Below are 57671 nucleotides of genomic sequence, written 5' to 3'. Positions count from 1 at the left end.
GATATTCTTTAACTAACTTGCTTTGATCTTTTGACATTGCAGGAAGCTGCTCAGCTTTATCTAAACGCTTAAATGCAGTCGTGCTGAGATACATATCATTGCGGATCGCAGAAACTTCAGCCTCTGGAATATTGTGAATATCACCATATTTGGCAACACGTTGACCCAAATGATCTGTCAAGCCCGCTAAAGCAGGAACCACTTCAGGGTTCACTTCTTTGGTTTGAATATATTTAGTAATAACAGCACGTGCCTGAGCATCCGTAATATTTTCATGCTGCGGATAAATAGCAGTAGCCGTTTGCTGAGACAATTGCTCAAAAGACTGAATATGTGCATTGTCTAAATTCTTATTTAAAGAATAAGCCAATGGTACACAACCAATCAAAATCAGCATAATCAAGCCCATGCCTTTTTGACCGTCATTTGAACCATGCGCGAAACTCACACCAGTGCAAGTGAAAATCAAAATCGCACGAATTAAAGGTGGTGGCGGCTTGTTACCTTCAGGCGGATGAAAGAGCTCCAACTGTTTACGGAAGATTTTTTTCACCAGTAAAAACAGGACAGCAGCAAAAGCAAAACCGATCAGTGGAGAAAACAGCAGTGCTTTACCCACTTTCATCACCTGTTCCATATCTACGCCGCTTGCGCCAGCGCCTGAATGAAGCAGGTAGTTCATAATACCCACACCTAAAATCGAACCGATTAGGGTATGTGAGCTCGATGCCGGAATACCCAAAAACCAGGTACCCAAATTCCAGAGAATCGCAGCAATCAGCATGGCAAAAACCATGGCAAAGCCTGCTCCAGAACCGACATTCATAATCAGTTCTACAGGTAATAAAGCAATGATGCCGTAGGCTACTGCCCCACTTGCCACCATCACCCCAAGGAAATTACAGAAGCCTGCCCACATTACGGCAACAGGGGCAGATAAAGCATTGGTATAAATGACCGTAGCTACCGCATTGGCCGTGTCATGAAAACCATTAACAAATTCAAAGCCTAAAGCAATTAACAACGCAGTCGCTAAAAGAATAACGGAATATAAACTTAATGTCGGAACATGCGCCAAATCGGTGGAAAGCTGAAAACCGATATACGCTAAAGTAGAAATAATAACCGTGAAAAACACCGGCATAAAAAATTTCGGCGTAGCAACATGCACATTCGTCGATTTCGTTGGTGCTGACTGCACCTGATCTTGGACGGGAGGAATATTAGAATTCATGCAGACGGTTCAAAGGGGATAATTAAATCCCCTATATTCTTCAATTTAATTGTGACAATTATATGACAAAGCGCTGTCATATAAAGCAATATTTCATACTTTATTTGCCACATTTCTCGCTAGAATCCCGAGATAAACAGTCGACTTACACAATAAAAATCATATACTTATAGTCAAATCTCATCAATTTCCCCTTGTACTTCAGCCATTTCCAATAATGTTACAAGGCATAAAATATCAGACAGCCAGACGCTGTCATACGGATACATAACACAGCATGATGCATATTCATTACAGCTTGATGAAGGATTTATTACAGAACTTTCAACGGGCTGCCTTGAATTCAAGCCGACTATTTATTCAGCAAGCCAATCATTGCGCTCAGTAAATAAACTGAATATCAGTAAAAATGAACTGATTTCTGCTAACATATATGCCGATTTTATATTCCATCGGATTGGGGTTATTTATGTCCACGCTTGCCACCCTAAAAGAGCTGCTCGCTCAACGGATTCTGATTATCGACGGTGCTATGGGCACCATGATTCAGCGTCACAAACTCGAAGAAGCTGACTACCGTGGTGAGCGTTTTGCTGACTGGGCATCTGACCTCAAAGGCAATAACGACCTTTTAGTGTTGACGCAACCGCACATTATCCAGGGTATTCACGAAGCCTATCTTGAGGCGGGTGCCGACATTATTGAAACCAACAGCTTTAACGGCACACGTGTTTCAATGTCTGACTATCACATGAAAGATCTGGTTCCCGAGATTAACCGTGAAGCGGCACGTATTGCCAAAGAAGCTTGTGAAAAATATTCAACCCCAGAAAAACCACGTTTTGTTGCCGGTGTACTTGGGCCAACATCACGTACCTGTTCGATTTCGCCAAACGTCAACGACCCTGCTTTCCGTAACATCACTTTTGATGCTTTAAAAGAAAACTATATTGAAGCTGCACATGCCCTGATTGAAGGTGGTGCAGACATTCTATTGATCGAAACTGTATTCGATACCTTAAACTGTAAAGCTGCAATCTTTGCAGTGAAAGAAGTGTTCAATCAAATTGGTTATGAATTGCCATTGATGATCTCAGGCACCATTACCGATGCATCTGGCCGTACCTTGACTGGTCAAACAGCAGAAGCCTTCTGGAACTCTGTCCGTCATGGCGATTTGCTGTCGATCGGCTTTAACTGTGCCTTGGGTGCAGATGCCATGCGTCCGCACGTGAAAACCATTTCCGATGTAGCCGATACTTTTGTATCTGCCCATCCAAATGCGGGCTTGCCAAATGCCTTCGGTGGTTATGATGAAACTCCGGAAGAAACCGCTGCATTTATTAAAGAATTCGCTGAAAGCGGTCTGATCAACATCACCGGCGGCTGCTGTGGTACAACGCCTGATCATATCCGTGCCATTTACAATGCGGTAAAAGACATCAAGCCGCGTCAGGTTCCTGAAACCAAACCTGCTTGCCGTTTAAGTGGTCTAGAGCCATTTAACATTACTGCTGAATCACTGTTTGTAAACGTTGGTGAACGTACCAACGTCACCGGTTCGAAAAAATTCCTGCGTTTAATCCGTGAAGAAAACTTTGCCGAAGCTTTAGATGTTGCGCTACAACAAGTGGTTGCAGGCGCACAGGTGATTGACATCAACATGGATGAAGGCATGCTCGATTCGCAAGGTGCGATGGTGCATTTTCTGAATCTTGTTGCTTCTGAACCTGAAATTTCACGTGTGCCAATCATGATTGACTCATCTAAATGGGAAATCATTGAAGCAGGCCTGAAATGCGTACAAGGTAAACCGGTCGTCAACTCAATTTCCTTAAAAGAAGGTTATGACGAGTTTATCCATAAAGCACGCCTATGCCGCCAGTACGGTGCAGCCGTGATTGTGATGGCCTTCGATGAAGATGGTCAGGCCGACACAGCAGCACGTAAGCGTGAAATCTGTAAACGTTCATACGATGTATTGGTGAATGAAGTAGGCTTCCCTGCTGAAGACATCATCTTTGATCCGAACGTGTTTGCCGTGGCAACCGGGATTGAAGAACACAACAACTATGCTGTCGACTTTATTGAAGCGACAGGCTGGATCAAGCAGAACTTGCCGCATGCCATGATTTCAGGCGGTGTATCCAACGTATCGTTCTCTTTCCGTGGTAATGAACCGGTTCGTGAAGCGATTCACTCAGTGTTCTTGTACCATGCCATCAAGCAAGGCATGACCATGGGTATCGTGAATGCTGGTCAAATGGCGATTTACGATGATATCGATGCAGAGCTAAAAGCTGCGGTTGAAGATGTGATTCTGAACCAAAACCAGGGTGAAAGCGGTCAGGAAGCCACTGAAAAACTGCTAGAAGTTGCTGAGCAATACCGTGGTCAAGGCGCTGCACAAAAACAGGTTGCAGATCTTGAATGGCGTAATCAACCGGTAGAAAAACGTCTAGAACATGCGTTGGTGAAAGGTATCACTGCCTTTATTGACGAAGATACCGAAGAAGCTCGCTTAAAAGCCAAACGTCCACTGGATGTGATTGAAGGCCCGCTCATGGACGGCATGAACGTGGTTGGCGACTTGTTTGGTTCGGGCAAAATGTTCCTGCCGCAAGTGGTGAAATCTGCACGTGTGATGAAACAGGCTGTAGCCTGGTTGAACCCGTACATCGAAGCGGAAAAAACAGGCGCGCAGTCTAAAGGTAAAGTGTTGATGGCGACCGTAAAAGGCGACGTACATGATATCGGCAAGAACATTGTTGGCGTGGTATTGGGCTGTAACGGTTATGACATTATCGACCTGGGTGTGATGGTACCGTGCGAGAAGATTCTGCAAACAGCCATTGATGAAAAAGTTGACATCATCGGCCTGTCTGGTTTGATTACCCCATCTTTGGATGAAATGGTCTTTGTTGCTAAAGAAATGCAGCGTAAAGGTTTTAATGTACCGTTGATGATTGGTGGTGCAACCACTTCTAAAGCACATACAGCAGTGAAAATTGATCCGCAATATTCAAATGATGCCGTCATTTACGTGGCCGATGCATCTCGTGCAGTCGGTGTAGCAACTACCCTGCTGTCTAAAGAGATGAAACCTGCCTTTGTGGCAGAAACCCGTGCTGAATATGAAAAAGTGCGTGAACGTATTGCCAACAAACAGCCAAAAGCTGCAAAACTGTCTTATGCAGAATCGGTTGAAAATGGCTTGAAAATTGACTTTGCAGCCAATGCACCTGTGAAACCAAACTTCATTGGTACGCAAACATTCACCAATTATCCTCTAGAAACTTTGGTTGAATATTTTGACTGGACACCGTTCTTTATTTCCTGGAGTTTGGCAGGTAAATTCCCAGCCATCCTGAAAGATGAAGTGGTGGGTGAAGCAGCGACTGACTTGTATAACCAGGCGCAAACCATGTTGAAAGACATCATCGAAAATAAACGCTTTGATGCGCGTGCAGTGTTTTGCATTTACCCTGCCAACCGTTCAGGTGCAGATTCGGTTGAAGTCTATGACGAAACTGGCACGACTATTACGCATACTTTTGAACATATCCGTCAGCAGTCGGATAAAGTGACAGGCAAGCCAAACTTGTCATTAGCTGACTTTATTGCACCTGAGCTTGGATATGCGAAACAACGTTTTGCCCAAGCGCAAGAGCGAAACGAAAGTGTAGCTGAGCCAGTAGAGATTCAGGACTATTTAGGCGGTTTCACTGTATCGATCTTCGGTGCAGAAGAAATGGCGAATGAGTACAAAGCCAAAGGCGATGACTACTCTGCCATTCTTGCGCAATCTTTGGGTGACCGTTTTGCTGAAGCCTTTGCGGAGCACTTGCATGAGCGCATCCGTAAAGAATTCTGGGGCAACCAGGCAGCTGAAACTTTAAGCAATGAAGAGTTGATTAAAGAGAAGTATGTCGGTATCCGCCCAGCACCAGGTTACCCTGCTTGTCCTGAGCACTCTGAAAAAGCGCCGTTGTTTGACTGGTTAGGTTCTACCGACAAGATTGGTACGCAATTAACTTCAAGCTTTGCAATGTGGCCGCCTTCATCTGTCAGCGGTTTCTACTATGCCAACCCTGAGTCACAGTATTTTAACGTGGGTAAAATTGCAGGCGATCAGCTTGAGGATTATGCGAAGCGTAAAGGCTGGACGTTGGATGAGGCGAAGCGTTGGTTAGCGCCTAATTTGGATGATTCGGTTCAGTAATTTGAATTAATAAAAAGCCCTCAATTTGAGGGCTTTTATTTTTTAATCTCCCTAAATTCCTCTTTAAAAAAGAGGAAGTAAAAAATCACCTCAAGTTAGGGGATTTTTTACTTAGAAATTAGCCTATTAAGTTCTTTATAAGCAGCTTCTAAACTTTCATAAACTTCAGTTCTAGGAATTTGTATAAAATTTTGGCTGTTTCTTCTATGTTTAAGAAGATACCCATCTTTTTCTAAAATAATTAAATAATCTTTACCTTTAAAATTTTCAAGAACAAAATTCCCATTTTCATCTTCTATCCAATTTTTCTTGTAACGTTCATAAACAGTCAAAGCTGCAAGTACATCTGCAATACTGTTAAACCTTTTATCATATGAACAAACCATTTTTCGAACAATAGATATCAATTTACTATCTACATAAAATGGAAACCTAGAATAATCAATAAGTTTCTGTGTAGTAATTCTATCCTCAATAACTTTATCAACAAATATTGCTTTATCAGCATATCTTGTCAAAGCGTTAAATCTCTTTCGATCTCGCGGCGATAAATAGCTTTCTCCATCAGTGCTTAAAGAACATCCCAATAATTCTGCTAGTATTATTCCTGCTTGATAAATATCTGATTTTTTATCAAAGAATCCCTGTGCCCCAAAGGATTCTGGAGGTCTATATAAAATACTATGCTTAGAAACAAAGGATTTATTTGATGAGTTTAGTTGTTTTACCGAGCCAAAATCACCAATTTTCAAACTCTCAGATTCTACTAAAAGATTATCAGGTTTAAGATCTCTATGAATTAAATTATATTCCTTCGAGTGAAGACAGCTTAAACCCTTGAGTAAATCCTTAAAAAGTTTCAATGCCATTTGAGTAGAAATACATTCATGACTCAAATAACTTGTTAAACTTTCTTGAGCTCTTTCCATCACATAATATGACGTTGAATAGCCTTGTGAAGACAACAACCCCGCATCATGCACCTTTACTATATTTTCATGATTTATACGAGCAACCAAAGTTGGTTCGTGAATAATAGAGTCTTTTTCATGATCATAAATCTTAATCGCCACTTCACGATTAAGATGTCTATTCTTGGCTAATATGATTTCCCCATTAGCCCCATCCTGATTACAACTTAAAAATTCAAGCTCTTGCTTTTCAATGAAAAGTTTTGCAATTTCTTTTCCATATTGTGAAGTCTCGATAAATTGATCCAAACTCATTTTTATAAGCATCCCACATTAGCTAATTGAAATGCCTTTTCCGTATATTTAGGATAACCATCGCAATGAGTTTGGATTACGCCTGATTTCAACTTAGCTCTTAAAGTTGCTCCAGCTACTGAAGTCACGTTAGTCTGATTCAAGGTTAGTAAAATTCCTTCCATAACAAAAGTTACTGCTCCAGCAGCATATTCACCTTTTTGTTGTCTTGAATTTATAACAATTTTAGAGGGAGAATATTGCTCGATTAACGCCACAAATAAATCGCGAAAACTTTGAGCATCTTCTTGGTTAGTACTATTAAGTGAGATTTTTTTATATTCTTTGCCGATACATTGACCATCGTTAGCTTTGTCAACGATAACTACAATTGCATCTGAGGCCTTCAACTCTATACCGAATACAACCATTTCCACTCCTTATTATTTTCAAGCTTTTAAGTAAGAATGAATTTGGGCTAGTTTTATAATTTCAAGGATAACATTAGAAATCTAATCTGAAATTTACAAAACAAATTAACCATTTATTCTCAACCCTCTCCCAAGGGGAGAGAGAGCGTTCATTGTGAATTAAATAACTTTATGAATTTAATAATGGAAGTTCCCTCTCCTTCTAGGAGAGGGCTAGGGAGAGGTGAAATACAAAACAGCCCCTTTTCTAACCGCTCAAGCCCAAATCGTCCGTTTTTACATTTTTAAGTCTGCAAAATTCAGCCATTTCCATAATAATAAGCCTATTCGAATTCTCCCAAATAAACGTGAAGGCTTTCCTCCAATGAAGAAACTCATGAACGGTGCTGAAAACATCGTTGTTGAAATGTGCATCAGACTATTATCAATACACCATTAAAGAATAAAAACCTTAAACAGCAGGCTTTAAGTTGAGCTCCAGATAATGCCGCACCTGATTACGTCCCTTTTGTTTAGCCAGATATAAAGCCCGGTCTGCCATACGAATGGTGTGTTCTTTTTTGGCATTGGCCTGAGAAAGGGCTACCCCAAAACTTGCACTGGTTTTTAGAATTCCCCCTGTTTCCAGCTCAAATTCTTCTTGTTCAATAATTTTACGACAACGCTCTGCAATCTCAATTGCCTGCTGCAAGTTTTGATCCTTTAAAATCAAAATAAACTCTTCACCACCAAAACGTCCGACCACGTCCTGTATCCGTGTTGTGGTACATAAAATTGTCGCCACACGCTGCAAAACAGCATCTCCGGTTTCATGACCATAATCATCATTAATTTTTTTGAAATAATCCAAATCCAGCAACACCACAGCATAGGTTGCTTTTTTCTTGCTTTCCAGGCTACTGAGTTCTTCACCAATATAACGACGATTAAATACATTGGTCAGCGCATCGGTCTGACTCATTTTTTTAATCTCCATTTCACGCCGGCGCCACTGTGACAGCAAAATTTCAAAAAACAAAAACGAAACCAGCAAGATCGGCAGATAGACCTCTGCCATACTCTTAATCCAGAAAGGATTATGATAAAACTCGCTATGCGTCAGGGCATCACTGAACACAGGTGCATAACGAATTACCCCATTAAAAGTTAAGTAACTAATAATCATGGTAAAAATAGAAGCAAAAACGGCGATGCTATAAATGATTTTGCGTGGATAATAGACCAGGCCAATCAGCACAATATTGATAAAACCAGAGATGGTTGCAGGACTAAACATACCCACGGTATAACCTGCATAAATCATCACGCCACCAAAAAACATCGGTGAAAAATAGGTAATAAATTGACGGAATTTTTCATTCCTTTTATATCGGTGGCTTAGCGCAATTAAGCCAATAAAAATGCCTAAAGTGATAAATAGAGTAGTAATACGGGTTATAAAAAAGTCATGATTAATCCAGACCCGATTTTCTTCTGAATAACAACTAAACAGATACCATTTAAGTGCACTGAGTTGGCAGAAGGCGCCAAAAAAGCACAGCAATACACCCTTGTCAAAATTGGACCAGTTAATAATTAAGTTATCTGATTCAAGTAAATGAAACTTGAACCTGCCCCAATAATGAAAAATCAGCAGCGGTATCTTTCTAAAAAAGCTCATTTTTTATGAATATCTTTATAATTTATAAATTTTTTTATTGCATCAATATCATACCAATAGGACAAAAATTAAACAATACGTACTTATATCCTCTCGATAAACAGCACCCCATCCAAATGATCCACCTCATGTTGCACAATTCGGGCAGGAAAACCGCTAAAGCTGGTTTCTACTACTTCTGCGTCCAAAGTTAAATAACGCAGCTTAATCATTTGAGCACGTGCAACTTGTCCACGCTCATCCGGTACACTTAAACAGCCCTCTTCACCCAAAACAGTCAGTTCAGACTTTTCTAGAATTTCAGGATTTACCATGACCAGCGCGTCCATTTCAGGTGCATCGGGATAACGCGGGTTCGGACGTGAGGCGACGATAATCACCCGTTTAGACACATAAACCTGAGGTGCAGCAATTCCCACACCGTTTCGTTCCAGCATGGTGGCATACATAGCTGCTGCAAGTTCCTTTAGCCATAGACTATTTAACTCAGTTCTTGCTACTTCTGCTGCTGTTGCAGTCAAAATGCGTTCACCATGCTGTGCCACAGGTAAAATGGTGCTCATCAATTCTTTCCTTACCTAGCGATAACACCAGGCTCAATATCTTTTTTAATTGAAAATCTTGTATAAATATTAACCTTAAAAAATACTCAGTCATATTCAGTTTTAACCTTTATATTGCATATTTATGAATGATTCAGGCAGTTTAAAAGGCTCAATATTTTAAGCCGCTTTTAATTTTGCTTGCTTATTATTTGCCAAATTTCTTTATCAATAAAAAATATGAATACGGCTCAGCTTCTTCTCGGTGTTGTTTTTAGTTCTATAGGCTTTGGCTATTTCTTGTATGGAAAAAAGCAAAAAATCATTGTGCCTTGGATCTGTGGCTTAGTCCTGATGATTTTTCCCTATTTTATAGAAAATACTGGCATATTAACCACAATCGGTATCCTTCTCTCTATTGCACCTTACTTTATTCGGCTTTAATTAGTGACAAATCATATTGATTTATTCATCAAATTAAGTTGGTACACCCAAAAGAAAGATTGATTTTTCATCTAAAAAACAAAATATTACAATTAAAAGATACCTAATCCATTTTGCTGACTTACAGAAACCTGAAGCATAGACGCAATACCTCGTTTAATGGGTGAAGATAAACGCACGCTGGGACTTTCATCTTTAGGCGGAGCACTCGAATTTTAGGACTGCGTGATTTATGTCTTTTACGCCAAAATCATTTCAGAACTGTTTTTTCCTAGCGGTTTAAGTCCGTTCTGAGCCATGCTGAATACCTATGGCATTTTTGCAGCGGGTTATTTCTTCCGTCCCCTCGGCGGTGTGGTGATGGCGCATTTTGGTGACCTGATTGGACGTAAGCGTTTATTCAGCCTGTCCATTTTACTGATGGCCTTACCTACCTTAATGATCGGGATGATGCCGACCTTTGAAAGCATTGGCTATGCTGCACCGTTATTGTTATTGCTGATGCGTGTGGTTCAAGGCATTGCGATTGGCGGTGAAATTCCTGCAGCTTGAACCTTTGTTTCCGAGAACACTTACCTTCAACTAAAATTGGCTTGGCCAATGGTTTACTCACTGCCGGGCTTTCGTTGGGCATCTTGCTCGGCGCCTTAATGTCGCTGTTTATTTCGCTAAAATATAGCGAGGCAGAAATTCACGACTGGGCATGGCGTGTGCCTTTTATTGTAGGCGGTATCTTCGGTTTAATTGCGTTATATCTGCGCAGTTATTTAAAAGAAACCCCTGTATTCAAAGCCATGCAGCAACGTAAACAACTGGCGACCGAAATGCCGGTGAAACAGGTGTTGGCAGAACATAAAACTGCAGTCGTGATTGGCATGTTGTTTATCTGGTTCATTACTGCTTGTGTAGTGGTACTCATTTTGGCTATGCCGAATCTGCTCACAGGAGCCTTTGGTTTCGAGCGTGTCGATGCCTTTAAAATGCAGAGTGCAGCCATCATTATGCAAATGCTCGGTTGTATTGTTGCAGGCTTACTGGCAGACCGCTTGGGTGCAGGCAAAGGATTATATGGGGTTCACTGGCTGTTGCCGTGATTGCCGCCATTTTCTATAACAGCTTGGGACATGTTTCCGCTGCGACCGTATTTATGCTGTATATGTTGCTTGGACTGTTCTCAGATACAGTCGGTATGGTGTCTTACAGTATGGTGAAAATGTTCCCGGCCCAGATTCGCTTCTCGGGTATTTCATTTTCCTATAACGTGGCCTATGCCATTGCAGGTGGCATTACGCTACCATTGGTGCAATGGTTAAGCTTATATAGCAAGATTGGCGCTATGTACTATATAGGCGTGGTCTGTGCGGTCGCATTCTTTACCGCACTGCTTTATAGAGCCAAGTTTGAAAAACATGGCGGCATATCTGCCATGACCCCAGCACCAAATGCACTGAAAGATTAGCGATAAAAAAGCCCTTCAACTGAAGGGCTTTTTTATGGATTAAGCAGTTAAATTTTTCTTTAATTCATCTTCAACAATCTGAATTTCCAGCTGGCTAAATTTACGAATTTCAGTTTCGGCATGTTTTTCCAGCATACCCGAAAACAAAGGAACTTTAACTTTGACATGCCAATTCAGGCTAATGTGAATTTGCTGCTTATCTCCTGTCACTAGACGCTCGCAGTTCGCTTCTAAAGGCATATTTGCGCCCAAGGTGATGTTTGAAGTTAAAGCAGCTAAATCTGTAACATCGGTACGCTTGACTCGAAATGCATCTTTAAGGAATTTTTTTGCCATATCCGGTAGATTGACATCCAAATTATAGGCACGGCGTAAAGTGTAAATATCACCGCTCATTTTAGACTCAATAATTTCTAATTTTTCACCAGGGATGCGCCTACATACCGCTTCGTGTAAGGCCGTATTTGCTACAAGTTGTTTGAACTGATCAATTGAAACACCCTGAATTGTAGAATTCACAGTAAAACGATGTGCCATATTTTCTAATCCTTTGTTTTTCTAGTGGTCGTTTTAAATATTTCCAAACCATTCGATCATCACTGATCTAGCCTATTTTTATAGCTCTTTATTTAATTGAATTTTAAAGCTGTTGGCATTGAGGCTCTATACTAAACTATTCAGCACATATACTGCAATAAATTGCAATTTTCCCAGTACAGCTAATCCTGAGAAAATGCCCACGATATTCAATGATCGCATCAAATTGTTCGGCGCCATCATCCAGACCTGTGGCAGTCCAGGTTGTGCCTTGGGGAAAATCCTGCAACCAGACCGCTTTATAAAAGTCAGAGACTGAATCGAAGTTGAGATATTTTTCCGGCTCGGCTTGAATTCGGCCTGCCAGTTCGTCAAACCTGTACAACTGGTATTGAGTAAAGTCGATCAGCATCCCTCTCTCCTCAAGCTTAAACGCCTTTGAACTGTGTCAAAGCCTGTTTCTTTTTCACCTGTTCCCACTGCCACCAGCCAAAAGCAGCCAGCCCCACAAAAGCGGCATATAAACCGGCAGTCAGGAATAAGTCCTTATAAATAAACATGCCGACATAAATGATATCGACAAACACCCACAGCACCCAAGTCGCAATATGTTTACGACTGGTCCAATAAGTGGCCAACAGACTAAACGCGGCCAGTTGTGAATCCAGCATTGGCACGGCTGCATCGGTAAAATGTTTCAGTGTTAAACCAAAAATCAACCCACCCACAGCGGCTAACAGCATCTGGAAAAAGACAGTTTTTTTGGCTATCGGCTCAATGCGAATTTCATGATCTTGCTGTTTGCCCTTCAGCCAGTGATAGAAGCCGTAAAAATTGACTACCATGAAAAAGAACTGCAATATGGTTTCACCATAGAGCTTAAATTGATAAAAAAGATAGGCATACAAGACAAAGGCTGCAAAGTTAAACCACCAGCACCACATGTTGCGTTTAATGGTGAGTGCTACCCCAATAATACTAATAATAACTGCAACAACTTCTAAAGGTGACATGGCAATAATCAAACCGCTAAATAGTGTTGCTATTATGAAAAAAATGGCCCTGAACGCAAGAAAAATTGTACCAATCACCTAACTTAATCAGACAATCAACCACTCTGTTTAATCTATAGTTTTATATCGGTATACAAAAAATTGATTGGTTAAATTTAACGGTTGTCGGATCATCGTTTTAAAATCTAAGAAACAATCCATCTGGAAAAATAACAATGTCGCAACAACAAGGAAAAGTCAGCCGGGAAATTCGCGGGTCTCTGTTTTTAATTGGACTCGACCGGGCTGCAAAAAGAAATGCCTTTGATAGCCATATGATTCATGACTTGTCACTGGCTTTAACTGAATATGAAGATGATCCAGGATTACGTTGTGCAGTCATTTTTGCCCATGGTGATCATTTTACTGCAGGACTGGATTTGGTCGAGTTACAAGCCAAACTGGAAACAGGCGTGTTTGATTTTGAACCCGGGCAAATTAACCCTTGGGGCACCAGCTCAAGACCACGCAAGAAACCGGTGATTGTGGCCGTACAAGGGATTTGCTATACCGCAGGTATAGAGTTAATGCTAAATGCCGATATGGTCATTGCGCAGGACAATTGCCAGTTCGCACAAATGGAAGTGCAGCGCGGCATTTTACCCTTTGGCGGTGCAACCGTGCGTTTTGTACAGGCTGCGGGCTGGTCCAAAGCCATGCGCTATTTACTGACCGGCGATCACTTTGATGCAGCAACGGCAATGGATTTAAACCTGATTAGTGAAATTACCGCTGAACCGCCACTGCAACGTGCCATTGAACTGGCGGAACATATTGCCCAGGCTGCCCCGCTGGCCGTGCAGGCAACCTTAGCTTCGGCGAAAGAAGCAGCTGAACATGGGGCTGCAACTGCATTTTCCCATTTACAGCAACATCTGGCACCCTTGCTCAAAACTCAGGATGTACAAGAAGGTGTCATGGCCATGCTGCAACGCCGTGCACCTGAATTTAAGGGTCGATAGTTCAATAATTCACAGTTTAAATCCAATAAGAACATGAGTTTGAACAGATACATGAACGTGCCATCCAGTTTTTTAGTGATGAATTAAAAGGCTGTTTAATCGGATAATTTCAATTGGAGTACACTATCAGTCTGCTTAGATTCTAGAAAAAATTTGCGTTACTTTTCAGGATTGGGAAATGGCTTTTTATCCATGATTTAAAACCCAGCTTGCAGAATATGCGGCTAAAATTTTGGAAAATAAAGTCTGGCCGATTATAAACGGGCAATTTTGATGTATCGCCTGAATGATGAGCTGTTTTATCTGGATCAGCTGAAGCAATGCATCTTAAAGCAGTGGGTTAAAAATAGTGAGCTCTTGAATAAAACCCAGGATGCTTTAGTTGAATGTTAACGATGATATAAGCAATTCGGGCAACTGCTTAAATCAAACGCGATTCGGCTGCTCCTTGAATTCACATTTATGCTCACAGCCAAAACGGTCAATATGGGTATAAAACACGCCATAACATCCGACATAATATTCTAAAGACTGGTCATAGAAGGTCCAGTAAATCGACCACTCGCCTAAATCCAGCTTACGAATCCGGGTTTGTGCCTTGGCGGGCAGTTTTTTTAGAATTCCTTCTTGAACTACAATAGCCTGACTTAAATTACGTTCAGTCAGATGGCGTTCAAAAAATATCTGGCAAACATCATCAAACAGCTGTTGTTCATATTCTTCTACCTCATCTACCCGTGCTTTCGGTGTAGACAAAGACTGTGCCGAGGTCGCATCAGGTTTGATTAAATCGGTAAGTTGCTTGATTCTGAATTGCTGAGTATGTTGATTAATCTGAATTTTAAAAAATATTTTCCAAAGGACTATCAGCCCAAGAAAAAGACATAGCCCCAAGAGTATTTTCAGCATAGCGTCACTCTCATGAATAAATAATTATTATTTTTATATTATATAAACAATTTGAATAAAAATTATACGATTTTTAAAATTTTATGTTATAAAAAAGAATGCCAAGGAATTTTACTCATGTTCCCTATTTCTTCATCTGCTCAACATACGCTTATCACTTGCTTCGCTTTGGATCTTCAGGTCAATAAGGCCAGTTCACGACGTGTGGAGTTTTTACATGAGGTGCCTTGGAAACTGTACCCTGATGATGATTTAGAATAAATCATTAACCAAAAAATACCCCAAGGTCGCCTCAACAGCGGCCTTTTTTATTGCCTAAAAACAAGGAAAAAGCTGATGAATCATCCGATCAATAAAAATGGATTCCCCACACCACTGTCCAAACCGGTTGTAGCCCCTTTTAACCAAAACTCACGCTTTGCTACAGCCGGTCAATTTATTACTGTTGTGCTGATTTGGTCACTGACACCACTTGCAGCCGTCTGGACAGTGCATGAAATTCATTGGGCGTGGGGCTTATTTATCCGGTTTAGCTTGGCCATCCCTATTGCCCTGGCCTGTCAGGCCTACTTCAAGGTCAAACTACCCTTGCACCCGCAAGCTTTGCTCAGTTATGCCGCGGGTGCTCTCGGCCTGTTTGCCTCCATGGCCTTTTGCTATATGGGTGCTTCCAAGGTGCCTTCCACGGTGATTTCAATCATTTATGGTAGTGCTCCCTTTGTCTCGGGTTTAGTGGCCATTTATATTTTTCGCAGTGAAAAGTTTAGTGCCTATCAATGGCTGGGCTTGCTATTGGGTATGTTGGGTTTATATTTCGCCCTGGGCTTAAACACGCAAAACCTGTTATTGGATAGATTTGGTATTGGTTTGGAAATCGTGGCCATGCTTTTGTATGTAGTTTCTGCATTTGCTGTGCGTGCGGTTGCTGCAAATATCCATCCGATCAGTCAGATGACCGGTGCCACCATCATGTCATGGCTGGGTTATTGCTGTTTGCTGCCATTTTTCTGGTCAGAGATGCCCGATAAGCTGCCTTCATTCCATGCCCATATTGCACTGGTTTATAGTGCAGTTTTTTCATCGGTACTGGCGATGATTTTTTATTATCAGCTGCTCAATAAAGTCAATCCAACCACGCTGATGCTGATTACCATCATTACACCTGTCCTTGCCACACTGTGGGGCACATGGCTTAATCATGAAGCTCTAAGTTCGCATTTCATCTTGGGGCTGTTGTTACTCTGTTCAGGTTTAGCCTGCTATGCTTTACGCGTACCGGGCAAATAACCGATAAAATAAAACAGAAAAATCCCGGGCTTGATGCCGACCCGGGATTTTCTTGGTTCTGGATACAGATAAGAATCTTTTATTCAATATGAATGATTTTGCCGTGTTCATCATGATGAACCACGGTGACCTTTTTCTGGCGTCCTTGTTCTATTTCTTCAACAGCCAAACCAAAATGTTGCCCATAATCGGAGATATTTTTGGCAGCCGTAGTCTTTACTGTTTTTGCAGGAACAAAATTCGACCATAGCAGCAAGCCCACGGCACAGGCCAATAATGCACTCACACCATGCTCAATACCTAAGCCGAAAGCAGAAAAAAGGTGATGAAACACATGATTTTTTTGCAGGCTCAAGACACCCATCACAATCAGTAACGGACGCCATAACAACAGCCACACTGCCCACATCATGGCGGTAGATGTATGCGATGCATAACGTTTATGCCACGGCAAGCAATGACGTAAATCAATAATTAAAGGATTATTTTTCATGGGTGACTTCCTCATTATTGAGCGTGGAATTACGTATACCCCGGTCTGGACTAACCCAGCGTGCGCGCTGGCCATGACCACGTAACAAAACTTTAGGAAATGCCACAATACTGGCCGTCAGGGTGATCAGCCAGAATACAAATGGATACCAGATCATCCAGAAGTAATTCTTGCCCAGTGAATGTTCATAACGGCTATCCATCCATTTGCTCATGGCAAACTGTAACAGGCAGGTTATGCCTAACAGCAAACCGGTGCCATAAGGTAAAAATGGCGAACTGATGCCCGATATATCCAGTGGAACGACAAAATGCACTAACCAGATGATAGCCATAAACAGCATTAAATAAGACCAGATCAGTGTCAGGATCAATTCACAGAGCAAGGGCCATAAAAAATTCAGTTTTGGTTGAAACAGCACATCTATATTTTTAATCAGTACCTGTGCCCCGCCCATGGCCCAGCGCAAGCGCTGTTTCCATAAGCCACTAAAGGTTTCTGGCATTAAAATCCAGACCAGGGCATTCGGTTCAAAGTGAATATTCCATCCCGCACGTTGCAGCTTCCAGGTAATGTCGATATCTTCCGTGAGCATGTTAGGGGACCAGTAGCCCACTTCATGCACGGCACTTTTACGAAAGGCGGTAATCACGCCAGAGACGGTAAACAGTCGGCCAAAGCTGCGTTGTGCCCGTTTAATCATGCCGACAATGGAAGAAAACTCTCCCACCTGAATACGACCAATCAGGGTAGAACGGGTACGAATTCGTGGATTTCCTGTAACCGCAGCCACGGTTTCATCTTGCAGAAAATGCCGTAGCATCCAGATCGCGGCATGCGGATCAAGCAAGGCATCGCCATCGATGCCCAGCAAATATTCTGCATCGGTAAGCAGGCTTCCAGCCTGTAATGCCATAGCCTTGCCCTGATTATGGGCCAAATGCACCACACGCAATTTTTCGTGCTGATCTGCCAGACGGTTTAACACGGCCGCGGTGTTATCCGAACTGCCATCATTAATCGCAATGACTTCAAAGTTTGGATAATCCAGTGCCAGCGCATGGCTGAGTGTTTCTTCAGCATTATCGCCCTCGTTAAAACAAGGCACCAGCACTGCCACCTTAGGATATTCAGGCAAAGCTGCAGGCTGCTGATACGGCGGATCCTGTCGCTCTTTCCAATAGAAAATCAGTGCACCAATCATCCATAAATACGACATAAATAATGGATAATAAAAAACAAAGTGCAATGCAGAATGCCAAAATTGCTGCAGCGTTGACATATAGAATTCCTTTAAGGAATAAGTTTGCTTGATTTCAAATCAAAGGCTTTGCGTAATACGTGAGTATCTGGATAATCCTGAATTGGATCATCCGGATAATACGCTTCATGTATCACACCTTGGGTATATAAAGACTCAATGGTTTTGGCCATTTCATCTGAAGGGACTCTTTGATTGGTTCGCCAGTTCACCGACTGTAATTCAAAGACGGTTTTTTTCATGCCATTCGGATATTGCTTCACGCGATTGACGATATCGCGATAAAAGGCATCGTTATCTGTCGCTTGCTCCATATAGGGCATCGCCATGATCGCAGTGAAGTCATAACGGTTAATCGACTGTTCCAAAGACTGTGAATACCAGTTTTCCGCATAAGGTTTCAGGGCAACTTGTGCATATAAGTTGCGTGCAGTCAGCAAGAATGGATGATACTGACGGACTTCTTGTGCCAGTTGCATGGCGAAGTCATCAATATATTTGGTCTTGAAGGCAGTCCACTTTTCCAGCTCGGCATCATTATTACGAATTTTGGCCAGATCTGTAGGCAAGCCGATAGAAGCATAAGCATGCAAGGCTTCAGGACTGGCATCTTCATAGTCAGACAAGGTAGTGTCATCGTGGAATAAAATACCGTTAAATGGCACTGTCTTGGCCAGGTCCTGATAAATACCGGCAATGGTTTTACGCGCATCGGCAGAAAAAGGACTTAAACGGTGATAACCCATATTCAGATGTTCTGAATCATTGGCTTGTTGGGTAACCACCACATCTTTAGCCACCGGATTATTTTTAGGCAGTTCCCAGGCCAATAACGGCATCCAGGCATAGACCCGGCTGACTTGGGTACGGGTTTGAATTTGCCAGGCAGCACGGTTAAACAGGTCGGCACGCATGGGTAAATAACGGTTCGGGAAATACACCATATCCGCAGAACCATTAGCATCCGGATCGGAAAAGGCTTGCAGATACACAGTATTGACTTTCATCGCCACAATCCGGTCAAGCAAGTGATCCAGATTGCGTTCTTGTTGAATTGGATCTTTGTCGTAAATGTAATCCAGATCAATATGCATGATTTTTTGCGGACGGTTATTGTCGCCTAAATGTTCCTGACGGTTTTGAATTTCCTGAGCCAAATCTGCCGTGGTCATATTGCCTTCAATCAGAATACGGTTGAGCTGCCCCAATGAATCTTTAGCCGAATCTGCACCATCGTCCAGACTAATCGCTACCGGCATACCTAACTGTTTGGCAATTTTCACAGTTTGCATGGTGTAATGCCCATAAGGCCATACCATCACGCGAGGTGATTTTAAGCCGTGAGCACTCAATAACTGATTATTCTTGTTTAAATCATTGTGAATACGTTGTTGATAATGGCGATCGGTTTCATAGCTTGCAGATTTAGGATCATATAAGCGGGTGACTGCCGCTGGTTCCATATTGCCTTGCGGATTGCCCAAGATGCCGCGATGCAAGTTATAGCTGTGACTGGCAATTTCCACCAGACCACTGTCTTGCATCTGTTTTAATTCGGCCCAAGACAACATTTGATTGCGCTGAATTTTCTCGCCTGAGAAGTCAATGCTTTTCCCTGCCTTAGGCTCTAGCCATGAACCCACCACTGCCAGCACAACTGGAATTTTATTGGCTTTAGTAATCGGATAGGCATTTTTATAAAATGAAGCATAGCCATCATCAACTGTCATTAAAACCGGCTTGCTGGGTAAATGGTATTTGCCTTGGTGTGCTTTAATCAACTGATCGACATTAATAAAATGAAAGCCATTATTTTTAAGCCAGCTAATATGTTGCTGAAACTGCTGAGTCGTTACTGAATAATCTGGAATGAGTGCCGATTTACCATCGGTAATTTCATGATAGCCAATCACCGTAAGGGTGGGATTGTGGGTTGGCAGTGTTTTACTCCAGGCTAAATGAGGCATCTGACATAACACGGCGGAAAGAGAAGCAGAAAGCAAGGTGGATAGCAAGCGAATCTTCATTGAATGGTGCTCAAAAATCATTTTATGCTCTGAACACGCAGCATCATTGATCAATAGAAAACTACCCTTTTCATGATTTACGACGTTCAGAACTCTCAATCTGTCTTTTTATCCAATCAAGCTGAAATGAAGCTTAAAAAATAATAGTTTTTTGAAAATGAAACATTTAAAAATAAAAGAACTGTCACCAAGATTATCATATTTTAAGTGACATACCTGCTTTTTATGTTAGTCAAAAGAGCTAAAAAAAGGCTAAATATCCACAAAATTTAAACTAAGTTGCAGAGGGCTGATATTGATCCCTACCGGCATCCTTGGCTGCATAAAGCTGGACATCGGCCGCTTTCATCAGTTCATGAATATCGGCGTATTGATGATGACGATCCATCCAGGCTACACCCATACTTAAAGTCACATATTGTTTTTGATCCGGCCGGTTTAAATGTTCAAACTGGCTGTTTCTTACCGCATTTAAAACCTGCTGCAATACATTTAAAACCACTTCACCCGGCACATTATGCAATACAATGGCAAACTCTTCCCCGCCATAGCGAGCCACATAAGCAGACGGCGGCAAGGCGCTTTGAATAACCTTGACCAAATCCTGCAAGATCACATCACCCTTCAAATGCCCATAATAATCATTGTAATTTTTAAAATAATCGACATCCAACATGGCAAATGCCAAAGCGCTGGTGCTGTGGTTTTTTGTCAAGGTAAATAATCGCTGAATTTCGGCATTTAATGCACGCCGGTTAAAGGCGCCTGTTAATGCATCAATTTGAATTTGTCGTTCCAACTGTTCATTAAGCTGATGCAACTGAGAAGTACGTTCCTGTACTTTCTGATCCAGAGATCGGTTCAGCTCAAATAAATTATGGTTCAATTGCTGAATATGATGAGTATAGTGGGCATAATTTTTTGACTGCTGAAACATAATCAGCAATGCATAGAAACTGGTTGAAATAAATGAGAGGTTAAAGGAATCAATAAAGTTAAGACTTAACAAGAAGTCATGCAAGAAAGTGACACATAATAAAATCACCGCCCATAAATTAATGCTTGAATATTGCTCTTTCGATTTCATAGTCAGATAAAAACCGTGAGCAAAATTTAGAATTACAATCGGACTTATGAGGGAACTATAAAAAGCAAAACGCTGAAAAAATTCAGGTACAGTAAACAAGGTCACGACCATATCAATGCTCAATATAAGCATTGCCAGACCATAAACAACCGGATGTAAATAGCGCCGGTTGAGTAAAAACATATAACTGATAAAAAAGACAACTGCCAAATATGTAAAGAGATATTCCAGGCGCACTCCCCATAACCAGCTAACATTGGTAAAGGTGGTATAGGCATAAGGTGCTGAAAATAAATTATGCAAGGCCAAGAATAAGATAAAAATACCAAACACAAATACGCGGATACTGCCGCGACCAATCGCCTGTTGAAATACTGAAAACATAAGGGTAAATATACCCACACCCAGTACGGCACCACAGACCAAACCAATACTCATCATTAACTGCTGGAACTGGCGGCTAATGGTCGTCCCTACACCGATCCGCATCGGATTCTCCAGCCCGCCATGCAGATGATTAAAATTGGACGCTTGGATAGCAATAGTGAAATATTCTTTTTCTACCACAAAAAAAGCAATTTTAGGGGTATTTTCTGTTTGATGGCTGCTTTCATTTTTTCCCACTTTACCCATCCGAAGGACAAAATCACCATTTAAATACAGCCGGTAAGCACCATATTGATTTGGAATAAAAATCGCAATACGGCGCCCAACAAATTGCTTGGGTATTTTAAAATGACCAACAAATGTACCGTAGGTTTGATTGGTTCCGGTGATGTCTTTAAATGAGGCCGGTAAACTAACTGTGTCAGATTTTAAAACAGAACTGGGTTGAGTAATAAACTGCTCAGGATAATACTGCCATGTCCCTTTTAACGGGATAGAACTATTCTCGGTAAACTCAACATCATTCAAGGATTTTTGATGTAAATAATAGGATTCAGGCGCGGCTTCATATAATGCCCAGACCTGTTTTTGTCCCAGACCTATGCATAGACATATTGCTAGAAAAAGTTTGAAAAAATGGATCAGTTTCTGAATTTTATACAAAAAGCGGATCATCCTTAAATACGCTTAGCTATTTATTAATGTAACGATAAAAAAATAAAACTCAAATTATTTTTCACATATCTGCAAGATCTATCCCTGTATCTTGCAGAATATTTTTTAATCAACCATTAATGCGGATTAATCACGTGTTTTAACATCAAAAAGTTCAATTTCAAAAATCAGATTTGAGTTGGCTGGAATGATTTTGCCCATTTTGCGTTCACCATAAGCCAGATGTGCAGGCACCATTAATTTACGTTTACCACCCACTTTCATGCCCATGATGCCCTGATCCCAGCCTTTAATCACACGACCAGTACCAATCACGGTTTCAAAGTAGTTACCACGGTCAATAGATGAATCAAATTTGGTGCCATCTTCCAGCCAACCGGTGTAATGGGTGGTAATCAGCGCACCTTTTACCGCTTCTTTACCTTCGCCTACTTTTAAATCAATAATTTCCAATTCATTAATCATGGTCATTTACCTAAACTGAGCATCAAATTTTCAATGCTTAGTATAACTGGATTTAGCTGAATGCTTTAGGATTTGGCGAATGTATCTTTAAAAGCTGAGCTCCTGGATATTGGAATCATTCAATAAATAAGCGGTTAATTTTTTATGGTTTTCACCCGAACCGATCAAAATCCAGCGTCCGCTAATGCGCTGCTCGGTTTTATGTTGCACACTGCGAACCACTTTCATGTCATAGGTTTTAAACAATTCTTCATATTGATCTAAAGTCTGGCGCTGATAAGGACAAATAATTCGATAAGTGCGTGCATGGCTCAGGGCTTCTATACCCTCCTGAACATAGATCAAAAAAATCAGTACGATTAAAACAATGAATATAGCGAACAGGCTTAACAGCTCATAGCCTGCACCAGCCGCCATGCCCAATGCCTCTGTCATTCAAATGGTGGTAGCCGTGGTAATTCCAGAAATACGGTTTTCGTCTTTAAAGATCACCCCTGCCCCAACGAAACCCAAACCAGTCAGAATATTGGCTGCAATCCGGTCATGGCTATCTACACCAATTTTTAAAGACATAATGGTAAATAAACATGAACTCAGACTAACCATAATAATGGTTCGAAGACCAGCGGATTTACTGCGGTATTCTCGCTCTGCACCAATAATTGCACCAATGCCCAGGGCAATCAGCAAACGATAGAGATCCGGATGCATATAATTTTCCCTTTATTCATTTTTATTATTTTCAGGTATACGCAATTTTTAAATCAGGATGCAAGCCTAGACCTGCAACCTGTATATACTTATTGTAATTGTTCCCATTCCACCACAACTTGGGCATGATCCCCAATCAAGGTCCATTCACCATCCATCACGTTTAGCTGCAACTGCATGGTGCGCTCGCATAATTGTGGCAATGCTTCTGTAGTCGCGGTAGAGAGTTTCCACACTTCGACATTGCTTAAAGTTTTTAATTTGCTGTTGCGCTTATACCATTCATCTACAGCTGATCCATAAGTGACTACAGCCACTTGCTTACAACGCGCACTGGCTTTTTTTACCTTATCTTCATCTGGACTGCCCACTTCAATCCACTTGATCAGCTGACCAGTTAAGTCTTTTTGCCACAAGGCAGGTTCAGCGGTTTCAAACAGATCTTTGGTAAATTCTAGGGCTTCATCTGCAAAACGGGCATAGGCCAAAATACGTACCATCAAGCGTTCAATGGTTTCCGATGGATGTAGCGCCATAGTGAGTTGATAATCACCATATTGATGATCATCCATATTGGCAATATTTAAATCCGCCTTATAAATCGTTGCTTTAAGCGCCATAAAAGTGTCCTCAAATTTGGCGCCTAGCATATAAGATTTGGATGTATTTTGCTGAAATGTTTTTAATCCAGCTCTGGATGAATCTGGCACTGAAACAGTTGCTGTTCAAATAACTGCCAGTCATGCTGATCCTGCACAATAATTTCAATACGGTTATCAATGCCTTCTTCAGCAGACTGGTAGTTAAATTGTTCCGGATTAAAATTAAAGCTTTTCCAGCCCTGATTGGTATTAAAAATACCTTTAATCCGTAGCCAATGCTGCTGTTCACACAATAAGTCCAGCAAGGCATAAAAATCGAATTGCCAGCGTTTGGGCAATTTCCACCCCGCCACACTATAGCCTTGAGCAGTTTCAACATAGTGATAAGGCAACTGTTTAATTTCTGGTAGAGGCTGTCCAGCTGAAAATGTCTTTTGAATTTTCAGTAAAGGCTGAATTTTGCGTTCAGTTCCGACATAAACCTGATCAATTTGCTGAAGTGAAATCTGCTCTTGCCCACTCATCAGCCAGGTTTGCTGATACGCCTGATATTCGTTTTTAAGTGCCTCTAAGGCCTGATCATCTGCAAAATCCATGGTGTCTGCATGAGAAACCACAATAATATTTGCCGCTTTTAACTGATCTGCATACAAATTTTGCTGCGTCCAGTCCAAATCATGCAAGCGAGAACCATCCACCACCGTAACCAGTGCACGCATGGCGATACTCTGCTGCCAATGCGGTTCGGTAAGCTGTTCCAACAATTGTGCAGGATGGCCGAGCCCTGTCGGTTCGATAAATAAGCGGTCCGGTTTGCTTTCAGATAATAAGCGCGACAAGGCAATCTGCATCGGCAACTGGCTGCTACAGCACAGACAGCCGCCCAATAGCTCCTTGACTTCATAACCTTGCGTTTGCGGCAACAACTGTTGATCGACCCCAATTTGTCCAAACTCGTTCATCAATACCGCCCAAACCTGATTTTCTGGCTTTTGACTGAGCAAATGCTTGAGCAAAGTGGTTTTTCCAGCACCTAAAAATCCGGAAATAATATGCGTCGGTACAGCTTGAGTGGGAGAAATCAGTTTCAAAATTTACTCGCTTTTGAGAGGGACTAAAGTCAATGGCTGCAAGTGTATGCTGCTCTCTCAAGCCATCGGCAGCTAGCTCCACTTTAATTTTTTCCCTGCGGGATCGCAACGAATTCAACAGAATTTAATGCTTCGCCTGGCCTTTTTAGCGCTTATTCTTTTATTGATAGACATGCTTAGTAACCTTGCTTGTGCACTAACTATGTGGATGAGAGCATCTTCAAGCGTGAGTTGTTAAACTTTTGCGCAAATTCTGAAAGATTTTTTTACATTTAATCGCAAGTAGCTTATCTGCAAAAATGCTGCTGAACCCCTGTTTTGTATATCACAAGTAAAAAACAGCCTGTTTATAAGCATCTATAGAAATATCTTCATACATTTTTTCTGCAATTTTTGCCGTGTTTCTTACATTACCTAAACACTCAACGCTTACTTGTATTTTTCAGGTTAACAGCTGTGTTTCAGTTTGTTGAATTGATTGCTCACACAGCCCATCAACTTTAGCATGAGTGCTGTCCATATTTTGGTGATGAAAAATATGCGGCTAATAACTTTTAAAAACAAAAAGGATGCCTGATATGAAACTCATTCAAATATTACTTGCTTCTATTTTTACCATCGCTGCTGCCGGCACTTTTGCGGCAAAGGCAGAGAAACCCAAAAAAGAAGAAGAAAAAGTGGTTGTTTCGACCCAAGAACAACCTGCCACAGCCACTGAAAATACAGTGGCTAAACCAGCCTCAGCTCAACCTGCTGAAGAAACTGCGGCTGTAGAAACTGCAGCCGAAAAAACTTCTGCGGCCAAACCTGCTCAATAAAATTTTAAGCCTCGCAATCATTCACTCCACCTTGTTCACACTTGGAATGATTGCATCAAGCAAGCTGAATTATGTTAATAATTCAGCTTTTTTTATTTCTCAAAATTTTTGCTCAATGATAGAAAAAAATGATCATCAATCTGTAAAACCCTATAGTTAAATACATATATAATTATTAATTTTCAATAATTTAATAAATTATCATTTTTAAAGCTGTTTTCTTTTCATTCTACATCTCTACTATGGCATAGCTTGTTTGGTTGCTCCACTTCACCGTTAATAGCGTTATTGTGAATTGAATGGATATTCGCTGTGAGCACAAGCAAAACGAATTACACGACTGAAGTGGCAATCTTGGGTGCAGGCCCTGTAGGTTTGACTATTGCAAACTATTTAAGCAAACAAGGCGTTCAGGTCACCGTCATTGAGCAGTTAGACAGCTTGATCGATTACCCGCGTGCAATTGGTATTGATGATGAATCTTTACGTACCATTCAATCACTGGGTCTGGTCAATCAAGTACTACCGCATACCACGCCAAATCATGCGATGCGTTTCTTGACCCCTAAAGGTCGCTGTTTCGCAGATATTCAGCCACTGACCCGTGAATTCGGTTTTTCACGTCGTAATGCCTTTATTCAGCCTCAAGTCGACAATGTTTTGCTGCAAGGTTTAAAGCAGTATGAAAAGACTGAAGTACTTTTTTCACGTCAGCTGAATGAATTTAGCCAGGATGCCAATGGCGTAACGCTTAAGATTCAAGATAAAAACCAGAAAGAAGAAACTGTTCAAGCAAAATATTTAATTGCCTGTGATGGTGGTAACTCGATTGTACGTCGTACTTTAAACATTGCTTTTGATGGTAAAACTGCACCGAATCAATGGATCGTGATCGACATTGAAAATGATCCTCTAGCGACTCCACACATTTACTTGTGCTGTGACCCGGTGCGTCCATATGTTTCTGCTGCACTACCACATGGTATCCGCCGTTTCGAATTCATGGTGATGCCGGGTGAAACTCAGGAAGAACTGAGCAAACCGGAAAACATCGCCAAATTACTGTCTAAAGTATTACCGAATGCTGAAAATATCGAAGTGATTCGTCAGCGTGTTTATACCCACAACGCACGTATTGCCGATAAATTCCGTGTTGACCGCATTTTACTTGCCGGTGATGCCGCACATATCATGCCAGTATGGCAAGGTCAGGGCTATAACAGCGGTATGCGTGATGCCTTTAACCTGGCCTGGAAAATGGCATTGGTTGTACAAGGTAAAGCGACTCCAGATTTATTGGACTCTTACCAGATTGAACGTAAAGACCATGCCAAAGCCATGATTGACCTTTCCGTGATGGCAGGCCACGTGCTTGCGCCACCGAAAAAATGGCAAGGTTTCGTGCGTGACGGTATTGCCTATGCGTTGAATTACATCAAACCGATTAAACAGTATTTGCTTGAAATGCGCTTTAAACCGATGCCGAAATATAATGATGGTGCATTGCTTGCAGACGGTAAAAAGGAATCTCCTGTCGGTAAAATGTTTATCCAGCCACAGGTGAAACTTGAATCTGGTGAAACTGTTCTGCTTGATGAAGTGATTGCGAATGACTTTGCCATTATTGCTTGGGGCGTCGATCCTCAATGGGGCATCTCGGATGCCACTATGCAAGTCTGGAAGAAATTAGGCGTCAAATTTATTCAGGTGATTCCCGAAGTTCAGTTTGGTAATGAAAACCGTAAGCAATTTGACGGCGTGATTACCATTGGCGATATTGGTACCGATATTCGCAGCTGGTTTGGTAAAACATCTGACTCGGTTGTTATTTTACGTCCTGACCGTTTTGTGGCAGCATTGGCCATTCCACAAACTTTAGACCACGTAAGCCAGCAGCTGTTCAAAAAGCTACACGTAAAATAATACAGATATAAAAATACATTCACTGAATCATATTCAGAGGCCTGACCACGCGAAAGCGTGGTCTTTTTTTATCTAAATTCTTTACCGATATAAATTGCATCTTCTTATCCAAATGGGCACGCAGAACGTATATAACTGGACACCCTCTTCCTTTTCTTTAAAAAAGAAAAAACCAATTACCCACGAATGAATAATTGGTTAGGTTTCTAATAACTAAAATTAACCAGTTTGGTGTTCCAGAGTACAATGATGGAACTAGACAAAATTAATCACAGAATCAATTTAATCGCTGAGGCCTTTCAATTTTTGGGCAACAAGATGAGTATGCTGCCTATCAACAGTGCTTAACCCCATATGCTCTGACTCAGCCCAAACTAAATACTCGAATATATCTTGTAATGGTTTTTTGTCTATCAGCATTTTATACAATGGCGCAACATAGCTATCATATTCATCAAATGCTTCTGGAAAATCTTGCACACCAATAGGATCCCATTCATTTAAAAGAATTACTGAAATCCTTTTGTATAAGGATTCAATAAGCTTTATATTTTCTTCCATTACAGATTTCCTTTCATAGTTATTACGACTCAACCTGTTTTGGAATCTACGATAACTCGAACATTATTCACAGGATCACAATCTCCTTTCCTCCCAGATCTGGTGAGATGAGAAGAGGTGTTCAAATAGTTTTTTGATTTTGCATAAATGAAAGAACAAAATAATATTAAGCATTTATTTTCTGAAACCACGGCACATCTTTCATGGAATCACGTTGGGCCAGCAGCTGAATAAACGGCTTGAACTCATCCAGATAAGGCAATATTTTGAAAGAAATGGCAAAAACCATCCAGTAACCCAGAAATAAATCCGCTGCTGAAATTTTCTCGCCCAGTAAATACGGATTTGCCTCTTGCATACCCTTTTTTAAGAATGCCAATACGCTTTCTTCATGACCAAAAGTCAGGCTCCGTTTTCTTTGCTCAATTTGCTCATCCGGCACATTAAGCCCTTTTAAATCCATATATTCAGTCAAAGGTCCATGAGCAAAGAACATCCATTTCAGATAGGCACCACGCTTGGGATCATCCAGAGCCGGTGCCAAACCTTTTTCTATATATTTATCGGCCAGATAAGCAAATATGGCTGCCACCTCCGACACCACAACACCCTGATCGACCAGACAAGGTACTTTCCCCATCGGATTAATGCTCAAATATTCAGCTTGATGCATCTGTTCATACGGCACTTGAATCTGTTCAATCTGGTCTTCTATACCCAGCTCTTTCAGTAAAGGCAGCAGGGTCATGCCACGTGATTGCGCATTGTTGTACAGCTTGATCATTGTTGTTCGGCCTATATTTTTGTTTTAGATTTCGAGTATAGATCAATTTAATTAAGCGAGGGATAATTGTTATAGGACAGCATGGCCATGCACAACGATGCTTCTCACTTAAAAAAAGCATCATGCACTGTAAAAAATTTATTATTAAAAGAAGCCCATATAAAACTGTTCTTTTAAAATTTTTAAAATCAGCTCAATCACTTCATTTTTTTGCCCTTTACGGTAACTGGCATACAGGTCAATCATCGGCAAAGGTTCAATAGTATTTTTTACAATAATTTTATCCCCCAATAGAGGGATCACATAAGCCGGTACCAGGCTCCAACCCACTCCCATGCCGACCAGATTGACATTTAACAGAATGTTGGTCGAATGCTGGACAATGTTGACGTCCAGTTTAGATTGCTTAAAGAAATCGGTAATAATTTTGTGCAACTGCGGTGAGGCATCCTCATCACTAATGACAAAATCCTGATGATTAAAACTCTTGATACTAATATGACGCTGCTCGGCAATCGGTGAATCCTTAGGCACAATTAAAGCCAGCGGTTCACTAAAAATTTGCACGTGTTCCAGTTCGTTCGATTCATCGACATAGCGGGTAAAGGCAATATCAATATCACCTTTTTTTAGGGCTTTAAACTGGTGAGCGTCAGTCAGACTATGAAAGTTAATTTTAATGTCAGGGAAATGTGCTCGAATATTCGGCATGATATAGGGGAAAATTTTCATTTCCGCTACCGGCACAAAGCCAATATTCAACTGGTCTTTACTCAAGTTGGCAATTTTCCGCGCATCCTGAATCGCCTTTTCAGCATGTTCCAGACTTAACAAGGCTTCTTTTAAAAAGGCTTTGCCTTCTTCTGTCAGTTCAACCTTCCGGTTCGATCGCACCAGCAATTGTACCCCGACTTCTTGTTCAAGGTCTTTAATTTGCTGGCTTAAAGAAGGCTGCACCGTACACATTCGCTGTGCCGCCTTGGTAAAATTCAGTTCTTGTGCAACTGCAACAAAATAGCGTAAATGACGTAATTCCACGTACCGTACCTCTTTATTTAAGTTGCTTGAGTGATGCCGAAACTGTGTATTTATAAACAAATAAAGTCAGCACAGTAATTACAGCACAAAATAAATAACTCAGCTGATAACCATAATAGGCAATCATCAAGCCTAAAATGACTGAACCGATTGCCATACCCAAATCAAACAGGGTGAAGAAGGTGGAAATGGCATGTCCCATACGCTGTTTGGCGACAGACTGGATGGCAATGGTTTGAAAACATGGAAAGAGTGAGCCATAGCCAATGCCAATAAATATAGCAGATAACCAGAGCAGCCATTGATTGGAGATAAAACTGACCACGACCAGGCCTATAGCAAAGAAAATAAAGGAAGGATAAATGACAGCACTGGCACCCTTGCGATCATAAATTTTGCCCACCCACGGTCGTACCACAATCATGGAAATGGCAAAGACAATAAAAAACAGGCTGGTATACGCAAGCAAATCTTTAGATTCACTATAAGCAGCAATGAAACTCATAATGCTGGAATAGGCAAATGCAGTCAGCAATGCGACAAAGCCGATCGGTATGGCACGTGTTTCAATAATGTCATGAAAGCCCAGTCGTGGCTTTTCCGTATGCGCATTGAGATGAGTGATCTTGTTTTCCTGTACCGGAATCATTAAACAGAAGATAAAACCCAGACTGATCACTGCGGTTAACAGTGCAAATAACATTATAAAATCAGTAAATTGCAGTACAGTTAAGGCAATTAAAGGCCCAAATACCACGGCAAGATTAGTCGACATGACAAAATAGCCCATGCCCTCGCCCTTGCGATGATCGGGAATAAAATCATTGGCTATGGGCACGGTCACCGTAGTTAATATGCTAAACCAGATGCCATGAATAAAACGAATCAGCAATAAGGCCCACATGCTGTCGGCAAATAGATAGCTAAAAGCAAAAAGAACAAACAGCAATTCTGAACCGCGAAAGGCGATTTTTTTACCTAATTTTTCTACAATCAGTCCGGAAAATGGCCGAACTGCAATGGAAGACACCAGAAATAAGGTCAGTGCCAAACCGGCTTCTTTCACCGTTCCGCCTAAATCCTTCATGATATAAATCGGCAGAATAGTCAGTAAGGCATAATAATAGGTAAATAAAAACAGGTTATTGCATAGACACAATATAAAAGAGCGATTCCATAGACGCCCTGTGTTTGTCGCAGACATAATGACCCACTTAACGGTAGCCTAGTGCTACTTTTGAACCAGAACAGGTTGCATCACCAAACTCACAAGATTGTGTATGTAAGTTTCATCTGGCATGCAATTAAAGAAAATAATCTGATAATGAATCGGCCCATACAGCGTATCCAGCATCAGTTCAAATGGATAATCAGCAATAATTTCGTTACGCTCTATGGCAAGTTGAATCAGCTTGCGTGTTTGCTCACGACGCGGTAATAAATACAGCCTGAAAAACTCACCGGCTGCTTCACGATGCTCGGCCATCACCACCAGTAAGGCGCGTCCTAGAGGATGATGTAGCGCGAGAGACAATTTTAAAAGCTGCTGATTCAGATTGGATTCTAGACTTTGCTCGAAGTCCAAATCAAAGACCGAAGCGGTGTGCTCTTTAAAGGCATCAAAAACCAAATCAGATTTATGCTTCCACCAGCGATAAATGGTCGACTTACCCACCCCTGCACGTGCGGCAATATCTTCGATGGTTAAATGACTGTAATCATCTTGTTCTAATGCGGCAGTTACTGCCTGCAAAATACATTGTTTGCGACGGGAAGTTTTTTCTAACTCACTCACTGTTCACCAAAAACGATACGATACGTATCGTTTTATATTAGGCTAATTTTTGCTGCATGTATAGACATCATCATCCCTTTAAAATCAAAAAAGACCGCTTAAAAGCAGTCTTTTCTAGATCAATGTTTCAACTCGCCTTATTCGGCCATTAGCATTGTGAGGTTTTTTTATAAATACTACATGATGGATGATGGCTTTCTTGCAATCGTGCTACTTTGCGATGTTCAGCCGCCTCAAAACGGCAACGTTTCCAGTCATTGTCCAGATTTAATGCAGGAATCTGTTTCGGTTTACCATTTTCATCCACGGCCACCATGGTGAAATAGCAGCTATTGGTATGACGTACGGTACGCTTTTGGATGTTCTGTGCTTCTACGCGAATCCCGATTTCCATAGAAGTACGACCCACATGGTTGACACTGGCAAGGAAAGTCACGAGTTCACCAACATGAATCGGTTCTTTGAAATTGACTTTATCGACCGACAAGGTCACGACATAACTGCCTGAATAACGGCTAGCACATGCGTATGCGACTTGATCCAGTAATTTTAGAATTGTTCCACCATGCACATTTCCTGAAAAGTTTGCCATATCAGGAGTCATTAAGACTGTCATTGTTAATTCAGACTGGTCATCTAATGCTGGAGCAATTTGATCTAATGGGGACATCGCGTTCTCTAGACTCATTTACAGACAATAGTATAAGCAAGGATTATAGCGTTTTTCTGCGCAATAAAATGTGGAAATTGGCAATAAAACCATCATTATTATTTATAGTGATTTTGGTATCATTCAAGAAAATATATATCAAATTTATCAACTCACTGACGCATAAGCATTTTTCTTATAGACTGATTTTAATAGAATATTTGTTCTAAAAATTAGATTACAAAAAAATATGGCTATGTTTTTTAAAACATTTGTTTAGGTCATCACCCAACCAAGACTGGGTAAAACAAAATATTAAATACATGGGTGCGCAAGTGCGAAGCTTTAACCTGTTTCATCCTGCAAATAAATTGCCTAATTAAAATTAGATTAAGCTGTTATCTCACGCAGCATTTCTTTAGAAATATTGCCGTAACTTAGTACATTCTGCTGGTCTAGCTGGGTTTCAACACTATAGGTACCATCAGTATTTTCTGCAATGACGGTAAATACCAGATGTCCCATACTTGCCATTTTGACTTTTTGGCCGATTAAAAATTTTTCTATTTTCATACTACTGCTATTCATTTAACCATCCTTACAGAAATATGCTTTCATCACCATTTCAATAAAACCCAGTTTAGTGAATTTTGATCCACTGGTAAACTTAAATCATTGAACAAAAACATATTAATATAAAAATTGTATAGTATAAAAGCTTTCATCACTTAGTTTATTTTATTGAGAAATATCAATTAATTAGTTTATCTTTACAGTACCACCCTATTATTTTTGATCAATTATTAATCAAAACCAAAATTTAAATCAACTAAAAATAACAGCATCGCAATGATGAAATCGAATAGAGCCTAGGCTCTATTCGATTTCATCATTGCAGTTTATTAAATGGCTAATCCTGTGCGCTTAATTGCTGAACGGTATGACCAAATGGATAATGTTTCTGTTTCAATAAGGCTGTAATGGTATTTAATTGATTTTGTGCTGCATCTGCACCGGCTTGCATGGTCATTGCTCGGCCTTTTACATCAAATATATGCCCTTTTTCCCTTAAATCCGGCTGAATCACGATATCTGCATGCTTGAGCTCTTCTTCAGCTAAACGGCTTTGCATGATATTAATATTTTGATTGAACATTCCCCAAACATTACTGGTTTCGGTATGCATCGGTTGTGCCAGAATATCCACAGCAATCACAATATCCGCACCCAAATCACGTGCCACGCCTACAGGCACCGGACTCACCAAACCGCCATCTACATATTCATCCGCCCCAATTTTGGTTGGAATAAACATGCTTGGAATAGACACCGAAGCGCGTACCGCCTGTCCGGTATTACCATAGTTAAAGACGACTTTTTTGCCTTCTTTTAATTCCGTTGCGACCACGTACATGGGGATTTTTAGCGATTCTAACGGCGTATTATTGACTTGCTGATTGACATAATTTTCAACTTTTTGACCGTCAAAAAAACCTTTCATATCCAGCTTTACATCACGAACATCATTGGCTTTCATGTTTAAAGCAATATCGCGGAGTTCTTCTGCTGTTTTACCACTGGCATAAATGGAACCCACAATACTGCCTGCGCTGGTTCCTACAATCAAATCAGGGTGTATACCTTGCTGCTCCAGCACCTGAATCACCCCAATATGGGCATAGCCCCGAGCACCACCACTACCCAGCACCAAGGCCACAATAGGACGGTTTTCCTGCTGTTTGAGTTTTTTAAAATTAATACGGTCTGCCCGGACTTGAGCATCTACAGTTGGTGGTTCAGATAGTCCTGTTGAACCAACAGTAAGCTTAGGTTGAGACACCGTTTGGCATCCACCCAGACCCAGTACTGCCAAAACAATAAAACTAAATTTGATATTGCTCATGAACCACCTAAAGATAAATAAAGCTGTTCGTAAAAAGGCGTATAGTTTAAGAATGATCTATTTGTGAAACTGTAGTATTTCGTAAAGTTCCCATTACAAAAATATCAGCCTTTAAAAACATCATTGATACATTTGCCCTATCATAATTATATTATCTCATTTTTTGACCAATTTTTGTTTATCGAAAAAACGCTTATTACATGGTATTGATTAGATTGCTTTAACATTAATTGGAGATTAAAAATAATTTTTCAAATAAAAAAAGAGGCGAATCAATCGCCTCTTTTTTAAATTTCCAGTTTTGAATTAGAAATTATATTTAGCCATTAAACCTACACGGTTATCTTTATATGATTCGCCAGCAAATGTGTCGCGCTTACCGTTAATATATTCCACACCTAGATCAATTGGTGCAACTGGTGAATAAATAACGTTGATCCATGCCTGTTGCACTTTTTCATTCGCTGTCGTATTGAGTCGGGCATAGTCAGTACCATCATCAGCAAACTGTGCGCCATAAGCCAGTGTTGAACGCAAGTTAGGTAAAATCTTATAAGTTGCACCGACTTGAACTGCATTAAATTCATTCTGCTCAATACTGTTATTTGCCGCATCTACAATATAAGCTGAATTGCTGCCATATAAATAGTTACTGTTACCCACCACATGCGAAACATCAGCAGACACTTTTAATGGATTGGTGACTTGATAATTTACACCTGCAGCTACACCCCAACCAGTTTTGTCATCATCAGCTGCTGTTGATTTATAATTTTCAACCAAAGCACGTGCAGATACTGAACCTTTACCATCTGCAAAACCTTGGGTTAACTTAGCAGTAAGCGTTGGTAAGCGGTATGTCACATCAGCTGCAGTACCGGCAAGTTTGTCAGCAGCCGCTGTACCTGCCAAAGTTGCAAGGCTATTACCTTTTTCTGCAGAAACAAACAACTGAGTTTGTGGTGCAAGTTTGAAGTTATAACGAACTTGAGGAATACGCGTTATACCGCCACCAATGTTGGTAGTAGCATCAATCATTTCAGGAGCATGATTGGACAAGAAGTTCGAAGTAGTTTGACCGAATAGCCAGTCATTATAAGTTAAATAAGCATGGCGAATACGGAAAGCTTCATTAGAGCCGGCAAAGTCAGTTTCAACTTTACCACCAACTTTCGCATCACCAACGTTCGTATTAAAATCTAAACCAAGACGTGTGATTTTAGCAGTGGCACGAAGTTTATCTTTAGTTTTGCCCTCAGATTTATGTGCAGAGTTAAAGTCATCATCTGCGCCTTCAATAATATAGTTGGCATCGCCACGGACAAAACCGTATAGGTTTACATTTGCACCGGCTTTGGTTTTAAAGCCTGTTGCAGGTGCTTCAGGTTTTGCCGCTGCAGCAAGTTGTACTGGCTGTGCTTTGACTTGCTCAATTTGAGTTTGTTGCTGTTGTTGAACTTGCTGTTGTTGTTGGATTAAAGATTTTAATGCTTCTACTTCTTTACGTAAGTCCTGAATCTGTTTTTGTTCAGCTGTGCCTGCATATGTAGTGCTTGCCATTACCGCTGTAACTGCTAATGCTAAACCTTTAGCGATAAATTTACCGTTACGTAATTGACTCATTCTTAAAATCTCCGATTTGTTAAATATTCGCATCCATGCATTCTTTGATTTTTCAAAACCCAATAAATCTATGAAAAAAAACCCTTCAAAAAATTAACAAGCTTAAAAAATCATTGCATTTTCAGCTTATGAGGCAGTAAAAAATTTAAAATATTATAAAATTGCAACATGTAAAAACTTACACGTCATGGCAAATCTAGCAATTTTTATGCTTTATTAAAATCAGTTTTCTCGAACGACGATTAAAAAACAATCTTATTTATAAATGACAATTTTAAAATTAATACTAAATTCAATTACTTATATAAAAATCATATAAGTTTTATCCCATCCCCATTCGACTAATGTATAAAGTAAAATCCTGCTTAAAGACTCATTTCAAAAGGATTTTTTATGCACTTGTAACAGGTTCAGCACGTTGATCATGCCATTAGCTCTCTTCATTCATTAGGTGTTTTTTAAATAAAGCGGTTGATATGCAAAGCATGAGGGATATTTTGACTGTAGTGAGCCGGGCACCTTCAGGAAGCAATACTCAGCCTTGTAAAGGCTATGTGATTATGGGCAAGAAATACGATGAAACGCTGCGGCGTGGTTTGCAAAGCCCAAACTGAACTTATACAACAACCCGAACTGGGTCAGCAGTATCAAAAAACATTGCCATGATGATTCAAAACGTGATGATCACTGCCAAGGCGCGTGATCTGGATACTTGTCCACAAGCAGCATGCAACCATTTCCATTCCATCGTACTGGATGTGCTGAATGCACCTGAAGATGAAGAGCAGGTCTGTACCCTTGCACTCGGTTATGCCGATCCTGATAATATTGTGAATACTTTTATTACACCGCGTATTGCGGTTGATGAATTCACGGTTTTTATGGATCAATAAACCGTTTTAAAGAAAAAGAGACCATCATGGTCAATGCTGTCCCATAATTTGAATTTTATTTTAGTATTGAATCAGCATAATGATTTTTTATCTTTAAGTATCTGATATTTATATTTTTCACAGCCTTGTCTTTTCTTTAGAGGTTTAAATGGCTTTGTGTAGGCTAAACCCTACTTTTGACAAACCAAAATGAGAACTCAAAACATATTTTGAGTTCTCAAGAAAAGTCTTTATTCCCCATACACGACATCCTGAGCCAGTTTTAAGCACTGCTTTAAAACGCAGCGCAAGGAATGGGGAATGTGTGGGGCATCCCTGCCACACTCGCGAATCTGACACATGGACTTCAACTATGGGACAGCAGTGCCTTATAGGTCTCTTTTTAGTTCATTCATCTTTATGAAGATTCATGCTGTGCCTGATTTAAACTGAGTTTCATAATCGTAAGCAGGGTAATCGCGACAAAAAGCAGCATGACAATGCTCATGTTTAGCAACGAACTCCAGATCAGGAAATTTAACAGGATTCCACCGAGCAAGCCGCAGGCAAATTGCATACTTCCCATAATTGCACTGGCGGTTCCCGCACGTGCCCCCTGCTCCGACATGGCCAGGGCCATCGCATTGGGGCCGGTAAAACCAATACCTGAAACCGCCAAAAACATGCCTATAAAGACTAGCCATAATGGACTAGTCGCCATTAACCCCGAGACCAATAAAATAGTGGCACCGATCAGCTGCAATATACCGCCCATTTTCAACCGATGCATTACAGAAAAATGCTGCGCCAACCGTTTGTTTAAAGTGGACAGCAGCATAATACCAAAGGCATTCAGCCCAAAGGCATAGCCAAATTGCTGCTGGGTTAAGCCATAATCATCCATCAGCACGGCAGCTGATGAACTGATATAGCAGAATAAAATCCCACCTGAAAAACATCCTGCCAGCATCGGCCATCTGAAACTCTGGTCACTAAAAATAGTGATATATAAGCGCAAAACCTGACCAATATTCAACTTTAAACGGCGTTCATGCGGCAAACTTTCCTTAAAGAAAAAGTGGACACACAGCAAACAGACCAGCCCCACCACAGCTAAAATGACAAACACCGCCTGCCAGGAAAAGAACTTCAATATCATCGCACCCAAGCTCGGCGCAATAATGGGTGCAATCCCCATCACAATCATCATGCTGGCAAAGGCCTGCGCTGAAGCTTGCATATCCAGACGGTCACGAATGGCAGCCCGGGCAATGACCACACCCACACAACCACCAACCGCCTGTACAATACGCGCTGCAATCAGGCTCCACTCATTGCTGACAAAAACACACAACAGGCTGGCCAGCACATACAGCGTTAAACCCAGATACAACGGTGCTTTACGTCCAATTCGGTCACTCAGCGGGCCATAAATCAGCTGCCCTAAAGCCAGTCCCAGAAAATAAGCAGGTAAAGTATTGGCTACCATTTGCGTACTTACCTCAAAATCCTGTGCCATTTGTGGCAAGGCCGGCAAGTACATATCAATAGAAAGCGGACCCAAAGAGGTCAGCAAGGCCAGCAGCATAATCCAGGCCGTGGAATATGCTTGTGTTGATTGTTGTGCAGACATATTGATATTTAATTTTTAAATATAGGCTTTGCAGACAAGCTTACACTGTACATAGTATTATTTCCCAGTCATGAGAGTGAAAAATCACATAATTTCACTGCATGCTGCATAAATTATTTGTGGATTAGGACATAACTTGAAATCTTGGCTGACGCGTCTTAAACAAGCGACTTATAACACGACATTTATGTATAACCTGCGCATGATTATTGCATTCGCGGGTACTGCCTTTGTGCCTTATTTTATGGGACAGCAACTTATCACCATCCCCCTGACCCTAGGTGTAGTCGCTGCCGGTTTAAGTGATATCGATGACCGCTTTTCAGTGCGGATCATGAACCTGATTTATACCTATATCGGCTTCTTTATTACCGCTGCCTCAATTTATTTTTTATTTCCTCATCCCATTTTATTTGCCATTGGGCTAATCGTGTCATGCATTGGCTGGATTCTGCTCGGCTCACTCGGTCGTCGCTACGCCACCATTTCTTATGGCTGTCTGGTCATTTCCGTCTATTCAATGCTCGGTGTTGGACTGTTTGATCATTGGTATACTCAAGCTGGACTCCTGGTGATTGGTGCAATGTGGTATGGCCTGCTTTCCACCATCAGTTTCCTATTGTTCCCTGTTCGCCAAGTTCAGGACAAACTCTCTCAGTGCTACTCATCACTCGGTGATTTTCTGTTTGCCAAATCCAATCTGTTTGATGTTGACATGACTCCAGACAGTTATCAGCAAAGCATGATTGAGCTGTCTTTGGAAAATGGCAAGCTGGTCGGCATTTTCAATGAGATGAAAACTGCGTTACTGACCCGTTTAAAAGGTGACCGGGGGCAAAAAGATACCCGTCGCAGCCTGCAATATTATTTTGTGGCACAGGATATTCATGAACGTGCCGATTCAGCGCATATTGATTATCAAAAGCTGGTCAAGATTTTTGAACATAGTGATATTTTGTTTCGCTTTCAACGGATTCTCTCTATTCAGGCCAAGGCCTGCAAAGATTTAAGCCAGAGCATTTTGCAGCGTGAAACCTATCAGCATAACAAACGCTTTAAACATGCTTTTGCCAATTTAAAGCTGTCTTTGGAAAAACTTCGTGCCGAGCAGCAATATGATCAGGTCTGGGTCAATGCACTGTTTTCGCTGTATCAAAATTTAAAGTCAATTGATGCCCAACTGCGTAATGTAGAAACTGAACGGCATATCAAGTTCGATAAAAGCAAACATATTGAAAACCAGCTGAAAGATGATGACTTAAAAGGCTGGGACGATATCGTCATCCGGGTTAAACAACATTTAACACCGGAATCGGTGCTGTTTAGACATGCTATCCGGGTGTCAATTGTACTGTTCATTGGCTATATTTTTGTACAGGTCACCAATATTCAATATGGCTACTGGATTTTACTGACTGCTCTCTTTGTCAGCCAGCCTAACTTTAACGCCACCAAACGCCGTTTACGTCTGCGTATCGTTGGTACCTTGGTCGGTATTATTCTGGGTTATGCTATTTTGTATTTTATTCCATCAATCGAAGGACAATTATTACTGCTGATTTTAAGTGGGGTACTGTTCTTTGAATTACGCAGTAAACAATATGCCCAAGCCACTGCCTTTATCACTATTTTGGCGTTAATTAATTTTAACCTCGATGGAATAGGTTTTGCCGCAGCCCTACCCCGCATGATTGATACCCTGATTGGCTGTGCCTTGGCCTGGTTTGGGGTGAGCTTTATTTTCCCGGACTGGAAATTTCGTCGTTTGCCCCGCACGATCCGACGTTCACTCACCACTCAATGTGAATATTTAGCCGAAGTCATTGAACAGTACAAAAGCGGACGCAATAACGGCTTGAAATATCGTGTAGTGCGTCGTGCTGCCCATAATAACGATGCAGATGTTGCCTCACTCATTTCAACCTTAGCCACAGAACCGGATTTTGATCCGGTACAAAAAAGCTTGGCTTTTGAATTCCTGTGTCTGAATCATACCCTGCTCAGTTATATTGCCGCACTGGGCGCACATCGCGAGAAGATTGAAGATCAGGAAGTTTTGCAACTATTAGACAAAGCTTTAGATGATATTCGCGGTGCGCTATTAAACGATGAAGTCCCTGACCTCAGCGCACAGAATATGCTGAATACCATTCGTCAGCGCTTAAGCCAAAATAATGAAGATGATCATAAATCGCTGATCGTTTTGCAGCAATTATCGTTGATGCTCAGCATTCTGAGTCAACTCAGTCGTTTAAAGCAAAGTTTAAGCCATGACCGTGATGAAAAGGCCACCGAATTAGGCTCATTATAAATAGGATGATTTTGGAACAATATACTCACTGAATTGGTATAAATAATGCTAAACTTTTTACAGTTCTAAATTTGTTAATTCATTATGACCGCGAAAAATTTATACGCTTATACCCTACAGCCTGTGAACTATGAAATTTCCGAGGCTGAGCAACGTCAAGCTCAACTTGCTATCTGGCGTAGCACCAATAAAATTGGTACCAAAGCATGGTTGATCATGGCTGCTGTTGCCATTCTTTCCATTGCCGGCATCATCTTGCTGAAAAATTATTCTACTATTTTTTGCTGGGTGGCTTTAGTCTGTGTTGTAGTCTATCTGCTCATCCGTAAATTCGGCTTGGAATGGTATGTAAAACGCAAAATGAACGAATTTCCGGTTCAGGAAATTAAAGGCATTCGTTTAGGCGTACAACCACACGGTCTGATCATGCGTCAACAAATGGGCGCACAAGAAGGTGTAGGTGCGATTGGCTGGAAAGATGTGTATGAATGGTATAATACGCCTGACTTTATGCTGATTAACTTCAAGGTCAAAGGTCAGCAAGGTGCTTATATTCTGCCAAAACGTATGGATTCAAAGAACTTTTCTTTCAATACCATCCGCAAGCACCTGACTGAAACAGTGGGCGAAGCAAAACAGATTTAAACGCTAGACCAAGCTATACAGTTAAATAAAAACCTCCAGATTGGAGGTTTTTTAATTTAGATAAAACCAAATGATAATGAGAATAAATATTACCTACAAAATCGATATCATTTTGGAAAAGTTCAGTTATAATTCAGTTTAATTCTGTTTATCACCCTGTTTTTTCGGCTATGTTAAAAAAAACCTTTTTTCAGATCCACTGGTTCCTCGGGATTACCGCCGGGTTAATTCTCTCGATTATGGGCGTTACCGGTGCCATTTATTCCTATGAACAACCTATTCAAAAATGGCTGAATCCACAGAGTTATACGGTACAGGCTGAAAATCGTGCCAAATTAACCCCTTCCGAACTGTATCAGCATTTTCAGGTGACTGATCCAGAGATGAAAATTAACAGCATCACTGTAGCCAAAGACCCGACCGCATCTTCAAGCATTAATATTGTCAAAGAAGGTGCACGTAAAGGCTATACCATGATGATTAATCCTTACACAGCCGAAGTGTTACCTGAGATTAAAGGACGAGAATTTTTCAAGTTTATCGAGCAGTTGCATCGAAATTTAACCATTGGACCCGTCGGCAAGCAGATCACTGGGGCCTGTACCCTCATGCTGATCTTTTTTGTACTCAGTGGTCTATACCTGCGCTGGCCGAAAAAGCATTCTGTTAAACAGTGGTTCATGCTTAAGCCACAACTGAAAGGCCGTAATTTTCTTTGGGACTTGCATGCGGTTGTGGGTACCTGGGTGGTGATTTTCTTCCTGATTATCGCGTGTACCGGTTTAACCTGGTCTTATGGCTGGTGGCGTAGCGGCCTGTATACGGTGATGGGTGTTGAACAACCGCAAAGTAAGGGTGAAGCAGAAACGCCACGTGGCGGGGAAGCACGCGGCAACCGCGAAGGTTCAGACCAGACAATGCCTAATGCAGCTACAGGTAACCCTGAAAAAGCTGCTGAACATCCGCGCGGTGAAAAACAGGAGAAAAAAGGTTTAAGCCCGGAACAGATCAATCTGGCGCTCAGCCAAAGCTGGAACGGCTTTAATGCACAAGTCGGTCGTGATTATTCAAGCATCACATTAAATATTCCGAAAAAGTCCAATGGTGAACTTGAAATTAGCTTTGTCGATGCCATTCCCCAGCATGAACGTGCACGAAACAAAGCCATATTTGATTATCAAGCATCTACCATTAAAGAGATGGAAATTTATGAAGATAAAAAGTTAAATGAAAAAATAATGAGCAGCATGCTGCCGGTGCACCGTGGCAGTTTCTTTGGTCCGGTATACCAGTTCATGGCAATGCTAGCTGCTCTGGCTATGCCATTGTTCTTTGTCACAGGCTGGATGCTCTATCTGAAACGTCGCAAACAGAAGAAACTGACCCAAGCTGCACGTCATGGCTTAACCGCAGTTAGTATTGATGGCAATGCAAAACCTTGGCTGATTGTCTATGCGTCACAAACTGGTACAGCAGAACAGCTGGCATGGCGTACAGCAACCAGCCTGCAACAGGCTCACCAGCCTGCTAGCGTGAAATCTGTACAGCATTTAAGTCTGGATGATTTAAAAAATACCGAACAGGTTTTATTTGTAGCCAGTACTTACGGTACCGGTGAAGCACCCGATTTAGCCTCGGGTTTTGCCAAAAAAATACTGCGCAAAAAAGCTGATTTAAGCCATCTGCACTATGCAGTATTGGCCTTGGGTGCTCGAGAATATGCCGACACTTTCTGTCATTTTGGCCACGCAGTTGATAACTGGTTAAAACAGAATGGTGCGCAGCAGCTGTTTAATATCATTGAAGTGGATAATGCCAATCAAGAGCAGATTCAGACATGGAATAGCGCTCTAACCAAAGTGACCCAACTTGAATTACAAGCCATGAATATCGAAAAAACTTTCGATACTTGGACACTCACAAAACGCGATCTGCTTAATCCAAACAGTTTAGGTGCTCCCGCCTTTAATATCGAATTAAAGCCGGATCATGAAGTGAGCTGGCAAGCCGGTGATATCGCCGAGATTCAGCCCGGAAACAGTACTGAACGTATTGCCCAGTTTATGCAGCAGCATCAAATTCAGCCGAATACCTCTGTAGATTCGTTAAAGATCAATATTGAACAGGCCTTATGGAACAAAGATTTGACCGGTGAAGTTGAACCTTTTGCCAATATAGATCATTTACTGGAGCAACTTCCGATGCTGCCTTCACGTGAATATTCCATTGCCAGTATTCCTTCACAACAAGTTCTGCGTTTAGTGGTGCGCCAACAGTCCGATGCCCAAGGTCAACTGGGCTTAGGTTCAGGCTGGCTGACACAGCATGCAGCACTGAATAGTGAAATTGCACTGCGCATTCGCAGCAATGAAGCTTTCCACCTGATTGATGACAACCGTCCTATCATTTGTATTGGTAACGGTACCGGTCTGGCAGGCTTAATGAGCTTACTACATGCACGTACCCGTCAGGACTATACGCAAAACTGGCTGATCTTTGGTGAACGCCAGCGTGAACATGACTTCTTCTATCAGAGCACGATTGAAGCTTGGCAAACAACCGGCATGTTGCAACGCCTAGATTTGGCTTTCTCACGAGATCAGGCAGAAAAAGTCTATGTGCATCATAAATTGCGTGAACAGGCGCAAGAACTAAAAGCTTGGGTGGAGAATGGCGCAGTGATTTACGTATGCGGTAGCATCAATGGTATGGCTAGCGATGTAGATCAGGCCTTAATCGACATTCTGGGTGAAACTAAAGTTGACCAGCTACGTCAACAAGGCCGTTATCGTCGTGATGTTTACTAATTCATCATTCAATCTAAATCATTAAATCAAATAAAAAAACCGGGCCTTAATGCTCGGTTTTTTATTCTCAAACTCTATAATCTGTTTAAACTAAGCACAATCTTCATCTCGAGCCATCCTATGTCCAGCAGTTTTAAACGCAGTCTCAGCTTAATAATAGGCAGCTTGCTGGTACTGGATGGCTTATGGTTACTTGCTCTGGACAAGATTCACTTAGGCATTATTCTTCCGCTGATTATTGGTATAGCACTGATGCTGTATGCGATATGTTTTAACTGGATTCAAAGCCTTGTTCAGCTGACCCCATTAGGACAGAGGTTATGGCGCTGTTTATGGTCAGGATTTTTTCTCTGGATAATCACATTAGTGATGTTTTTCAGTTATCTGCACTATAGCAGTCAGCAGTCCAATAACATGCAGCCCGCTGCTGCAGTCATTATATTGGGCAGTGGAATCGAAAAGGGTCGACCCTCCCCCACTTTAAAACAGCGTTTAGATATCGGTGCCGCCTATGCCAAACAGTACCCCGAAACACTGCTGGTCGTGACCGGAGGTAAAGGGTTTCAAGAACAGATTTCTGAAGCAGCAGTAATGTCTGAATATCTGCAACAACAGCATCATATTGATCAGTCACGTATTCTATTAGAAGCAAAAAGTACCAGTACTGAAGAAAACCTGCGCAATGTACAGCCTTTGCTGGCACAGCGGCATATTCATCTGAACCAGCCTATTGTGATTGCCACCAGTGACTTTCATATTTTACGCGCCAAAGCCATTGCAAAACATCAAGGCTATCAGCAGATAGTCACGCTCAGCGCTCCAACACCGCTTTATATTCGCTACAACTCCTGGTTGCGCGAATACTTTGCCTTCATTAGTGGCTGGCTGTTACAGGAATACTAAAATCAGTTCAAACGAATGTTACGTGGTAAAGGTAGTTTTGCATCTTTAAATAATTCAGGTTTTTGTACGTAAATCCGATACAGATAATTTTTAATATCCAATAATAATTTTTCCGGTGCAACCAGCACATTTTGCCCTTCCGGGGTTAAATCCATCGACACGATGGTGTTTTCTTGGCGTAAAAAAGGAATCACTTTTTCGACAAAATCTTTTAATGAAATTTCCTGAATCTGATAATTTGCCCAATTGTCTTTTACCAACAATTTTGCCAGGCCTTTGCTTTGCCAAATGGCAAATGCACGCTGACCGGTAGGAGTCGCACATAATGCCCAGCCGTCATCATATAAGGCATGGACATAACCTTGGCCTACAATCATTTCAACAAATTGTTTATAGATCTCTTGCGCGTTATAGGTATTATTTTGAGTTTTAGCAGCTTTGCGTTGATATGGATTTCTCATAGTTTTTCAATAGTTAAAATTATTATTAACTAGAGATTTTATGGAAAAAATAGAATTTTATCAAGGAGAATATATGGTGGGCGCTGACGGGATCGAACCGCCGACATTCTGCTTGTAAGGCAGACGCTCTACCAACTGAGCTAAGCGCCCTTGAGGAATAAAAATAGCATGGCTATTTTTATGACGCAAGAAAGAAATCTTGCTGGATGTAACCATGATCTAGAACAAGGAATCTAGAAAATGGCGCAGCGGACGGGACTCGAACCCGCGACCCTCGGCGTGACAGGCCGATATTCTAACCAACTGAACTACCGCTGCACGGCAAACTTATAAATAAGTTTCATATCCGAAGATATGGTGGGCGCTGACGGGATCGAACCGCCGACATTCTGCTTGTAAGGCAGACGCTCTACCAACTGAGCTAAGCGCCCTCAAAGGGTCTTACAATTTCGATTCTAAGGATGGCGCAGCGGACGGGACTCGAACCCGCGACCCCCGGCGTGACAGGCCGGTATTCTAACCAACTGAACTACCGCTGCATCGCAAAAAATCTGGTGGGCGCTGACGGGATCGAACCGCCGACATTCTGCTTGTAAGGCAGACGCTCTACCAACTGAGCTAAGCGCCCTCAAAAGGTCTATTATGTAAATGGCGCAGCGGACGGGACTCGAACCCGCGACCCTCGGCGTGACAGGCCGATATTCTAACCAACTGAACTACCGCTGCATCTACACAATGTCTCTATTGTGGTACAAACAACTTGTTATCTGAATTAAGTGGCGCAGCGGACGGGACTCGAACCCGCGACCCTCGGCGTGACAGGCCGATATTCTAACCAACTGAACTACCGCTGCACTTAAAACATTTAACGTAAAGGATTGGTGGGCGCTGACGGGATCGAACCGCCGACATTCTGCTTGTAAGGCAGACGCTCTACCAACTGAGCTAAGCGCCCTTTACGACTTCATCGTTTGTGTGGTGCATTATAGAGAATCTATGCAGCCTGTCAAACGCTTTTCTGCCTGTTTTTGGTTTTTTACGTTTGAGTGATTAAAAAATAGGTTATTCGCTATAAAAACAAACAAATTCGATAACTTATTTACTATTTCCTGTAAAAACCCGAAAAATCACGGCATGATTTTAAGGCAAAATTTTCATGGTTTTTGAACTGTTGGCAAATACTGCTATTTTTTAATCAATCCGATAAACCTGGATTTTCAGCTTTTAACTGCTTTGCCTCTTTATTTATCAGTGAGTGCCTATTTTACAGTCCGTCGAATTCAAACGGTGTTCTGAAATAAACACCAGAGCATCCTCAGCGATCAGTTCAAATAATTCAATCACATCTTCATTGCGCATCCGGATACAGCCATGAGACATTGGAATCCCCATGGGTTCCGTATCGGGGGTGCCATGAATATAGATATAGCGCTTAAAGGTGTCACAGCCCTCACCCTGATTAAAATTTTCTTCCAGGCCGCTTAACCAGAGAATGCGCGATAGAATCCAGTCGCGTTCAGGGCATTGAGCAGCCAATGCAGCATCGTATACTTCACCAGTTTCTTGTCGCGCTTTAAACACTGCATTTTTAGGCGCTGCATATCCGAACTTGAGTGCCACTTTATGCCAGCCCCTAGGCGTCTTGCCGGAATTTTCCTGCTCACCGATCCCGTTCTTGCCGCTAGAGATGACATAAGACTTGTGATGCTTAGGCAAGGTCAAACTTTGCTCGGCCAAATCAATCCAGACATCTGCCTGTTCTAAGGTATATGACATGAGAGGTATTACTCTGCTTCTTTGATCGGTTTAGCGGAAGGTTCAGGACGTAACCATAGCCAGATTGAAACCGAAAGCATGGTCAAGTCGGTAAATATTTTTACCAATACTGGAGCAGTGGTAAATAACATGATAATTCCACTGATCAGCATCATGATACTGGCGAACCATTTTGCCTTGCGTGGTACGGTGCCATTTTCACGCCATGCTCTTAATGTTGCACCATATTTAGGATGATTCAGCAACCAGGCATCCATTTGCGGCCAGCCTTTAGAGGCTGACCAGGCGGCTAAAATCAGAAATACTGTTGTTGGCATACCCGGTAAAAGTGCCCCGATAAAGCCCAGGATGACAAAAATCATCACCAAACTTCGCCAAAACAACATTTTCATAGCACTGCCCTATACATCTAATTGCGGTAGTATAAAGTGTTTTTGCATATTATCCGTTATCATTCTGCACTTTTTAATCTAGCACCAGGGGTTGGTTATGTTTGTTTTAAATCAAGCGTCTCATCTTAAGGAACCTTGGCTGCAATTTAAAAATTTACTGGTTCGGCAATTGGCCTTTTGCATATGCAGTCCAAATATTTTATCGGATACTCCTGCCGAACTGGTGTTAAAACACACTTTTCAGTTTCACGACAATGCTAGATGGCACAGCCATTTTGAAAATTATCGTGCCAGACTGCTTTATTTAGATCAGCATCCGCAAGAGTTAGAAAGCTTTTTACAACAACTGAAAAGTACCCGTTTGGGATTACGTTTTGAAATGTTTATCTGGTTCTGGCTGCTCGAGCAAGATTATCACCCTTATCAATTACTCGGTCATAGCATTCAAAAAATAGCTGGGCCACGCACCTTGGGTGAACTCGACTTCCTGTTATTCAATACCGAAAGCAAGGCCATTGAACACTGGGAAGTGGCTTTAAAATACTATTTGGCGGAACGTGATTTTTCCTTGCCTTATTGGTATGGCTTAAACCGTAGCGATACCTTATTGCGCAAGTTGAGTCACTTTAGCCAGAAGCAGTTTCAATTTGAGGATGCACTGGAGCATAATATTGAACAGCGTTTTGCGGTACTTAAAGGACAGCTCTACCTCCCTATTGAAAGCACGGTAAGCGCTATCCCTAACTGGGTTAATCTGCAACGCCGCTTAGGTTACTGGGGAAGCCATATTCCACCGCAAACTTCTGATTTTTATCGATTACAACGACAAGAATGGATCTGTCCGCAACAGCATATCAGTAGCGATACGGCACACTGGTGGAGCAATGGGTTATATCTGCAAAAAGATCAAAATAATTTCTATATGTACCGAAATTCGCCCCTCCTTTCTCAAAAGGTAAAGGGCTAACTTTATGAGAATTGTCTATTTTTATAACAAATGCTTACTTTTCTACCATCAAAAAACCATATTGTTTACGCTGGGCATTAATTAACCTGAATTCACATCAAAATAATGAATTACTTGGAGATGATGATGAAAAAAATTCTTGCTGCTTCCCTCATTATTGCATTCGCTTTAACTGGCTGTAATACCTTTAAAGGTATGGGTAAAGATGTATCGAAAGCTGGAGATGCCGTGACCAATACTGCAGAAAAAACTTCTGAGGAAATCCGCAAAAACTAGTTTGTCTTCAGCACACACAGAACCCTATCCAAGATAGGGTTTTTTTATGGCAATTTTATGGCAGTCATTCACTTTCAAGGGCATATTCGCCTATTATAGTACCGACAAATTTATCGACTTATGAAAATCGCATGACATCTTCCGCTACCCTTGATTTAAGCTTGCAACTGTTACGTCAGCCTTCTGTAACACCGATCGATCATAGCTGCCAAACCATAATGGCGGAACGTTTAGCAAAAATAGGCTTCAATATTGAACCAATGCGTTTTGAAGACGTCGATAATTTGTGGGCGCGTAAAGGAACTGAAGCACCGGTGCTTTGTTTTGCAGGCCATACCGATGTGGTACCCACCGGCAGTTTAGATGACTGGAATTCAGATCCTTTTGTACCGGAAATCCGCGATGGCAAACTTTATGGCCGCGGTAGTGCCGACATGAAAACCGCACTGGCAGCCATGGTGGTAGCTTCTGAACGTTTTGTTGCCAAATATCCGAATCATAAAGGTTCTATTGCCTTCCTTATTACTTCGGATGAAGAAGGTCCGTCGATTAACGGTACCGTGAAAGTAGTAGAAGCTTTAGAAGCACGTAATGAAAAAATGACCTGGTGTCTGGTCGGTGAACCTTCTAGTACGCATCAATTGGGTGATATCGTTAAAAATGGTCGTCGTGGTTCATTGAATGCCAAATTGACCGTAAAAGGTAAACAAGGCCATGTAGCATATCCTCACCTTGCCATTAACCCGATTCATACTGCATCTAAAGCCTTGGCTGAACTGTGTGATACGGTGTGGGACAATGGTAATGAATATTTCCCGGCTACATCTTTCCAGATTTCCAATATTTCTGCAGGTACCGGTGCAACCAACGTGGTTCCTGGAACCATGAATCTTTTATTTAACTTCCGTTATTCAACTGAAGTCACTGCCGAACAGCTAAAAGAGCGTACTCTGGAAATTCTGGATCGACATCAAGTGAATTACGATATTGAATGGACCTTATCTGGTTTGCCATTCCTGACTCCAGTGGGTGAACTGGTCAATGCAGCAAAAAATGCCATTCGTAATGTAACAGGTGTTGAAACTGAGCTGTCTACCAGTGGTGGCACTTCTGATGGTCGCTTTATTGCACCTACTGGTGCACAAGTGCTCGAACTCGGGGTATTAAATGCCAGCATTCATCAAATTGACGAACATGTAAATGTCGCTGATTTAGAACCGCTTGCTGAAATTTATGAGCAAATTTTGGAAGGCTTATTGGCTAACTAAAAACTAATAAATCCATAAATAAAAAAGGAACCTTAAGGTTCCTTTTTTATTGTCCATTATTGGATTAAGCGCTAGGTTTTATAACCCCAAAGAAGACTGGATGTGAGCCAGATTTGGCACATGAAACACCTGATCTCCCATACGCACATACTGAAATACATCCGGGTCTGTTACGGTGCGCTCATCATCCACCACTTCAGAAATACGCAGACGAATGGTTTTCGGCATTTCATTGCACATCAGGGCAAACCGCTGACTGACATCATCCCCTTCAATCACCAACGCTACGCCGGTTTTCCGCTCTGGATCATTCACCGCATATACCGGTAATTTCAGTTCATGCCATTCTACAAAAGGTACTTGTGTGGCACTATCCAGTGCCGACAAGACAATATTTTGTGGAAGAATCATCGCTTCCTTGCCATGACAACCAATAATATAGGTATCGATAAATCCGGTAGATACCGTAATAAGGTGATATAACTCTTGTTGTGAAATTTGATCAACAGCAGAGTTTGAAACACTATTTTGGCTCATTTAATTACCCCTGACTGGTCTCTTCTAACAAACTTTCCACATTTTCCAGTAATTCCGCTTCCTGGAACGGTTTACCCATATAGTGCGTTACCCCAAGGCTGAATGCACGTTCACGGTGCTTCTCGCCTGTTCTTGAAGTAATCATGATAATAGGCAAGTTTTGATGCACGTCATGGTGACGAACCAGGTTAGTGACTTCAAATCCGTCCATACGTGGCATTTCAATATCCAGCAACATCAAGTCTGGTTTGACATTTTCCAGCTGCTCCATGGCATCTACACCATCTTTGGCTGTTACCACATCAAAGCCTTGACGCTCAAGCAAACGTGAGGTCACCTTACGTACAGTCACCGAGTCATCCACAATCATAATCAGGCGGCGCGCATTGCTGTAACGAGAATGCTCACGCTGATCAGACAGATGTTTAAGACGTTGGGTACTCTGAATTTGGCGGGCAATATTCTGGCCATCCAAAATCAGGCAGACTTGACCATCACCTAAAATGGTTGCTCCGGCAATGACACCCACACTTGAGAATTGCTGACCGATCGGTTTCACCACAATTTGTGCACGTGAACCAATCAGCTGATCTACCAATAAGGCAATGGTTTGCCCATTATTACCCTTAATGAGTAGCACCGGTAAAGAATGCGCAATACTACTTAAACGCGGTAAAGGCTGGTTGGATACGAATTCAGACAAGTAACGCAGTTTATAGCTGGTATTATCAATTTTAAAGAAGTCATCTTTACTGTTGAAATACTGCTCCAGCGCAGATGGTGCAATACGTACAATACGGTCGATTTGTGCCAGTGAAATCGCAAACTGCTGATCACCAGATTTCACCATCAAGGCATCACTCACCGCTACTGTGGTCGGTACCCGAATGGTAAAGGTAGTACCTTTACCCAATTCAGACTCGATGGAAATATGCCCACCCAGCGCCTTAATTTCGCTTTGCACCACGTCCAGACCAACACCGCGTCCGGAAATTTGGGTCACTTCTTTGGCAGTAGTAAATCCAGGATGGAAAATTAATTGCAGGATTTCCTGCTTATCAATGGATTGATCGGCTTTAATTAAACCCAAGCTGAGCGCTTTTTCTTTAATTCTTGCTTCATCAATCCCTTTACCGTCATCACTAAATGAGACCAGTACGTCAGTACCCTGACGGCTAATATTGAGGACAATTTTCCCAACTTCAGGCTTCTGTAGCTCATGTCGTACATGAGTGTCTTCCAGACCATGGTCAATCGCGTTACGTAGCATGTGCTCAAACGGAGTCACCAGACGTTCAAGAATGTTACGGTCCAATTCACCTTCAGTGTTTTGAACAATTAACTCCGCTGGACGGTTCAATGTCGACGAGGTTTGACGCACGATACGTTGTAAACGTGGCAATAAACGGTCAAATGGTACCAGACGGGTACGCATCAAGCTTTCCTGAATCTCGGCTTGAATACGTGATTGTTGTAACAATAAGCCTTCGGTATCGCGAATCTTTTCAGACAAGGTCGTTTTAAAGTCCACCAAGTCAGATGCAGATTCCGCCAGTGATTTTGACAACTGGTTCAATGATGAATATTGGTCCATCTCCAATGGGTCAAAGTCAGCATAACGTGAAGTGTCACCATGTTTGGCAATAATTTGCGATTCTAGCTCACCTTCCATTCGACGTAACTGGTCAGCCAGACGCTTGATCGCCAATTCCATCTCGTTCAGCGTATTACCAAACTGGCCCAAGTCCATTTCAATACGCGAACGGTTAATCGCATTTTCACCAGACAAATCGATCATTTTTTCCACCAGATCGGCAGAAATACGGATCATTTCATTGCTGTTGTCCTGTTGAGTACTTGTACCCCATTCACCCAGCATTGCCGGTGGTTCCGTACCATCACCCTGAACGAATTCAAAGGCTTTAACCGTTGTAAGCGTATCGGGCTGAGTGGCACGATTTGGCAATTTCGCCGTTACATCAACAAATTCAATTGACTCTAAGCTTAACTTAATACTGTCGTAATTACTGTAATCTTGCTCGAAGATCGCCTGTTTTAACCATGCAAAGGTTGTTTGCAATAACAGGTCATAAACATTCGAGTTGAACTGATGCACCGCAAAGCGTTCGAATGTGGTTTCCAACTGATAGGCAATGGCCCCTACCGGTTCATTTTCAACCATTCGCGCACCACCTTTCAAACTGTGGGCTGCACGTTGTAATTGAAGCAGCAAGCTACGGTCACTACGCTGATCAAACCATTGCTTCAACAAGCCATCCGTAGACTCCAGAATCTCTTCTGCTTCTTCCAGGAATGTTTCCTGTGCAATTGAACGGATACTATCATCTGGATCTTCAACATGAACCGGACTTATCAAGGTAATTTCAGCAACTGTTTCGACTTCTGCGGCTGAAATTGCCACAGGTTCTGCTAATTCCTCAGCAACTGTTTCAGTTTCGGCTTCAATTTCAATTGTAGTTCCAAGTTCTTCAATTTCAGTCGCGACTTCAGGTACAGCTATCGCTTCGACTTCTGCAACTGCAGCGCTTACCACCACGCTACCTTGAGCGATCGCTTGAATATTTCTTAAAATTTCAATCGATTCAGTACCAGCATAGTCAATCTGCTCATCACGAATGACTTGAATACGATCGGAAATATCATCTTGTACTAAACGAATAATACTAATGAGTTGTGGATTGACTTCAATTTGCTGACGAATCACCCGCTCATAAATGCTTTCTAATTCATGCGAGATTAAACCAATATGAGTCGCCTGAATCATATTTGCACCACCTTTGAGGGTATGCAAATAACGCATTAAATTATTCAGTGCCGCTGTATCGGATGGATCTTTCGACCAGGTATTCAAGTCCTGATCAATCCCGCCTAACAATTCTTCTGCTTCTTCCAGGAAGATCTCCAGCAAATCTTCATCAAAATCACTGTTTGCATCAGCGGCATGCATTTGCGCACGATCTGAACGTATTTTTTGTGAAATTTGCGCCAGATCCACACTGCCTGAAGCAATAGCTGAGACTGCTTTGGCTTGAATTTCAGCACCCGGTTCTTCAGCTTCAAACTGTTCAAGGTCTTGCTGAACAAAGGCCGCTAGGTCACTCAGTATTTTCTGAACATCTTCCGTTAAAATAACGCGCTGACCCGCTGCCAGGGTATCAAACAGATGAATAAATTCTTGATGTGCCTGTCCGAACAATTCATAGGCATAATCAATATTAAGCAGTTCTGGCTTGGATACCAGTGCCTCATAGCTAGACTTCAATTCATTGGTAAATTGATGAATACCCATCGCAGCACGGTTATCGGTATGATCCAATAACTGTTGTGCCTGTTCACTTAAAGCCTGGATATATTCCGGATATTCAACTTTGGCGCGTTTATCGAATTCGAACTCTGCATCCAACAGCAAGTCGATATTCAGTTCAACCAGTTTGGACACTAGACCTTGCGGGTTGACATCTTCATCCACTTCTATCGAAGTGAAACCGTAACTGTCCCATGCCGTGTTAAAGGTGGCATAAATCGCATCCAGCTTCTGGGTTTGCCCCTGTCTTAAGGTATGTAAATAATCACGGACAAATTCAGCATATTGAATCAGCAAAGCAGTCTGTGCCGATGTAGAAACAATCTCTTCTTGTAAAAGCGTTTTAAATAGGTTTTCAACCTTGGTACTGGCTTCAAAAATTTGTTCAATTTGAGCCATTGAAGAGCTGCCACGCAAGGTATGCAAGGCACGGATCAGGCCATTATAATCCTGCTGTTTTTCCGGTTCATTTTTCAGGAACTGATCAATCGTAAGCAGATGCTCTTCCGCTTCTTCAATAAAGATTGCAACCGTTTCTTCTAGATAATTATTGTCTTCTGCTGCAACAGGCTCTTCATTAGCAGTAGTTTCGCTTGCTGCTTCAATTTCTATTTCACTAGATGATAGGTCATGTAACTCTAAGCCAGTGGGGCTATCTACACTGGTCAAGCTGCTAGACAGCTCAAGTAACTCTTCTAATGCAGGCTCTATGCTGACCTGCTGCTGTATTTGCTGCCCCAATAATACGAGAGGTCTTAAGTCGATATCAGCATTTTGTACCGTTTTAAAAATTGGGTATAACTTATATTGATAAATATTAAATACAGTTTGAGCAAACCGTTGAACTGTGCTGTCCAAAACTACTGTGCCGGAAATGACACGATTCAAGGTATCTTCAACCGACCACGCCAATTCGCCAGACGACTTTGCCCCCACCATGCGTCCAGAGCCTTTAAGGGTATGGAAATGGCGACGAATCGTAGTCAAGGTTTCCTGATCTTGTGGATTTTCAAACCATTGAACAAATAAAGTACTTAATTCAACGAAAATCTCTTCTATTTCTTCAACAAAAATTTCTAAAATTTCTGCATCTTGATCAAGATAACTATCTTCAGGAAGCGTTGTCGTTTCAACTAAATTTTTTAATATTTCTTTCATAGCTTAGGCTTCTTACGTTGATTTGCCACCAAGAAGGGCACTCAAACTTAATTGTCACCATCACGCGAGACCTAACTTTGAAGTTAAGTTCATCTTGTCGATGCATTATCTGTGTTTTTCGGATATACCTTGCCCGCAAGCAAGGTATATCATCACAAGGCTTCGGTCTTACCTTAGTCAGGTAATTTAAAGTCAGTTACAGATTCACGTAATGATTCGGCCATATTTGCCAATTCAGATACCGAACGTGCTGTATCGAATGTTGCTGTGGTGGTTTGCGAGGTAATCTCTTGTACAACATTCATCGTGGTTGCAATATGACCTGCAGAAGCAGACTGAAGTTTTGCAGCATCAGAAATGTTGGCAATCAATTTCGCCAGGTTGCTGGATACGTTTTGGATTTCATCCAGTGCCACACCGGCATCTTTAGACAAGTTCGCACCACGTACAACCTCCGAAGTGGTTTGTTCCATCGAAATTACCGCTTCGTTGGTATCCGTTTGAATGGTTTTTACCAAGCCTTCGATCTGTTTGGTTGCAGATGCTGAACGTTCCGCAAGACGCTGTACCTCATCGGCTACCACGGCGAAACCACGACCTGCTTCCCCTGCCATCGATGCCTGAATTGCAGCGTTCAATGCCAGGATGTTGGTTTGGTCGGCAATATCGTTAATCAAGGCAACGATGTTACCAATTTCCTGAGAAGACTCACCCAAACGTTTAATACGCTTTGAAGTTTCCTGGATCTGCTCACGAATGGTATCCATACCTTCAATAGAACGGTTTACAACATCCGCACCATTGGCAGCAATTTTTACCGAACGTTCCGCAACGACTGCCGATTCTTCAGCGTTTGAAGATACCTGGTCAATTGACATTGCCATTTCATTAATTGCGGCAGATGCACCGGCAATTTCTTGCGCCTGGTGTTCAGATGCTTCGGCTAACTGGTTGGTAATGCCCTGCGTATTAGCGGTATATTGCGCAACTTCTTGCGATGTATCGGTAATACGCGATACAAGGTCACGTAACTGGTCAATCGCGAAGTTAATGGAGTCGGCAATTGCACCAGTAAAATCTTCAGATACCGTTGCGTATGAACGCAAATCACCATCTGCCAAATCGGCAATTTCATCCAGTAAACGTAAAATCGCGTTTTGGTTACGGTCATATTCTTCTTGCAAGCTTGCTACACGCTGTTTATCTGACTGGCCACGTAATGCAAGTAATTTGAATACAGCAAACAGGAAAGCAACCAGACACAAGATTAATAGCAATGCAGGAAGTGCAATCGCCAAGCTTGAACCGCCGGATAGCTTATTCAGGTTAGTTAACAATTCATCTGACTGGGCAAAAATTGAAGCAGAAGCTTGACGTACTTTTACAATTTGAGTCGAGTTTTTAAGGATCGTTGCAGATGCAGATTTCAGTACATCATCATATTCGCTTTTAATACCACTAAGCGATTCACGTAATGCTGGATCAGTAATACTCTCTACACCCAGTTCTGCACTACCATTCAGCTGGGCATTCAGGTAAGAACCAAAAGTTTCGGTATCGGCACTGAAGTCATCTGCAGATTCACGTGAGTTATCACTACCCGCTAATACAGAACTGATCGAACGAAGAATACGTTCTGCAATGAATACCTGGTTTTTCGCAATCACCACCTGGTTACTTGGCATGTTTTGACGTGCCATTTGGTCAACCATTAGGTTATATTCTGCCTGAATCCCCGGAATCGATTCACCAATCGCAATGTTGGTATCGTAAAGCTGGTTAATCATTTTTTGTTGAGATGAAATTAAATCAATCCCTTCCGATATCGTTTTCCACTGCTTTTCTACTTCAATCAATGCAGCCGTATGTGGATGAATATCTTTAACCACCTCCAAGTTTTCAGCAAAGTCTTTTTGCGATTGAACTAATTTATCAATCGATTCTTTGGTTCCAGAAGCTGTTGCATCAGTAGCCTGACGTGAAATGGTCTGTGATAACAGACGCAAATCACCGACACTACGTGTCAATTCGTTGTTACGCGGCACACTATAGAATAAGTACAATAATAGGAATAGTGCTACGACCAGAGAAAATGCTGCGCCCAAAATTAATGGTTTGGACTTTTCACTGTCACCAAATACACGTGATAATTGCTCTGTTTGTGATTGAATCTTTGCTAATAAAGCATTCCCACCCTTACGGCTGGTGCCTTCACTTGTATTCTTCTTTTTAAGTTTAAAGCCCATCCAGCTTCTCCCCGAGTTGCGCTATCATTCTTTAGCGTGCGACTATTAATTTATAAATTTTATAGAGGCATTCATATATTTTGGGTTTTGCAATAAACGACTAAATAAAAAAACATGCCAGTGTTGATTATGTTGATAAAAATATCCCTGACAATATTCTTGTAAATTGCTGTCTAATTCACTGTGTTTAGAAAAGAAACTTTTCTTGTTAAAGTGTTGAATCCCCAAAACCTGATCTACCACCAAACCGACATAAT

At 41.6% G+C, this 57671-nt stretch carries 47 protein-coding genes, 8 tRNA genes and 3 pseudogenes (2 of these 58 only partly in view); 16 read left to right on the top strand and 42 right to left on the bottom strand.

Annotated elements, in window-relative coordinates:
• Positions 1-1234: the 5' portion of an inorganic phosphate transporter gene (locus WAE57_RS05230; protein WP_237786219.1), read on the bottom strand. 386 nt of this gene lie to the left of the window's left edge; only the first 1234 of its 1620 coding nucleotides appear in the window; it begins with the start codon at positions 1232-1234; the stop codon falls past the left edge of the window.
• Between the two features lie 469 nt (positions 1235-1703).
• Between WAE57_RS05230 and metH the strand changes: the two genes are divergently transcribed.
• Positions 1704-5456: a methionine synthase gene (gene metH / locus WAE57_RS05225; RefSeq protein ID WP_337708870.1), complete on the top strand. Its 3753-nt coding sequence runs from the start codon at positions 1704-1706 to the stop codon at positions 5454-5456.
• 107 nt (positions 5457-5563) lie between these two features.
• Here the strand turns inward: metH and WAE57_RS05220 are convergent, their stop codons facing one another.
• From WAE57_RS05220 to def, 4 genes are all read right to left on the bottom strand, one after another.
• Positions 5564-6682 (bottom strand): serine/threonine-protein kinase, encoded by a 1119-nt coding sequence (locus tag WAE57_RS05220; RefSeq protein ID WP_337708868.1) that lies wholly within the window; start codon positions 6680-6682, stop codon positions 5564-5566.
• Positions 6683-6684: 2 nt separating this feature from the next.
• Positions 6685-7092 carry a DUF3010 family protein gene (locus WAE57_RS05215; protein WP_337708866.1) on the bottom strand — a complete coding sequence of 136 codons (408 nt, stop codon included), beginning with the start codon at positions 7090-7092 and terminating at the stop codon, positions 6685-6687.
• A 451-nt stretch (positions 7093-7543) separates the two neighbouring features.
• Positions 7544-8752 (bottom strand): GGDEF domain-containing protein, encoded by a 1209-nt coding sequence (locus WAE57_RS05210; RefSeq protein WP_337708865.1) that lies wholly within the window; start codon positions 8750-8752, stop codon positions 7544-7546.
• An 83-nt stretch (positions 8753-8835) separates the two neighbouring features.
• Positions 8836-9315 (bottom strand): peptide deformylase, encoded by a 480-nt coding sequence (gene def / locus WAE57_RS05205; protein ID WP_337708863.1) that lies wholly within the window; start codon positions 9313-9315, stop codon positions 8836-8838.
• Positions 9316-9534: 219 nt separating this feature from the next.
• On the opposite strand from def, the gene WAE57_RS05200 reads away from it, so the two are divergent.
• Both WAE57_RS05200 and WAE57_RS05195 read left to right on the top strand, forming a co-directional pair.
• On the top strand, positions 9535-9738 hold the full coding sequence (locus tag WAE57_RS05200; protein ID WP_237786213.1) for an amino acid transport protein: 204 nt from the start codon (positions 9535-9537) through the stop codon (positions 9736-9738).
• 159 nt (positions 9739-9897) lie between these two features.
• Positions 9898-11197, top strand: a pseudogene (locus tag WAE57_RS05195) (MFS transporter).
• Positions 11198-11236: 39 nt separating this feature from the next.
• On the opposite strand, the gene WAE57_RS05190 reads toward WAE57_RS05195, so the two are convergent.
• The 3 genes from WAE57_RS05190 to pnuC form a co-directional block, all read right to left on the bottom strand.
• On the bottom strand, positions 11237-11734 hold the full coding sequence (locus tag WAE57_RS05190) for a DUF2505 family protein (RefSeq protein WP_237786212.1): 498 nt from the start codon (positions 11732-11734) through the stop codon (positions 11237-11239).
• A 136-nt stretch (positions 11735-11870) separates the two neighbouring features.
• Positions 11871-12146: a hypothetical protein gene (locus WAE57_RS05185; RefSeq protein WP_337708859.1), complete on the bottom strand. Its 276-nt coding sequence runs from the start codon at positions 12144-12146 to the stop codon at positions 11871-11873.
• A 16-nt stretch (positions 12147-12162) separates the two neighbouring features.
• Positions 12163-12747: a nicotinamide riboside transporter PnuC gene (gene pnuC / locus WAE57_RS05180; RefSeq protein WP_337708857.1), complete on the bottom strand. Its 585-nt coding sequence runs from the start codon at positions 12745-12747 to the stop codon at positions 12163-12165.
• A gap of 215 nt (positions 12748-12962) precedes the next feature.
• Between pnuC and WAE57_RS05175 the strand changes: the two genes are divergently transcribed.
• Positions 12963-13748, top strand: a complete 786-nt coding sequence (locus WAE57_RS05175; RefSeq protein WP_337708855.1) for a crotonase/enoyl-CoA hydratase family protein — start codon at positions 12963-12965, stop codon at positions 13746-13748.
• 426 nt (positions 13749-14174) lie between these two features.
• Here WAE57_RS05175 and WAE57_RS05170 read toward each other — a convergent pair whose 3' ends face one another.
• Positions 14175-14657 (bottom strand): hypothetical protein, encoded by a 483-nt coding sequence (locus WAE57_RS05170; protein WP_337708853.1) that lies wholly within the window; start codon positions 14655-14657, stop codon positions 14175-14177.
• Positions 14658-14774: 117 nt separating this feature from the next.
• Here WAE57_RS05170 and WAE57_RS05165 point away from each other — a divergent pair, with 117 nt between their 5' ends.
• Positions 14775-14918, top strand: coding sequence for a hypothetical protein (locus WAE57_RS05165; RefSeq protein WP_337708851.1), 144 nt, complete (start codon positions 14775-14777; stop codon positions 14916-14918).
• A 75-nt stretch (positions 14919-14993) separates the two neighbouring features.
• Positions 14994-15944 (top strand): DMT family transporter, encoded by a 951-nt coding sequence (locus tag WAE57_RS05160; RefSeq protein ID WP_337708849.1) that lies wholly within the window; start codon positions 14994-14996, stop codon positions 15942-15944.
• 79 nt (positions 15945-16023) lie between these two features.
• On the opposite strand, the gene pgaD is transcribed toward WAE57_RS05160, so the two are convergent.
• The 8 genes and pseudogenes from pgaD to WAE57_RS05120 all read right to left on the bottom strand — a co-directional run bounded on the left by pgaD (position 16024) and on the right by WAE57_RS05120 (position 24743).
• The gene (gene pgaD / locus WAE57_RS05155; protein WP_086176861.1) at positions 16024-16437 is read right to left on the bottom strand and encodes a poly-beta-1,6-N-acetyl-D-glucosamine biosynthesis protein PgaD; all 414 of its coding nucleotides are present in this window, start codon (positions 16435-16437) and stop codon (positions 16024-16026) included.
• Complete coding sequence (gene pgaC, locus WAE57_RS05150; RefSeq protein WP_337708846.1) at positions 16427-17719, bottom strand: poly-beta-1,6-N-acetyl-D-glucosamine synthase; 1293 nt, start codon at positions 17717-17719, stop codon at positions 16427-16429. The genes pgaD and pgaC overlap by 11 nt, the downstream gene beginning before the upstream one ends.
• Before the next feature lie 11 nt (positions 17720-17730).
• Positions 17731-19725: a poly-beta-1,6-N-acetyl-D-glucosamine N-deacetylase PgaB gene (pgaB, locus tag WAE57_RS05145; RefSeq protein WP_337708844.1), complete on the bottom strand. Its 1995-nt coding sequence runs from the start codon at positions 19723-19725 to the stop codon at positions 17731-17733.
• 274 nt (positions 19726-19999) lie between these two features.
• Positions 20000-21814: a diguanylate cyclase gene (locus WAE57_RS05140; protein ID WP_337708904.1), complete on the bottom strand. Its 1815-nt coding sequence runs from the start codon at positions 21812-21814 to the stop codon at positions 20000-20002.
• A gap of 186 nt (positions 21815-22000) precedes the next feature.
• The gene (locus tag WAE57_RS05135; RefSeq protein ID WP_086176864.1) at positions 22001-22339 is read right to left on the bottom strand and encodes an FKBP-type peptidyl-prolyl cis-trans isomerase; all 339 of its coding nucleotides are present in this window, start codon (positions 22337-22339) and stop codon (positions 22001-22003) included.
• An 87-nt stretch (positions 22340-22426) separates the two neighbouring features.
• A pseudogene (locus WAE57_RS05130) lies at positions 22427-23050 on the bottom strand (MgtC/SapB family protein).
• Positions 23051-23139: 89 nt separating this feature from the next.
• Positions 23140-23670, bottom strand: coding sequence for a YaeQ family protein (locus tag WAE57_RS05125; protein WP_337708839.1), 531 nt, complete (start codon positions 23668-23670; stop codon positions 23140-23142).
• Positions 23671-23732: 62 nt separating this feature from the next.
• Positions 23733-24743, bottom strand: a complete 1011-nt coding sequence (locus WAE57_RS05120) for a GTP-binding protein (protein WP_337708837.1) — start codon at positions 24741-24743, stop codon at positions 23733-23735.
• A 578-nt stretch (positions 24744-25321) separates the two neighbouring features.
• On the opposite strand from WAE57_RS05120, the gene WAE57_RS05115 reads away from it, so the two are divergent.
• Both WAE57_RS05115 and WAE57_RS05110 read left to right on the top strand, forming a co-directional pair.
• Positions 25322-25561 carry a hypothetical protein gene (locus WAE57_RS05115; RefSeq protein WP_337708835.1) on the top strand — a complete coding sequence of 80 codons (240 nt, stop codon included), beginning with the start codon at positions 25322-25324 and terminating at the stop codon, positions 25559-25561.
• A 312-nt stretch (positions 25562-25873) separates the two neighbouring features.
• A complete protein-coding gene (locus WAE57_RS05110) occupies positions 25874-27484 on the top strand; it encodes a bifunctional 3-(3-hydroxy-phenyl)propionate/3-hydroxycinnamic acid hydroxylase (RefSeq protein WP_337708833.1) in 1611 nt (536 codons plus the stop codon).
• A 282-nt stretch (positions 27485-27766) separates the two neighbouring features.
• Here the strand turns inward: WAE57_RS05110 and WAE57_RS05105 are convergent, their stop codons facing one another.
• The 9 genes from WAE57_RS05105 to WAE57_RS05065 all read right to left on the bottom strand — a co-directional run bounded on the left by WAE57_RS05105 (position 27767) and on the right by WAE57_RS05065 (position 35837).
• Positions 27767-28045: a hypothetical protein gene (locus tag WAE57_RS05105; RefSeq protein WP_237786196.1), complete on the bottom strand. Its 279-nt coding sequence runs from the start codon at positions 28043-28045 to the stop codon at positions 27767-27769.
• 166 nt (positions 28046-28211) lie between these two features.
• A complete protein-coding gene (locus tag WAE57_RS05100) occupies positions 28212-28829 on the bottom strand; it encodes a glutathione S-transferase family protein (protein ID WP_337708832.1) in 618 nt (205 codons plus the stop codon).
• Positions 28830-28973: 144 nt separating this feature from the next.
• The gene (locus tag WAE57_RS05095; protein ID WP_337708831.1) at positions 28974-29867 is read right to left on the bottom strand and encodes a LysR substrate-binding domain-containing protein; all 894 of its coding nucleotides are present in this window, start codon (positions 29865-29867) and stop codon (positions 28974-28976) included.
• Between the two features lie 13 nt (positions 29868-29880).
• Positions 29881-31071 (bottom strand): MFS transporter, encoded by a 1191-nt coding sequence (locus WAE57_RS05090; protein ID WP_337708830.1) that lies wholly within the window; start codon positions 31069-31071, stop codon positions 29881-29883.
• Positions 31072-31098: 27 nt separating this feature from the next.
• Entirely contained in the window at positions 31099-31662 is a 564-nt protein-coding gene (locus WAE57_RS05085) for a TetR/AcrR family transcriptional regulator (RefSeq protein WP_337708829.1), read from the bottom strand.
• 148 nt (positions 31663-31810) lie between these two features.
• The gene (locus tag WAE57_RS05080; protein ID WP_086199282.1) at positions 31811-32332 is read right to left on the bottom strand and encodes an acyl-CoA thioesterase; all 522 of its coding nucleotides are present in this window, start codon (positions 32330-32332) and stop codon (positions 31811-31813) included.
• A 369-nt stretch (positions 32333-32701) separates the two neighbouring features.
• Entirely contained in the window at positions 32702-32899 is a 198-nt protein-coding gene (locus tag WAE57_RS05075; protein ID WP_237786191.1) for a hypothetical protein, read from the bottom strand.
• A 322-nt stretch (positions 32900-33221) separates the two neighbouring features.
• Complete coding sequence (locus WAE57_RS05070; protein ID WP_337708828.1) at positions 33222-34214, bottom strand: patatin-like phospholipase family protein; 993 nt, start codon at positions 34212-34214, stop codon at positions 33222-33224.
• A gap of 306 nt (positions 34215-34520) precedes the next feature.
• Entirely contained in the window at positions 34521-35837 is a 1317-nt protein-coding gene (locus WAE57_RS05065; protein ID WP_237786189.1) for a DcaP family trimeric outer membrane transporter, read from the bottom strand.
• A 429-nt stretch (positions 35838-36266) separates the two neighbouring features.
• Between WAE57_RS05065 and WAE57_RS05060 the strand changes: the two are divergent.
• Positions 36267-36730: pseudogene (locus WAE57_RS05060) on the top strand (nitroreductase).
• Positions 36731-37127: 397 nt separating this feature from the next.
• On the opposite strand, the gene WAE57_RS05055 reads toward WAE57_RS05060, so the two are convergent.
• Complete coding sequence (locus WAE57_RS05055; RefSeq protein WP_337708827.1) at positions 37128-38342, bottom strand: multidrug effflux MFS transporter; 1215 nt, start codon at positions 38340-38342, stop codon at positions 37128-37130.
• 136 nt (positions 38343-38478) lie between these two features.
• Between WAE57_RS05055 and yccS the strand changes: the two genes are divergently transcribed.
• The 4 genes from yccS (at position 38479) to WAE57_RS05035 (ending at position 45008) form a co-directional block, all read left to right on the top strand.
• Positions 38479-40653: a YccS family putative transporter gene (yccS, locus tag WAE57_RS05050; protein WP_337708826.1), complete on the top strand. Its 2175-nt coding sequence runs from the start codon at positions 38479-38481 to the stop codon at positions 40651-40653.
• A gap of 84 nt (positions 40654-40737) precedes the next feature.
• Positions 40738-41298, top strand: a complete 561-nt coding sequence (locus WAE57_RS05045; protein WP_237786186.1) for a hypothetical protein — start codon at positions 40738-40740, stop codon at positions 41296-41298.
• Positions 41299-41468: 170 nt separating this feature from the next.
• Positions 41469-44105, top strand: a complete 2637-nt coding sequence (locus tag WAE57_RS05040; RefSeq protein ID WP_337708825.1) for a sulfite reductase flavoprotein subunit alpha — start codon at positions 41469-41471, stop codon at positions 44103-44105.
• 120 nt (positions 44106-44225) lie between these two features.
• The gene (locus WAE57_RS05035; RefSeq protein ID WP_337708824.1) at positions 44226-45008 is read left to right on the top strand and encodes a YdcF family protein; all 783 of its coding nucleotides are present in this window, start codon (positions 44226-44228) and stop codon (positions 45006-45008) included.
• 2 nt (positions 45009-45010) lie between these two features.
• Here WAE57_RS05035 and WAE57_RS05030 read toward each other — a convergent pair whose 3' ends face one another.
• The 11 genes from WAE57_RS05030 to WAE57_RS04980 all read right to left on the bottom strand — a co-directional run bounded on the left by WAE57_RS05030 (position 45011) and on the right by WAE57_RS04980 (position 47637).
• Positions 45011-45469, bottom strand: a complete 459-nt coding sequence (locus tag WAE57_RS05030; RefSeq protein WP_237786183.1) for a DUF2750 domain-containing protein — start codon at positions 45467-45469, stop codon at positions 45011-45013.
• 74 nt (positions 45470-45543) lie between these two features.
• Positions 45544-45619 (bottom strand) — tRNA-Val (locus tag WAE57_RS05025).
• Positions 45620-45710: 91 nt separating this feature from the next.
• Positions 45711-45787 (bottom strand) — tRNA-Asp (locus WAE57_RS05020).
• Between the two features lie 37 nt (positions 45788-45824).
• Positions 45825-45900 (bottom strand) — tRNA-Val (locus WAE57_RS05015).
• Between the two features lie 31 nt (positions 45901-45931).
• A tRNA-Asp gene (locus WAE57_RS05010) sits at positions 45932-46008 on the bottom strand.
• A gap of 13 nt (positions 46009-46021) precedes the next feature.
• Positions 46022-46097: transfer RNA gene (locus tag WAE57_RS05005), tRNA-Val, on the bottom strand.
• A gap of 21 nt (positions 46098-46118) precedes the next feature.
• A tRNA-Asp gene (locus WAE57_RS05000) sits at positions 46119-46195 on the bottom strand.
• Between the two features lie 51 nt (positions 46196-46246).
• A tRNA-Asp gene (locus tag WAE57_RS04995) sits at positions 46247-46323 on the bottom strand.
• A 25-nt stretch (positions 46324-46348) separates the two neighbouring features.
• Positions 46349-46424, bottom strand: a tRNA-Val gene (locus WAE57_RS04990).
• Between the two features lie 293 nt (positions 46425-46717).
• Positions 46718-47245, bottom strand: a complete 528-nt coding sequence (gene elsL, locus WAE57_RS04985; protein WP_337708823.1) for a cell wall-recycling L,D-carboxypeptidase ElsL — start codon at positions 47243-47245, stop codon at positions 46718-46720.
• A gap of 8 nt (positions 47246-47253) precedes the next feature.
• The gene (locus tag WAE57_RS04980) at positions 47254-47637 is read right to left on the bottom strand and encodes a YbaN family protein (RefSeq protein WP_337708822.1); all 384 of its coding nucleotides are present in this window, start codon (positions 47635-47637) and stop codon (positions 47254-47256) included.
• Between the two features lie 97 nt (positions 47638-47734).
• Between WAE57_RS04980 and WAE57_RS04975 the strand changes: the two genes are divergently transcribed.
• The 3 genes from WAE57_RS04975 (at position 47735) to dapE (ending at position 50148) form a co-directional block, all read left to right on the top strand.
• The gene (locus tag WAE57_RS04975; protein WP_337708821.1) at positions 47735-48604 is read left to right on the top strand and encodes a DUF1853 family protein; all 870 of its coding nucleotides are present in this window, start codon (positions 47735-47737) and stop codon (positions 48602-48604) included.
• Between the two features lie 126 nt (positions 48605-48730).
• Positions 48731-48880 (top strand): entericidin A/B family lipoprotein, encoded by a 150-nt coding sequence (locus tag WAE57_RS04970; protein ID WP_086174800.1) that lies wholly within the window; start codon positions 48731-48733, stop codon positions 48878-48880.
• Positions 48881-49011: 131 nt separating this feature from the next.
• Complete coding sequence (gene dapE, locus WAE57_RS04965) at positions 49012-50148, top strand: succinyl-diaminopimelate desuccinylase (RefSeq protein WP_337708819.1); 1137 nt, start codon at positions 49012-49014, stop codon at positions 50146-50148.
• 78 nt (positions 50149-50226) lie between these two features.
• Here the strand turns inward: dapE and WAE57_RS04960 are convergent, their stop codons facing one another.
• The 4 genes from WAE57_RS04960 to WAE57_RS04945 form a co-directional block, all read right to left on the bottom strand.
• A complete protein-coding gene (locus WAE57_RS04960) occupies positions 50227-50685 on the bottom strand; it encodes a hypothetical protein (RefSeq protein WP_337708816.1) in 459 nt (152 codons plus the stop codon).
• A gap of 4 nt (positions 50686-50689) precedes the next feature.
• Positions 50690-55168 carry an Hpt domain-containing protein gene (locus WAE57_RS04955; protein ID WP_337708814.1) on the bottom strand — a complete coding sequence of 1493 codons (4479 nt, stop codon included), beginning with the start codon at positions 55166-55168 and terminating at the stop codon, positions 50690-50692.
• A gap of 173 nt (positions 55169-55341) precedes the next feature.
• On the bottom strand, positions 55342-57414 hold the full coding sequence (locus WAE57_RS04950; protein WP_337708812.1) for a methyl-accepting chemotaxis protein: 2073 nt from the start codon (positions 57412-57414) through the stop codon (positions 55342-55344).
• Between the two features lie 45 nt (positions 57415-57459).
• Positions 57460-57671 carry the end of a chemotaxis protein CheW gene (locus tag WAE57_RS04945; RefSeq protein ID WP_086174805.1) on the bottom strand. 325 nt of this gene lie beyond the right edge of the window, so 212 of the gene's 537 nt are visible here — the last part of the coding sequence; its start codon lies off the right edge, out of view; its stop codon occupies positions 57460-57462.

This window comes from Acinetobacter sp. NS-4 (genome assembly GCF_037402435.1).
Lineage (GTDB): Bacteria > Pseudomonadota > Gammaproteobacteria > Pseudomonadales > Moraxellaceae > Acinetobacter.
Note: the sequence above shows the minus strand (reverse complement) of the source record. Positions and strands in the feature narration are given on the sequence as shown.

Coding starts and splice junctions, on each gene's coding strand:
- metH (WP_337708870.1), top strand. CDS start 1,704: ATGTCCACGCTTGCCACCCTAAAAGAGCTGCTCGCTCAACGGATTCTG.
- WAE57_RS05220 (WP_337708868.1), bottom strand. CDS start 6,682: ATGAGTTTGGATCAATTTATCGAGACTTCACAATATGGAAAAGAAATT.
- WAE57_RS05215 (WP_337708866.1), bottom strand. CDS start 7,092: ATGGTTGTATTCGGTATAGAGTTGAAGGCCTCAGATGCAATTGTAGTT.
- WAE57_RS05210 (WP_337708865.1), bottom strand. CDS start 8,752: ATGAGCTTTTTTAGAAAGATACCGCTGCTGATTTTTCATTATTGGGGC.
- def (WP_337708863.1), bottom strand. CDS start 9,315: ATGAGCACCATTTTACCTGTGGCACAGCATGGTGAACGCATTTTGACT.
- WAE57_RS05200 (WP_237786213.1), top strand. CDS start 9,535: ATGAATACGGCTCAGCTTCTTCTCGGTGTTGTTTTTAGTTCTATAGGC.
- WAE57_RS05190 (WP_237786212.1), bottom strand. CDS start 11,734: ATGGCACATCGTTTTACTGTGAATTCTACAATTCAGGGTGTTTCAATT.
- WAE57_RS05185 (WP_337708859.1), bottom strand. CDS start 12,146: ATGCTGATCGACTTTACTCAATACCAGTTGTACAGGTTTGACGAACTG.
- pnuC (WP_337708857.1), bottom strand. CDS start 12,747: ATGTCACCTTTAGAAGTTGTTGCAGTTATTATTAGTATTATTGGGGTA.
- WAE57_RS05175 (WP_337708855.1), top strand. CDS start 12,963: ATGTCGCAACAACAAGGAAAAGTCAGCCGGGAAATTCGCGGGTCTCTG.
- WAE57_RS05170 (WP_337708853.1), bottom strand. CDS start 14,657: ATGCTGAAAATACTCTTGGGGCTATGTCTTTTTCTTGGGCTGATAGTC.
- WAE57_RS05165 (WP_337708851.1), top strand. CDS start 14,775: ATGTTCCCTATTTCTTCATCTGCTCAACATACGCTTATCACTTGCTTC.
- WAE57_RS05160 (WP_337708849.1), top strand. CDS start 14,994: ATGAATCATCCGATCAATAAAAATGGATTCCCCACACCACTGTCCAAA.
- pgaD (WP_086176861.1), bottom strand. CDS start 16,437: ATGAAAAATAATCCTTTAATTATTGATTTACGTCATTGCTTGCCGTGG.
- pgaC (WP_337708846.1), bottom strand. CDS start 17,719: ATGTCAACGCTGCAGCAATTTTGGCATTCTGCATTGCACTTTGTTTTT.
- pgaB (WP_337708844.1), bottom strand. CDS start 19,725: ATGAAGATTCGCTTGCTATCCACCTTGCTTTCTGCTTCTCTTTCCGCC.
- WAE57_RS05135 (WP_086176864.1), bottom strand. CDS start 22,339: ATGATTAATGAATTGGAAATTATTGATTTAAAAGTAGGCGAAGGTAAA.
- WAE57_RS05125 (WP_337708839.1), bottom strand. CDS start 23,670: ATGGCGCTTAAAGCAACGATTTATAAGGCGGATTTAAATATTGCCAAT.
- WAE57_RS05115 (WP_337708835.1), top strand. CDS start 25,322: ATGAAACTCATTCAAATATTACTTGCTTCTATTTTTACCATCGCTGCT.
- WAE57_RS05105 (WP_237786196.1), bottom strand. CDS start 28,045: ATGGAAGAAAATATAAAGCTTATTGAATCCTTATACAAAAGGATTTCA.
- WAE57_RS05100 (WP_337708832.1), bottom strand. CDS start 28,829: ATGATCAAGCTGTACAACAATGCGCAATCACGTGGCATGACCCTGCTG.
- WAE57_RS05090 (WP_337708830.1), bottom strand. CDS start 31,071: ATGTCTGCGACAAACACAGGGCGTCTATGGAATCGCTCTTTTATATTG.
- WAE57_RS05080 (WP_086199282.1), bottom strand. CDS start 32,332: ATGTCCCCATTAGATCAAATTGCTCCAGCATTAGATGACCAGTCTGAA.
- WAE57_RS05075 (WP_237786191.1), bottom strand. CDS start 32,899: ATGAATAGCAGTAGTATGAAAATAGAAAAATTTTTAATCGGCCAAAAA.
- WAE57_RS05070 (WP_337708828.1), bottom strand. CDS start 34,214: ATGAGCAATATCAAATTTAGTTTTATTGTTTTGGCAGTACTGGGTCTG.
- WAE57_RS05065 (WP_237786189.1), bottom strand. CDS start 35,837: ATGAGTCAATTACGTAACGGTAAATTTATCGCTAAAGGTTTAGCATTA.
- WAE57_RS05055 (WP_337708827.1), bottom strand. CDS start 38,342: ATGTCTGCACAACAATCAACACAAGCATATTCCACGGCCTGGATTATG.
- WAE57_RS05045 (WP_237786186.1), top strand. CDS start 40,738: ATGACCGCGAAAAATTTATACGCTTATACCCTACAGCCTGTGAACTAT.
- WAE57_RS05040 (WP_337708825.1), top strand. CDS start 41,469: ATGTTAAAAAAAACCTTTTTTCAGATCCACTGGTTCCTCGGGATTACC.
- WAE57_RS05035 (WP_337708824.1), top strand. CDS start 44,226: ATGTCCAGCAGTTTTAAACGCAGTCTCAGCTTAATAATAGGCAGCTTG.
- WAE57_RS05030 (WP_237786183.1), bottom strand. CDS start 45,469: ATGAGAAATCCATATCAACGCAAAGCTGCTAAAACTCAAAATAATACC.
- elsL (WP_337708823.1), bottom strand. CDS start 47,245: ATGTCATATACCTTAGAACAGGCAGATGTCTGGATTGATTTGGCCGAG.
- WAE57_RS04980 (WP_337708822.1), bottom strand. CDS start 47,637: ATGAAAATGTTGTTTTGGCGAAGTTTGGTGATGATTTTTGTCATCCTG.
- WAE57_RS04975 (WP_337708821.1), top strand. CDS start 47,735: ATGTTTGTTTTAAATCAAGCGTCTCATCTTAAGGAACCTTGGCTGCAA.
- WAE57_RS04970 (WP_086174800.1), top strand. CDS start 48,731: ATGAAAAAAATTCTTGCTGCTTCCCTCATTATTGCATTCGCTTTAACT.
- dapE (WP_337708819.1), top strand. CDS start 49,012: ATGACATCTTCCGCTACCCTTGATTTAAGCTTGCAACTGTTACGTCAG.
- WAE57_RS04960 (WP_337708816.1), bottom strand. CDS start 50,685: ATGAGCCAAAATAGTGTTTCAAACTCTGCTGTTGATCAAATTTCACAA.
- WAE57_RS04955 (WP_337708814.1), bottom strand. CDS start 55,168: ATGAAAGAAATATTAAAAAATTTAGTTGAAACGACAACGCTTCCTGAA.
- WAE57_RS04950 (WP_337708812.1), bottom strand. CDS start 57,414: ATGGGCTTTAAACTTAAAAAGAAGAATACAAGTGAAGGCACCAGCCGT.